At 32.5% G+C, this 57,671-nt stretch carries 54 protein-coding genes and 1 tRNA gene (2 of these 55 cut by a window edge); 37 read left to right on the forward strand and 18 right to left on the reverse strand.

The features are described from left to right. From ES675_RS03035 to ES675_RS03055, 5 genes are all read right to left on the reverse strand, one after another. Positions 1 to 791, reverse strand: the 5' end (the start) of a protein-coding gene (locus ES675_RS03035) for a S41 family peptidase (RefSeq protein ID WP_066254458.1). The gene continues 844 nt to the left of window position 1, outside the view; 791 of the gene's 1,635 nt are visible here — the first part of the coding sequence; its start codon is at positions 789 to 791; its stop codon lies beyond the left edge, outside the window. Then, entirely contained in the window at positions 775 to 1,176 is a 402-nt protein-coding gene (gene rnpA, locus ES675_RS03040; RefSeq protein WP_066254455.1) for a ribonuclease P protein component, read from the reverse strand. Before rnpA ends, ES675_RS03035 begins: the two co-directional genes overlap by 17 nt. Positions 1,177 to 1,256: 80 nt before the next feature. Beyond that, a complete protein-coding gene (locus ES675_RS03045; protein WP_066254453.1) occupies positions 1,257 to 3,056 on the reverse strand; it encodes a M1 family metallopeptidase in 1,800 nt (599 codons plus the stop codon). Between the two features lie 67 nt (positions 3,057 to 3,123). After that, complete coding sequence (locus tag ES675_RS03050; protein ID WP_066254450.1) at positions 3,124 to 4,731, reverse strand: S8 family peptidase; 1,608 nt, start codon at positions 4,729 to 4,731, stop codon at positions 3,124 to 3,126. Positions 4,732 to 4,746: 15 nt separating this feature from the next. Continuing rightward, positions 4,747 to 5,607, reverse strand: coding sequence for an MBL fold metallo-hydrolase (locus tag ES675_RS03055; protein ID WP_066254447.1), 861 nt, complete (start codon positions 5,605 to 5,607; stop codon positions 4,747 to 4,749). Between the two features lie 143 nt (positions 5,608 to 5,750). On the opposite strand from ES675_RS03055, the gene ES675_RS03060 reads away from it, so the two are divergent. The 3 genes from ES675_RS03060 (at position 5,751) to ES675_RS03070 (ending at position 10,000) form a co-directional block, all read left to right on the forward strand. Next, positions 5,751 to 6,095, forward strand: coding sequence for a DUF202 domain-containing protein (locus tag ES675_RS03060; protein WP_317041671.1), 345 nt, complete (start codon positions 5,751 to 5,753; stop codon positions 6,093 to 6,095). Positions 6,096 to 6,126: 31 nt separating this feature from the next. After that, the gene (locus ES675_RS03065; RefSeq protein WP_066254445.1) at positions 6,127 to 7,899 is read left to right on the forward strand and encodes an SLC13 family permease; all 1,773 of its coding nucleotides are present in this window, start codon (positions 6,127 to 6,129) and stop codon (positions 7,897 to 7,899) included. 232 nt (positions 7,900 to 8,131) lie between these two features. Further along, a complete protein-coding gene (locus tag ES675_RS03070; protein ID WP_066254442.1) occupies positions 8,132 to 10,000 on the forward strand; it encodes a cation:proton antiporter in 1,869 nt (622 codons plus the stop codon). A gap of 138 nt (positions 10,001 to 10,138) precedes the next feature. On the opposite strand, the gene lepA is transcribed toward ES675_RS03070, so the two are convergent. Further along, the gene (gene lepA / locus ES675_RS03075; protein ID WP_066254438.1) at positions 10,139 to 11,935 is read right to left on the reverse strand and encodes a translation elongation factor 4; all 1,797 of its coding nucleotides are present in this window, start codon (positions 11,933 to 11,935) and stop codon (positions 10,139 to 10,141) included. 153 nt (positions 11,936 to 12,088) lie between these two features. Between lepA and ES675_RS03080 the strand changes: the two genes are divergently transcribed. Then, positions 12,089 to 14,506, forward strand: coding sequence for a TonB-dependent receptor domain-containing protein (locus tag ES675_RS03080; protein ID WP_066254435.1), 2,418 nt, complete (start codon positions 12,089 to 12,091; stop codon positions 14,504 to 14,506). Positions 14,507 to 14,589: 83 nt separating this feature from the next. Beyond that, positions 14,590 to 15,198 carry a hypothetical protein gene (locus tag ES675_RS03085; RefSeq protein WP_066254499.1) on the forward strand — a complete coding sequence of 203 codons (609 nt, stop codon included), beginning with the start codon at positions 14,590 to 14,592 and terminating at the stop codon, positions 15,196 to 15,198. A gap of 22 nt (positions 15,199 to 15,220) precedes the next feature. Here ES675_RS03085 and ES675_RS03090 read toward each other — a convergent pair whose 3' ends face one another. After that, positions 15,221 to 16,327 carry a TolB family protein gene (locus ES675_RS03090; RefSeq protein ID WP_394349077.1) on the reverse strand — a complete coding sequence of 369 codons (1,107 nt, stop codon included), beginning with the start codon at positions 16,325 to 16,327 and terminating at the stop codon, positions 15,221 to 15,223. A gap of 59 nt (positions 16,328 to 16,386) precedes the next feature. On the opposite strand from ES675_RS03090, the gene ES675_RS03095 reads away from it, so the two are divergent. The 3 genes from ES675_RS03095 (at position 16,387) to dusB (ending at position 19,564) form a co-directional block, all read left to right on the forward strand. Next, positions 16,387 to 17,610 (forward strand): M28 family peptidase, encoded by a 1,224-nt coding sequence (locus ES675_RS03095; RefSeq protein WP_066254432.1) that lies wholly within the window; start codon positions 16,387 to 16,389, stop codon positions 17,608 to 17,610. Positions 17,611 to 17,687: 77 nt separating this feature from the next. Then, on the forward strand, positions 17,688 to 18,110 hold the full coding sequence (locus ES675_RS03100; protein ID WP_231931315.1) for a DUF4345 domain-containing protein: 423 nt from the start codon (positions 17,688 to 17,690) through the stop codon (positions 18,108 to 18,110). 458 nt (positions 18,111 to 18,568) lie between these two features. After that, entirely contained in the window at positions 18,569 to 19,564 is a 996-nt protein-coding gene (gene dusB, locus ES675_RS03105) for a tRNA dihydrouridine synthase DusB (protein WP_066254429.1), read from the forward strand. A gap of 407 nt (positions 19,565 to 19,971) precedes the next feature. Here dusB and ES675_RS03110 read toward each other — a convergent pair whose 3' ends face one another. After that, positions 19,972 to 21,177 carry an ABC transporter permease gene (locus tag ES675_RS03110; protein WP_066254425.1) on the reverse strand — a complete coding sequence of 402 codons (1,206 nt, stop codon included), beginning with the start codon at positions 21,175 to 21,177 and terminating at the stop codon, positions 19,972 to 19,974. Positions 21,178 to 21,244: 67 nt separating this feature from the next. Continuing rightward, positions 21,245 to 21,640: a 30S ribosome-binding factor RbfA gene (rbfA, locus tag ES675_RS03115; protein ID WP_066254419.1), complete on the reverse strand. Its 396-nt coding sequence runs from the start codon at positions 21,638 to 21,640 to the stop codon at positions 21,245 to 21,247. A gap of 95 nt (positions 21,641 to 21,735) precedes the next feature. On the opposite strand from rbfA, the gene mce reads away from it, so the two are divergent. The 8 genes from mce (at position 21,736) to ES675_RS03155 (ending at position 28,163) form a co-directional block, all read left to right on the forward strand. Next, positions 21,736 to 22,140 carry a methylmalonyl-CoA epimerase gene (gene mce / locus ES675_RS03120; protein ID WP_066254415.1) on the forward strand — a complete coding sequence of 135 codons (405 nt, stop codon included), beginning with the start codon at positions 21,736 to 21,738 and terminating at the stop codon, positions 22,138 to 22,140. 84 nt (positions 22,141 to 22,224) lie between these two features. Further along, positions 22,225 to 22,298, forward strand: a tRNA-Ile gene (locus ES675_RS03125). An 87-nt stretch (positions 22,299 to 22,385) separates the two neighbouring features. After that, the gene (locus tag ES675_RS03130) at positions 22,386 to 23,210 is read left to right on the forward strand and encodes a hypothetical protein (RefSeq protein ID WP_066254412.1); all 825 of its coding nucleotides are present in this window, start codon (positions 22,386 to 22,388) and stop codon (positions 23,208 to 23,210) included. A 122-nt stretch (positions 23,211 to 23,332) separates the two neighbouring features. Next, positions 23,333 to 23,626 carry a helix-turn-helix domain-containing protein gene (locus tag ES675_RS03135; RefSeq protein WP_066254408.1) on the forward strand — a complete coding sequence of 98 codons (294 nt, stop codon included), beginning with the start codon at positions 23,333 to 23,335 and terminating at the stop codon, positions 23,624 to 23,626. Continuing rightward, positions 23,607 to 24,881: a DUF3987 domain-containing protein gene (locus tag ES675_RS03140; RefSeq protein ID WP_066254404.1), complete on the forward strand. Its 1,275-nt coding sequence runs from the start codon at positions 23,607 to 23,609 to the stop codon at positions 24,879 to 24,881. The genes ES675_RS03135 and ES675_RS03140 overlap by 20 nt, the downstream gene beginning before the upstream one ends. Before the next feature lie 78 nt (positions 24,882 to 24,959). Continuing rightward, positions 24,960 to 26,171, forward strand: a complete 1,212-nt coding sequence (locus ES675_RS03145) for a site-specific integrase (RefSeq protein ID WP_066254401.1) — start codon at positions 24,960 to 24,962, stop codon at positions 26,169 to 26,171. A 122-nt stretch (positions 26,172 to 26,293) separates the two neighbouring features. Then, entirely contained in the window at positions 26,294 to 27,157 is an 864-nt protein-coding gene (locus ES675_RS03150; RefSeq protein ID WP_066254399.1) for an AAA family ATPase, read from the forward strand. Then, entirely contained in the window at positions 27,129 to 28,163 is a 1,035-nt protein-coding gene (locus tag ES675_RS03155; RefSeq protein WP_066254396.1) for a DUF3871 family protein, read from the forward strand. The genes ES675_RS03150 and ES675_RS03155 overlap by 29 nt, the downstream gene beginning before the upstream one ends. 17 nt (positions 28,164 to 28,180) lie before the next feature. Here ES675_RS03155 and ES675_RS03160 read toward each other — a convergent pair whose 3' ends face one another. The 6 genes from ES675_RS03160 to ES675_RS03185 all read right to left on the reverse strand — a co-directional run bounded on the left by ES675_RS03160 (position 28,181) and on the right by ES675_RS03185 (position 36,332). Then, positions 28,181 to 30,106 (reverse strand): hypothetical protein, encoded by a 1,926-nt coding sequence (locus ES675_RS03160; protein ID WP_148367253.1) that lies wholly within the window; start codon positions 30,104 to 30,106, stop codon positions 28,181 to 28,183. 12 nt (positions 30,107 to 30,118) lie between these two features. After that, a complete protein-coding gene (locus tag ES675_RS03165; RefSeq protein ID WP_170244064.1) occupies positions 30,119 to 30,616 on the reverse strand; it encodes a type II toxin-antitoxin system antitoxin SocA domain-containing protein in 498 nt (165 codons plus the stop codon). Between the two features lie 129 nt (positions 30,617 to 30,745). After that, positions 30,746 to 33,427, reverse strand: coding sequence for a DEAD/DEAH box helicase (locus tag ES675_RS03170; protein ID WP_066246960.1), 2,682 nt, complete (start codon positions 33,425 to 33,427; stop codon positions 30,746 to 30,748). A 3-nt stretch (positions 33,428 to 33,430) separates the two neighbouring features. Next, complete coding sequence (locus tag ES675_RS03175) at positions 33,431 to 34,423, reverse strand: virulence RhuM family protein (protein ID WP_066246962.1); 993 nt, start codon at positions 34,421 to 34,423, stop codon at positions 33,431 to 33,433. A gap of 3 nt (positions 34,424 to 34,426) precedes the next feature. After that, complete coding sequence (locus ES675_RS03180) at positions 34,427 to 36,034, reverse strand: site-specific DNA-methyltransferase (protein WP_066246968.1); 1,608 nt, start codon at positions 36,032 to 36,034, stop codon at positions 34,427 to 34,429. Between the two features lie 4 nt (positions 36,035 to 36,038). Next, a complete protein-coding gene (locus ES675_RS03185) occupies positions 36,039 to 36,332 on the reverse strand; it encodes a helix-turn-helix domain-containing protein (protein WP_066246971.1) in 294 nt (97 codons plus the stop codon). Positions 36,333 to 36,612: 280 nt separating this feature from the next. On the opposite strand from ES675_RS03185, the gene ES675_RS03190 reads away from it, so the two are divergent. Both ES675_RS03190 and ES675_RS03195 read left to right on the forward strand, forming a co-directional pair. After that, positions 36,613 to 37,008, forward strand: coding sequence for a hypothetical protein (locus ES675_RS03190; RefSeq protein WP_066246974.1), 396 nt, complete (start codon positions 36,613 to 36,615; stop codon positions 37,006 to 37,008). 343 nt (positions 37,009 to 37,351) lie between these two features. Beyond that, positions 37,352 to 37,789, forward strand: a complete 438-nt coding sequence (locus ES675_RS03195; RefSeq protein ID WP_066246977.1) for a JAB domain-containing protein — start codon at positions 37,352 to 37,354, stop codon at positions 37,787 to 37,789. A 156-nt stretch (positions 37,790 to 37,945) separates the two neighbouring features. Here ES675_RS03195 and ES675_RS03200 read toward each other — a convergent pair whose 3' ends face one another. Next, positions 37,946 to 38,176, reverse strand: a complete 231-nt coding sequence (locus tag ES675_RS03200) for a helix-turn-helix domain-containing protein (RefSeq protein ID WP_066246980.1) — start codon at positions 38,174 to 38,176, stop codon at positions 37,946 to 37,948. A gap of 109 nt (positions 38,177 to 38,285) precedes the next feature. Here ES675_RS03200 and ES675_RS03205 point away from each other — a divergent pair, with 109 nt between their 5' ends. The 15 genes from ES675_RS03205 to ES675_RS03275 all read left to right on the forward strand — a co-directional run bounded on the left by ES675_RS03205 (position 38,286) and on the right by ES675_RS03275 (position 48,531). Next, a complete protein-coding gene (locus ES675_RS03205) occupies positions 38,286 to 38,702 on the forward strand; it encodes a hypothetical protein (protein ID WP_066246983.1) in 417 nt (138 codons plus the stop codon). A 15-nt stretch (positions 38,703 to 38,717) separates the two neighbouring features. Further along, positions 38,718 to 39,950 carry a DUF3127 domain-containing protein gene (locus tag ES675_RS03210; RefSeq protein ID WP_066246987.1) on the forward strand — a complete coding sequence of 411 codons (1,233 nt, stop codon included), beginning with the start codon at positions 38,718 to 38,720 and terminating at the stop codon, positions 39,948 to 39,950. Between the two features lie 11 nt (positions 39,951 to 39,961). Then, complete coding sequence (locus ES675_RS03215; RefSeq protein ID WP_066246990.1) at positions 39,962 to 40,321, forward strand: DUF3127 domain-containing protein; 360 nt, start codon at positions 39,962 to 39,964, stop codon at positions 40,319 to 40,321. Positions 40,322 to 40,353: 32 nt separating this feature from the next. Continuing rightward, the gene (locus ES675_RS03220; protein ID WP_066246992.1) at positions 40,354 to 40,746 is read left to right on the forward strand and encodes a membrane lipoprotein lipid attachment site-containing protein; all 393 of its coding nucleotides are present in this window, start codon (positions 40,354 to 40,356) and stop codon (positions 40,744 to 40,746) included. 419 nt (positions 40,747 to 41,165) lie between these two features. After that, the gene (locus ES675_RS03225; protein ID WP_066247001.1) at positions 41,166 to 41,501 is read left to right on the forward strand and encodes a DUF6150 family protein; all 336 of its coding nucleotides are present in this window, start codon (positions 41,166 to 41,168) and stop codon (positions 41,499 to 41,501) included. Positions 41,502 to 41,562: 61 nt separating this feature from the next. Continuing rightward, a complete protein-coding gene (locus ES675_RS03230) occupies positions 41,563 to 42,327 on the forward strand; it encodes a patatin-like phospholipase family protein (RefSeq protein ID WP_066247004.1) in 765 nt (254 codons plus the stop codon). 96 nt (positions 42,328 to 42,423) lie between these two features. Further along, positions 42,424 to 43,002: an RNA polymerase sigma factor gene (locus ES675_RS03235; RefSeq protein WP_066247008.1), complete on the forward strand. Its 579-nt coding sequence runs from the start codon at positions 42,424 to 42,426 to the stop codon at positions 43,000 to 43,002. Positions 43,003 to 43,040: 38 nt separating this feature from the next. Further along, a complete protein-coding gene (locus ES675_RS03240; protein ID WP_066247012.1) occupies positions 43,041 to 43,352 on the forward strand; it encodes a hypothetical protein in 312 nt (103 codons plus the stop codon). A gap of 2 nt (positions 43,353 to 43,354) precedes the next feature. Continuing rightward, positions 43,355 to 43,858 (forward strand): Spy/CpxP family protein refolding chaperone, encoded by a 504-nt coding sequence (locus ES675_RS03245; RefSeq protein ID WP_066247017.1) that lies wholly within the window; start codon positions 43,355 to 43,357, stop codon positions 43,856 to 43,858. Positions 43,859 to 43,995: 137 nt separating this feature from the next. Beyond that, entirely contained in the window at positions 43,996 to 44,277 is a 282-nt protein-coding gene (locus ES675_RS03250; protein ID WP_082985819.1) for an EF-hand domain-containing protein, read from the forward strand. Positions 44,278 to 44,384: 107 nt separating this feature from the next. Then, the gene (locus tag ES675_RS03255; RefSeq protein ID WP_082985820.1) at positions 44,385 to 44,912 is read left to right on the forward strand and encodes an EF-hand domain-containing protein; all 528 of its coding nucleotides are present in this window, start codon (positions 44,385 to 44,387) and stop codon (positions 44,910 to 44,912) included. 65 nt (positions 44,913 to 44,977) lie between these two features. After that, a complete protein-coding gene (locus tag ES675_RS03260) occupies positions 44,978 to 45,817 on the forward strand; it encodes a YHYH protein (protein ID WP_066247022.1) in 840 nt (279 codons plus the stop codon). Positions 45,818 to 45,896: 79 nt separating this feature from the next. After that, complete coding sequence (locus tag ES675_RS03265) at positions 45,897 to 46,409, forward strand: toxin-antitoxin system YwqK family antitoxin (protein WP_231931243.1); 513 nt, start codon at positions 45,897 to 45,899, stop codon at positions 46,407 to 46,409. Beyond that, the gene (locus ES675_RS03270) at positions 46,378 to 47,049 is read left to right on the forward strand and encodes an SCO family protein (protein ID WP_066247028.1); all 672 of its coding nucleotides are present in this window, start codon (positions 46,378 to 46,380) and stop codon (positions 47,047 to 47,049) included. The genes ES675_RS03265 and ES675_RS03270 overlap by 32 nt, the downstream gene beginning before the upstream one ends. Before the next feature lie 45 nt (positions 47,050 to 47,094). Continuing rightward, positions 47,095 to 48,531, forward strand: coding sequence for a CotH kinase family protein (locus ES675_RS03275; protein WP_082985821.1), 1,437 nt, complete (start codon positions 47,095 to 47,097; stop codon positions 48,529 to 48,531). Between the two features lie 98 nt (positions 48,532 to 48,629). Here ES675_RS03275 and ES675_RS16370 read toward each other — a convergent pair whose 3' ends face one another. Continuing rightward, positions 48,630 to 48,776: a hypothetical protein gene (locus ES675_RS16370; RefSeq protein WP_170244065.1), complete on the reverse strand. Its 147-nt coding sequence runs from the start codon at positions 48,774 to 48,776 to the stop codon at positions 48,630 to 48,632. Positions 48,777 to 48,969: 193 nt separating this feature from the next. Here ES675_RS16370 and ES675_RS03280 point away from each other — a divergent pair, with 193 nt between their 5' ends. The 3 genes from ES675_RS03280 (at position 48,970) to ES675_RS03290 (ending at position 56,967) form a co-directional block, all read left to right on the forward strand. Further along, positions 48,970 to 54,084 carry a translocation/assembly module TamB domain-containing protein gene (locus tag ES675_RS03280; RefSeq protein ID WP_231931244.1) on the forward strand — a complete coding sequence of 1,705 codons (5,115 nt, stop codon included), beginning with the start codon at positions 48,970 to 48,972 and terminating at the stop codon, positions 54,082 to 54,084. Between the two features lie 26 nt (positions 54,085 to 54,110). Next, entirely contained in the window at positions 54,111 to 56,393 is a 2,283-nt protein-coding gene (gene tamL / locus ES675_RS03285; protein ID WP_066247032.1) for a translocation and assembly module lipoprotein TamL, read from the forward strand. 382 nt (positions 56,394 to 56,775) lie between these two features. Next, complete coding sequence (locus ES675_RS03290; RefSeq protein WP_066247034.1) at positions 56,776 to 56,967, forward strand: PID-CTERM protein-sorting domain-containing protein; 192 nt, start codon at positions 56,776 to 56,778, stop codon at positions 56,965 to 56,967. 5 nt (positions 56,968 to 56,972) lie between these two features. Here ES675_RS03290 and ES675_RS03295 read toward each other — a convergent pair whose 3' ends face one another. Beyond that, positions 56,973 to 57,563 carry a riboflavin synthase gene (locus ES675_RS03295; RefSeq protein ID WP_066247036.1) on the reverse strand — a complete coding sequence of 197 codons (591 nt, stop codon included), beginning with the start codon at positions 57,561 to 57,563 and terminating at the stop codon, positions 56,973 to 56,975. 60 nt (positions 57,564 to 57,623) lie between these two features. Here ES675_RS03295 and pdxA point away from each other — a divergent pair, with 60 nt between their 5' ends. After that, positions 57,624 to 57,671: the beginning of a 4-hydroxythreonine-4-phosphate dehydrogenase PdxA gene (pdxA, locus tag ES675_RS03300; RefSeq protein WP_066247041.1), read on the forward strand. Its footprint extends 999 nt past the window's final position; the window shows 48 of its 1,047 coding nt (coding positions 1-48); the start codon lies at positions 57,624 to 57,626; its stop codon lies beyond the right edge, outside the window.

The following is a 57,671-nucleotide window of genomic DNA, read 5'->3' on the forward strand; positions in this document are numbered from 1 at the left end:
CGATTGTATTTTTTGACTTTTGATTTAGTTGTCACAACCAATTGCCCTTTAGGGATAAATAAATTAACCACATTTACAGCTTCCAATAATAAACCACCAGGATTGCCACGTAAATCTAAAATAACACGTTCGGCACCTTGGGCTTTTAAATCGCGCAAGGCATAACCTGTTTGTTGGGAGGCTTTATTATTAAATTTATTCAGTACGATATAGCCTGTTTTGTCATCCACCATAGAAAAATGGGGTACCGCATCAATTTCAATTTCCGATCGGGTAATTTTTGTTGTAAACTCCTTGCCTTGACGTAAATACATCACGTTTACTTGAGAACCATTGGTCCCTTTTAATAAATCGCCAGCGTCATCTTTATAATTAGCAATGACGGTGTTTTCAATTTTTATAATTTCATCACCAGCTTTTAAACCGGCTTTATCAGCCGGATAATCTTTGTATGGTTCAATAATAACCAGTTTGTCTTTCATGGTGCGCACGTTGGCACCAATTCCGGTATAATCACCAGTACGTCTTATTTTTTCAGCTTCTACATCTTGTTCATTATAAAACTGGGTATATGGATCCAAATCTTTCAGCATACTTTTAATGGCAGTATCCATTAATTCAGCAGGATTGGTTTCATCCACATAATTCATATTAATTTCTTTATATAAGGTGGTGAAGATTTCAATTTGCTTTGCTATTTCAAAAAAATCGTTTTGAAAAGCCGAACCTGTTATGAAAACAGTGAGCGCGAAAAAGGGGATAAGGATGCGCTTTTTAAGTAATTTTTTCATGGTTAGTTTCTTTAGAAATGGCGTTTGTAAACTTTTTAAATAGTTTATTCATGGACTGCTCCACCTGAATATACGTTGGTTTACTGCTACCAATGTACAAAATCATAAACGCATAAGATGTTGTCATATTGTTAAAATATGTGGTTTTGTTTAATCTATAGGCTTCACGCATAAGGCGTTTAATGCGCATCCTATCTACCGCTTTTTTAAAATGTTTTTTGGATACGGAAACGCCTGTTTTAATTGGTGTATCTACATCTTCAGGTGTGGTTTCAATATAAACCATACGAAATGGATAAGCAGAAACGGATTGCCCTTCTGTAAAGAGTTTATCTATCAGTTTTTTGCTTTTTAATTTTTCGTGTTTGTTATACGTTCTATCCATGCAGTTTCAAAGGTACAAAGTAAGCATAAAAAAAAGCTGCTTTTACTAAAAAAGCAGCTTTTTGAATACTTTAAAAAAATTTATTTTTCTAGTTTATTATTCTCTCTATTAATATCTGCCACCCATTGTTTTGGGTCTATTTCAACAGATTTTATAGCTTTTGAAACCTCAAACGTATAGTTTGGATTTGCCCAAGCCCAATCCGCAATAATAGTGGCTTCAGTTGGTTTTTCACCACGCATCATTTGTAGTGGAATGTAAAAATCTTCTGTGGTACCATCTGTATAGGTTACGGTTAAATCTATAGGCATTGGAATAATTTCAATACGCTCTAAAGAAATGGTTTTATCCTCTATACTTTTTACAGCATAATCAATGGTGTTGGTGGTTTGAGCAAAATCAATTAAATACCAATCTAATTCTAAATCCGTCACTTTTTCAGCTGAACGAATAATATCTAATGGTGTTGGGTGCTTAAATTTAAAATCATTAAAATATTTTTTAATGGTTTTGCTTAAATTTTCTTCACCAATAATATAACCCAATTGCGATAAAAACACGGAACCTTTACTATATGCTGCAATACCATAAGCCTGATTATAAGCGTAACGATCCGCATGCGTTGTTAGTGGTTGCTCTTTATCAGATTTTGCTAAAAACAAATAGCTTCTATAAGATGCTGACGTCGGATGATCATTGCCTTCATCCATCACTTCATTCATGGCGTAATCACTGTAAAAGCTAGTAAAACCTTCATCCATCCACTCGTGTTTTAACTCGTTGGTAGCTAATAAAAACTGAAACCAAGTATGTGCTAATTCGTGTGCCGTAACACCTACTAAACTCCCAAACGAGCGATTTCCAGTAATTAGCGTACCCATAGCATATTCCATACCGCCATCACCACCTTGAATAACCGAGTATTGCTTGTATGGATATTCGCCAATATGTTCACTAAAATATTGCATTAATGCAACCGTTTTTGGTTGTAGTTTTTTCCAGTCTGCTTGCTTTTCAGCATCCAATGTGTTTTTGTAATAAAAATGCAATAATGGTCCATCAGGAACTTGCATCGTATCATGAATATAATCAGGATCTGCAGCCCACATAAAATCGTGAACTTTCGGTGCAATGATGTGAATGGTTTTTTTATTTCCTTTTATTTTCACGTCTTCTTGTTGATAACCTGTACTACCAACAACGTAATTTTTATCAATGGTTAATTTGACATCAAAATCGCCCCAAACACTGTGAAACTCACGACCAATATATGGATCAGCATGCCAGCCTTCAAAATCGTATTCGGCTAATTTTGGATACCATTGCACCATTGATAACGCCACACCTTCTGCGCTGTTTCGTCCGGAACGACGAATTTGAACAGGTACTTGACCATCAAAATCCATATCAAATGTTACAGATTCTCCTGGTTGAATAGATTTTGCTAACTGAACTTCTAAAACCGTACCAACAGTTTCATGCTTTAATGTTGTTCCATTTTGCTTTAATGAATTGACTTTAATATACCCAATTTCGTTAGGTTGAAGTTTACTAATTCTATCGCCAACACGTCTGTCTGGATCTGAAATAGTTCTAGAACGTACATCCATTTCACTACCTGGTTGAAAGGCATTAAAATATAAATGATAATACACACGGTTTAAAACATCCGGTGAATTATTGGTGTATACTAATTTCTGTTTACCTTGATATTGAAAGGATTCCACATCCATATCAATTTCCATTTTATAGTCAACATGTTGTTGCCAATAGTACGGGTTGTTGGATTTTTCTACTGGATTTTGTGCTTCTACTTGACTTGTTGTACCACAAGCTAATAGAAGACTTAAACAGCATACGGAAAGCATGATTTTTTTCATAATACGTAAAATTTAAGTAAAAAAAATCCCATCGGTTTAGGATGAGATTTTTTTTGTTATAAAATAATTATTTCATCTGGCTAGCCATGATTAGTGCGTTGTAAGCATTCACCATTTTACCTGATTTTGTTAAATCACCAAACGGTCTAACATCAGTAGCTTCACCACCAACAATAACCTTTGTTTTAACAGCAATTCCAGAATCTAAAATTACTTGTTTAACTTGTTCTGCAGATAACTTTGGATAGTAAGAACGAATTAAAGCAGCAACTCCAGCAACCGCAGGAGCAGCCATTGATGTTCCACCTTTTGTATCGTATTCATTTTCTGGTGTTGCAGAATATACTTGAGCGCCTGGCGCAAAAACATCTACATTTATTTTTCCGTAGTTAGAAAAACCAGCAACCATTCCAGAACCATATTTAGGCTCTAAAGCACCAACTGTAATAAAGGTTTTTGATACTTCTGGACCTATTCCTATTGCATCATTTGGAAATACATCTATGGTATCAATATCAATACCTTCGTTTCCAGCAGCATTAATAAAAAGCACATCATTATCGCTTGCATATTTAATAGCATCACGAACCCAATCACTGTGAGTTGAGTAGTATTTTCCAAAACTTCCGTTAATAACTTTAGCACCATTATCAACAGCATAGCGAATTGCTAATGCAATATCTTTATCATATTCGTCACCATTTGGAACAGCACGTAAACTCATAAGTTGAACGTTGTTTGCAACACCGTTAGCGCCCAAACCGTTGTTACGTTCTGCAAGAATAATTGCCGCAACGTGTGTACCGTGACTTTCATCTTTTTCAGAAGGCATAACGTTACCGTTTCCGTAACCTACATCTGATAAATTATCTGGATCATCACCAGTTGTTCTACCTTTTAAGTCTTTATTTAAGTTTACGTTTACTTGATCTGTGAAATAATCAACACCTCCTTTAATTGCTTTTAAAGCAGCTGCTGAATTATCTAAACCATTAGCATACATGTTTTGTAACATGGCAGCAGCTTGTTTTACATCAGCTTTATCCGAATCAATAGCAGCAACTTCTTCTTTTGTATAGTCTTCTTTTTCTAAATGTTTAGAAATAGTTTCGTCAGACGTTTTTACCATTTGGTAAATTTGGTCATAACGTTCCTTGTTCGCTAAAGCTTCTTGGTATTTTTCGTCATATTCTGCTACTGCAGCATCATATTGTGGATTTGATGTATCTCCTTTTGCAATAATTCTAACAAATTCTAATTGCTCATCATAAGCATCACCTAAAAAATTCCAACCATGAATATCATCAATATAACCATTGTTATCATCATCAATTCCGTTTCCAGGAATTTCATTTTTGTTAGTCCAAAGCACACCAGCTAAATCTTCATGCTCTATATCAATTCCAGAATCGATTACAGCTACAATTACCGTTTCGCCTTTTTTGTTTTTAATGATTTCAGCATAGGCTTTATCAACACTCATACCTGGAATGGTATCTGTTACGAGGTCTAAATGTCCCCAATTTTGTTTTTCGGCTTCTGTCAGATCACTGACTTTTAACGGTACTGTATCAATGTTTTCAATAGGTGTCGATAAAACTTCGGCACCACCACCGCAACTGGTCATTACTACAGCAGTACAGGCTGTAAATACAAACGATTTAATAAATTTCATGTTTAAAATATAAGTTTAGTTAAAAATTTCATTACAGGTGAAAACGTCTTGTAATCGCACGCCTTTTTCTGTGTTTTTTACTGTAATAATTTCATTATGTGCGTCGTGCTCCAAAAATAGGTAATAATTATTATCTGCTGCCATTTTCAGAAATTTTTCTTTTTCGTCTAATGTCAGTAATGGTCTTGTATCATAACCCATAACAAAGGGTAGTGGTAAGTGTCCAGCGGTAGGTAACAAATCTGCCATAAAACAAATAGTTTTTCCTTTGTATTGTATCATAGGAATCATTTGTTTATCGGTATGGCCATCTGCATAAAAAATATCGAAACCTAATTCCGACTTCCGCTGAATATCACCATGTGGAACTTGTGTAAACTTTAATTGTCCACTGTTTTTAATAGGTTCAATATTTTCTTTTAAAAATGATGCTTTTTCACGATTATTTGGTTTTGTTGCCCAATTCCAATGATCATTATTACTCCAAAAATGGGCATTTTTAAAAGCCGGTTCGTAGTCGGTTTTATCTTTATTCCATTGAATGCTTCCACCACAATGGTCAAAATGTAAATGCGTCATGAAGACATCGGTTATATCATTCCGATGAAAACCGTGTTGTTTCAACGATTTATCAATGGAGTCATTTCCCCATAAAAAGTAATAGCCAAAAAATTTATCACTTTGTTTGTCACCCATTCCTGTATCAATAAGTGTGAGTTTATTGCCGTCTTCAATTAATAAACAACGTGCAGCAATATCAATCATGTTATTGGCATCTGCAGGATTGGTTTTTTGCCAAAGCGATTTTGGTACCACGCCAAACATAGCGCCTCCATCTAGTTTAAAATTACCGGAATTTATAGGATATAATTTCATAAGCATGCAAATTACGAATTCATGCCATATTACTGAAAATTATACACTGATATTAGAACTATTTTAACATTTGAAAATATAAAGAAGATTTAGGTTTTATTTGTTGCTGTGAAAAATTACTCTAATTTTATAAAAAGGAAATTATGAAAACACCATCACCACTAAAGATTAAAAATATGAAATTACTCCGTTTTGGTCGTGATTTTAAACCAGATAGTGAGGTGATTTTAAGAGATTATTTAGCTATTGAGCGTACGCGCTTGGCTAATGAACGAACCTTGTTATCTTATATCAGGTCGTCTTTATATTTATTATTAGGTGGTATTGCCTTTTTACAATTAAAAGATTTTCCAGACTTTCACTATTTAGCTTTACTTTCATTAGTATTTAGTGCCCTATTTTTTATTATTGGTGTGTATCGTTTTGTGTTATTAAAAAAGAGCCTGAAACGCTTGTATTACATGTCAGAATCCAAAAATGATGATTAATTTTATGTAAAAATAATTTATACGTTTCCCTATGAGTATACATCTCATGATTACGTTTGCCATAATTATTGTTGGTGTCTTTCTTTTTGTAAAGGATTATTTTTCTATTGATACCACGTCTATTTTAATAATGGCGTTATTTATTGTGTCTGGTGTTTTGAATCCTGAAGAAGGTTTTTCAGGTTTTAATCATCCTGCCACTATAACTTTGGGTTGTATTTTTGTTGTGAGTGGGGGTGTTTTTCATTCGGGTATTTTGGATGGGTTGAGTTATAAAATTATAAAACTAGCCAAAATTCACTACGTTGTAGCATTGGTTGTTTTTTGCGTTATAACCGCTTTATTCTCTGCGTTTATAAATGATACCGCTGTCGTAGCATTAATGTTACCAATAGCATTAACCGTTTGCCGAGAAACAGGAATTAGTCCAGGAAGATTACTCATGCCTATTTCCTTTGCAGCACTTTTTGGTGGTACTTGTACGCTTATTGGAACTTCAACAAATATTTTAGTAAGTAGTTATGCTAAACAATATGGTTTGGAGCCATTTGGTATGTTCGAGTTTAGCCAAGCTGCTTTATGTTTATTGATTGTTGGTTTTCTGTATATCTTCCTTATCAGTCCTTTATTACTTCCGAAAAACAAAAAACCCGATGCTTTAACGCTTGAAGCTAAACAATATATTACTGAATTAATGGTAGCTGAAGATTGTAGCGATATTGATAAATTAATTTCTGAATCCATTCTCACAAATGATTATAAAATATCCGTCCTTTCCATTTTAAGGGATGGTTATTTAATCTACGATTTAAACCCAGAAACCACCATCAAACAAGGTGATATTTTAAAGGTAATGCTTCCACCCCAAACTATTAATAGGTTGTTAGATATTAAAGGGTATCAAGTAGAGGGAAGCCAGCGGATTAAAACGGCTGAAGATTCGTCTGAAGCATATAATATTTATGAAGTTATTATTCCTATTGGATCACCATTAGCTGAAGGTACTTTAAAATCCATGCGATTTAATAGAACCTATAATATGGCGGTTTTAGCTATCAGGCAACGAGGCGATGTGTTATTAGATAAATTGACGTCTATTCATTTAAAGGAAGGTGATATGCTATTGGTTTTAGGAAGCAAAACGGAACTTCAAAATTTAGAAAATCAAAAATTAGTGGTTACGCTTTCTGAATATGAAAAGAAAAAAACCAATTATAAAAAAGCCATTCCAGCTATTTTAATTGGAATAGGTGTGGTTTTAGCAGCATCATTAAATATTACCACTATTTTAATAAGTGCCATGATAGGTGCTTTACTTATGATTTTAACGGGTATTTTAAAACCTAAAGAAGCCTATCAAGCCGTAGAATGGAAGGTGATTTTTATGATGGCTGGTGTCTTATCTATGGGAACGGCATTAGAAAAAACGGGAGGCGCCACATTAATTGCTGATTTTATTGAAAAAACCTTGGGTCAGTACGATGCCCATATAACGTTGAGTCTTTTATATTTGGTAACATTTATTTCTACAAATTTAATTTCTAGTAAAGCTACAGCGGCGTTAATGACACCTGTTGTAATTAGTTTAGCAGCCATTATGGAAGTTAGTGAACGGCCTTTTTTAGTCGCCGTTATGTTTGCTTGCTCCTTAACATTTATGACACCCATGAGTTATCCAACAAACACCATGGTTTATGCACCTGGAAATTATAAATTCAATGATTTTTTAAAAGTAGGAACACCATTAAATTTTATAATTTGGGTAGCTGCATCGTTTGTAATTCCGTATTTCTTTCCATTTTAAAATCGATTTTTTAGCGCTTTTAATAAATTCTATTCCTAAAAAATTTATTTACGTTGAATAAAAAACCTTATTTTACCACCAAAATTAAAATAGAAAAGCTGTGTTGGTGTGGCTATTCTAAATGAACAATTAGATTGTTATAAGTTTATTATTATGATTTTCAGTTGTTTTTTTGTTAGGTTTTATGCTATATACGACCTTTAAACCTTGAATTAGAAAAACAAAACACTATATGTTAGAATTAGGCGGAATTATCATTTTAGGCATATTAGCACAATGGGTAGCTTGGAAATTAAAAATCCCAGCTATTTTACCTCTAATTTTAATCGGTTTATTAGTTGGACCAATTGCTGCCGAGTTTTTATCGGAAGATGGAACCAAATGGATTGAACCACGATGGAATGGTGAAGAAGGTCTATTTCCGGGCGAAAGTTTATTCTACTTTGTATCCCTTGCAATTAGTATCATTCTTTTTGAAGGTGGTTTAACCTTGCGGATGGGTGAAATTAAAAACGTAGCACCAGCTATTACAAAATTAATTACCATTGGTTCTATAGTTACATTTTTTGGAGCAGCTGTTGCGGCTCATTATATATTCTATTTAAGTTGGGAAATTTCATTTTTGTTTTCTGCCTTAATCATTGTTACGGGACCAACCGTAATTACACCGATTTTACGAAATATTCCCCTTAAAAAAGATGTTTCAGCCGTTCTAAAATGGGAAGGTATTTTAATTGATCCTATTGGTGCATTGGTTGCCGTTTTGGTTTTCGAATTTATTAGTGTTGATGGCGGTGGTGAGTATACCAAAACAGCCTTTATTGAGTTTGGTAAAATTGTATTATTTGGATTTACTTTCGGTTTTACATTTGCACATGCTCTTAATATTATTATGAATAAAAAGTGGATACCACATTATTTAATGAATGTATTCGCTCTAGCTGCCGTTTTAGGCGTTTTTATTTTAGCTGATATTTTTGCGCATGAATCTGGATTATTAGCCGTTGTTGTTATGGGAATGGTTTTAGGAAACTCCAATTCACCCTATTTAAAGGAGCTTTTATACTTTAAAGAATCTTTAAGTATCCTTTTAATTTCCATATTATTTATTCTATTGGCTGCCAATATTAATTATCAGGAATTACTGTTAATATTCAACTGGAATACGGTACTCCTTTTTGCTATTGTAGTCTTTGTTTTAAGACCAATTGGCGTTTTTATCAGTTCGCATGGTTCTAATTTAAAACTCAACGAAAAACTCTTTATTAGTTGGGTTGGACCACGAGGTATTGTTGCGGCAGGTATTGCATCATTATTCGGATTAAAATTAGCAAGTGATGGTGTTCCAGGCGCTGAATACATTACACCTTTAGTGTTTATGATTGTTTTAGGAACCGTTTTGTTAAACGCAACCACTGCAAGAATGTTTGCTAAAATGGTTGGTGTATTTTTAAATAAATCAGAAGGTGTTTTAATTGTTGGTGCTTCTAAAGTTTCTAGATTGTTAGGTCATTATTTAGAGTCCCGTGGCAGACATGTTGTGCTAATTGATAGTAACCAAAACAATATTGCAAAGGCTAAAGAATTAGGGCTTGAAGCAATAAACACCAATATTTATTCCGATAAATTAATGGATAATATTGAACTAAATGCCATGGGATATTTAATGGCTTTAACGGGAAGTTCAGATATTAATAAATATGCAATTAATAAGTTTAGTAAGCTATATGGAGAAAATGGCTCTTTTAGATTATTAACATCAACAGAAACTCTAGAAACAGACGTTGTCCCTGGTGAAGGGTTGTTTTCTCACACAACGGATTATAGCACATTAGTTTCGGTTACTAATAAATATCCGTCTATTCAGGAACTTCCTTTGGAGGGAAGAGAACATTATGAGGAATTGTTGAAAATAACCAATGCTGACGAAGAGATTATTCCGTTGTTTCTAAAAGACCTAGATAATCAATTGATAATAATAGGTTCTGAAAACTTAAACTTAGAGGATATTCAACCTAAATGGGAACTTGTTTACCTTGGAAAACCTATTGATGTCGAGAAATTGAACGGAAAGGCAAAGGTTAATCAAGAGGAGGTTTAATTCTTAAACTTACTAACTTGTTTGTAAGCAGGCGAAAGCAGAAATCCATAAATGCGCATAATTTTCCCCAAAAAAAAGACTCACATTAATGTGAGTCTTTTAAATTTCTATATTTTATTTTTTCCAATTAGAATAAGGTTAGTCGTTCAACTTCAAAACAGCCATAAATGCTTCTTGTGGAATTTCAACATTACCAACTTGTCTCATACGTTTTTTACCTTTTTTCTGCTTTTCTAACAACTTACGTTTACGCGAAATATCTCCACCATAACATTTTGCCGTTACATCTTTACGAAGTGCTTTTACGGTTTCACGCGCAATAATTTTGGCGCCAATAGCAGCTTGAATAGGAATATCAAATTGTTGACGTGGAATTAATTCCTTCAACTTTTCACACATTTTTTTTCCAATAAGGTGTGCATTATCAGCATGGATTAATGCGGAAAGCGCATCAACAGGTTGTGCGTTTAATAACACATCTAAACGTACCAATTTAGATACTTTCATACCAATTGGCGAATAATCAAAAGAGGCATATCCTTTAGAAACTGTTTTTAAACGATCGTAGAAATCGAAAACAATTTCGGCTAATGGCATTTCAAAAGTCAACTCAACACGATCTGTAGTTAAATAAGTCTGATTAACAATCATTCCACGCTTCTCAATACACAAACTCATAACGTTACCTACAAAATCTGCTTTGGTAATAATGGTTGCTTTTATAAAAGGCTCTTCAACACGATTTACAGTTGTTGGTTCCGGTAAATCACTAGGATTGTTAACTATAAAAGGCACATTAGGTTCTTTATTGGTAAACGCGTTGTACGAAACGTTAGGAACTGTTGTAATAACCGTCATATCAAACTCACGCTCTAAACGTTCTTGAATAATTTCCATGTGTAACATACCTAAAAATCCACAACGGAAACCAAAACCTAAAGCTGCTGAACTTTCTGGTTGAAATACCAAAGACGCATCATTAAGCTGCAATTTTTCCATAGAGTTTCTTAACTCTTCATAATCTTCGGTATCAACAGGGTAAATACCTGCAAAAACCATTGGTTTTACATCTTCAAAACCTTCAACAATATTGGTTGTAGGATTGGCAAAATCCGTAATAGTATCACCAACTTTTACTTCTTTGGCGGTTTTTATTCCGGTAATCAAATACCCAACATCTCCAGCTTTTACACTCTGTTTTGGAACTTGACTTAATTTTAAAGTACCCACTTCATCAGCAAAATATTCTTTACCTGTAGCAACAAATTTAATTTTCTGGCCTTTTTTAATTTCGCCATTAAACACGCGGAAATACGTTTCAATTCCTCTAAAAGTATTGTAAACAGAATCAAATATTAAAGCTTGAAGCGGTTCATCCACATTACCTTTTGGTGCCGGAATACGTTTTATAATGGCTTCTAAAATATTTTCAATACCAAAACCTGTTTTTCCACTAGCATGAATCACGTCACTAGGATCGCAACCAAGAAGATCAACGATATCATCGGTAACTTCTTCCGGATTGGCGCTTGGTAAATCTACTTTATTCAATACGGGAATAATCTCTAAATCATTCTCTAAAGCCAAATATAAATTAGAAATGGTTTGTGCTTGAATACTTTGTGCAGCATCTACAATTAAAAGGGCACCTTCACAAGCGGCAATAGATCGTGAGACCTCATAAGAGAAATCTACGTGACCTGGCGTATCAATAAGATTCAAGACGTATTTTTCGCCTTCAAATTCATAATCCATTTGTATGGCGTGCGACTTGATGGTAATACCACGTTCACGCTCCAAATCCATACTATCTAAAAGTTGTGCTTGTTGTTCGCGAGCTGTTACAGAACCAGTAGCGTCCAATAAACGATCTGCTAACGTACTTTTTCCGTGATCAATATGTGCAATAATGCAAAAATTTCTAATGTTCTTCATAACCTGTTGTCTAGCATGGTAACTAATTGGCAAATATAATTGTTTTATTATGCTTTAAATATATATAGCAAACAATCTTAATATATTATTTACGGGAAAACCGTAATTTTTAGTAAAAAACAATCTTTATATTGCGAGTCCAATTTTTTTTTGATGAATACGAAACCATTTTTAGTCCTTATTTGTTTTAGTCTATTTGTTTCATTGTCTGCTTTTTCACAAAATTTTTCGGTTTCTGGTAAGTTAATCGATCTTCAAAAACAGCCTATTGCTTATGCCAATATTTTGTTGCTTTCTAGTCAAGATTCTACCGCAGTAAAAGGTACTACGTCTGTAGATGACGGTTCGTTTAAAATTGAAAATGTGCCAACAGAAAACTATATGCTTAAAATAAGTTTTGTTGGTTTTAAAGATGTTCTACTGCCTATTCAAATTACAGATATCGACTTAATTATACAAGATATTACGTTAGAAGAATCTGCTGAAGCACTTAATGAAGTGTCTATTATAGCTAATAAACCAACACTTAAAAAAGAAGTAGATCGTTTGGTTTTTAGTGTAGCAAATACCGCTTTAAGTGAAGGTAATATGAAAGACGTTTTAAAAAGTACGCCAAGTGTTTTAATTCTTGATAATAGCCTAACCGTCCGGAATTCGAAACCTACGGTTTATATTAACGACCGAAAAATTCACCTTTCTGATGCCGAATTATTACAGCTATTAGAAGGCACACCTGCAAATTCTATTAAATCCATTGAAGTTATTACCAATCCGCCAGCAAAATATGATGCTGAATCTGGTGTGGTTTTAAATATTATTATGACTAAAAGTCTAGCAACGGGTTATAATGGAACTGCTTTTGCAAACTATACCCAAGGTACGTATGCGAGATACAATGCTGGAATTTCTAATTTTTATAAAACCGATAAAATAAACATCTTTGCAAGCTATAGTTATACAGATTCTAAAATAGCACGTGTAAGTGATGAGCGCGTTAATTATAGAGACAATACGGGTATTTATGAGCGTTGGTATTCAGATGTGAACCGAACAACTTGGTCTCAAACACACACCATAAATACGAATTTCGATTATTTTATAAACGATAAAAACACCATAAGCTTTTCAGCTAATTTACTGTATTTACCAGAATTTGAGTACATTACTAAAGGACATACAGACGTGTTGGATTCAGGGTATAATCAACTTTATAATTTTGATACTGAAAACGATTCCGATGATGATAAGTATAACTTCGGATTCGATTTAGATTATGATTTAGAATTTGATAATGGTAGTAGTTTATCCTTAAACACACATTTCACAACCTATGATTACCATCGCGATCAACGTGTTCAGAGTCTTTATAAAGATGTAAATAACAATTTTGATTATAGGAATCTATTCAATACCTCATCAGATCAAAATACCTTATTAAATACCGTTCAAGCCGATTATAGTTTACCTATAAATGATACATCATCATTTGCAGTGGGAGCCAAAGCGTCTTTTGTCAATACAGATAGCCAATTAAACCAGTATAACCTTCTAGGCTCAAGTTTTGTTTCGGATGTCACCAATTCTAATGCGTTTGATTATTCGGAAAGTGTACTGGCAGCCTATGCTAGTTTTGATAAAAATTGGGAAAAGTGGAGTATAAGTTTCGGTTTACGGGTGGAACAGACAGATACCGAAGGAAAATCTGTAGTTACGAATAACACCATGTCTCAAGACTATTTTAATTGGTTTCCAACCGCCAATATTAAATACCAAGTTTCCGAAAAAATAAGTGTGTATTCCAATTACAAGCGCAGTATAGAACGTCCTGATTTTCAATCTTTAAATCCGTTTAAATTCTTTTTAAATGATAATACCATTGTAACTGGAAATCCTAATTTGCAGCCTGCTGTTGCAGATCATTTTGTAGTAGGTGCTTCTTTAAATAATAGTTTTTTTGTAGAAGCCTATTATAAAGATATTGATGCAAATTCCATGGAGTTACCACTTCAAGACAATGCAAACAACTTATTGATTTATACACCAACCAATTTAGCAGGAACCAGAGAATATGGTTTTGATTTTGTAGGTATTTTTGATATTACAGAACGTTGGAATGTGTATGCTGTTACCTCATTTTATAATATGCAGGAAGAAATAAATATTAATAATGAAGCGCTAGAAATGGATAGATGGTCTAACTACTCCGTGTTAAGTAATTCCTTCACATTTTTAAAAGACAATAGTTTGTCAGCTAATTTTTCATTGGTTTATGTTAGTAAAAACCAACAAGGATTCCAGACTATAGAATCCTTGCTATTTTCAGATTTAGTCATTAAAAAAACCATTTTAAATAAGAGAGGTTCTTTGGCTTTAACGTTTTCTGATTTATTTAATACGCAAAATTATACGGTAACTTCTCGCTATTTAAATCAAGATAATTCCCGACACTTAAATCAGGATAATAGGTACGTAAAATTTGGTTTCACCTATAAATTTGGTAATACAGGATTAAGTACTAACCAACGTACTAAAGAACGTGAAGAACGTGATAGGTTGGAGAAGGGTGAGTAATTAAACCTTAAACAAGAATAAGAATTTTCTTTTGGCATAAATAGTGCTTTATATGGAAAACACTACAATCTTAAATGGCTTATTTGAAAGAATTTTTAATACTCGTTATCTTATTTTTAACCTTAAGTTGTGAAGAAACTGTAACTGAATCTCGAAATTATCCGAGAGATAATAATTCCGATATTTTTCTAATTAAGAAAATAGATTTGGATACTACAAATTTTAACTTCAAACAAATCACGAGTTGGGTTAGTGGTAATGATTATTCCAATAGATTATCACTGATAGAAATAATAGATGGAGGCGTTAAAAAACGCATATTTCCACATTCGTATGCAGGTTGCTTTTTTAGCGAAAGGAATATTATAAGAATAAAGTCAGATTCAATTCTGAAAGACTCTGGTTATCCAATAGACTATTTAAAGCCTATTTTAAGCGAACATTATTTGAACATTCCAAAGAATTATCCGTATTCAAAATCATCACAATTTGCCATGGTCGAAATTACGATAGATACAAGTAAAACGGCAACAGAATTAAAAAACCTATTGATAAAAGTAACACAAACTTTTGATGAAATAAATGCTGTAAATAAGGACTCTTTAGAATTAAGAATTTACTTTGATTATTTCAGGCAGATGCCATCACCACCTGCACCACCAAGAAATCTTGAACCTGTAATAGATTATTAATTATTTCAGAATCGCAATCCTGTTATTCTTGCCATTCCGCAATAAACAAATTGGTGTCTCTTCCACCACCATTATTTCTATTAGAAGAAAAAATTAGTTTTTTACCATCATTAGAAAATACGGGAAAGGCATCAAAGGTTTCACTATGTGTTACACGTTCCAAATTCTTCCCATCAATATCAATCAAGTATAAATTAAACGGAAAACCACGTGGGGATTCAAAGTTAGACGAGAACAAAATTTTCTTACCACTTGGGTGAAAAAACGGACTCCAATTGGCATTTCCTAAATCGGTTAATTGGCGTAAATCGCTACCATCAGCATTACAGATATACAATTCCATTTCGGTTGGTTGCACCAAACCTTCAGCTAATAAATCTTTATATTCTTTGATTTCTTCATCCGTTTTTGGTCTAGACGAACGGAAAATAAGTTTGGTACCATCTGGTGAGAAAAATGCACCACCATCATAACCTAATTCAAACGTTATTTGTTTTACATCAGAACCATCAATATTCATGGTGTATAATTCCAAATCCCCACTTCTATCGGATGTAAATACAATTTTATCACCTTTTGGCGATACAGTAGGTTCGGCATCATAGCCTTTTTCATTCGTTAATTGTGCTGTAATATTACCTTCTAAATCGGCTACAAAAATATCGTACGTATCATAAATCGGCCAAATGTATTTGCCATTTTTTCGTAACGGTGTATCTGGACAATCATCAGCGCCTAAATGCGTTGAAGCATAAATAATATGCTTGTTATCTGGTAAAAAATACGCACAGGTTGTACGGCCTTTTCCAGTACTTACCATTGGTGGTATATTGTCCTTAAAAGTTTCGTCGGCATTCATTAAAAACATCTGATCGCATTTTACATCCCAATCGGTATTATTAGATTGAAATACTAATTGCTTATCATCAAAACTCCAATAGGCTTCGGCATTATCGCCACCAAAGGTTATTTGCTTTAAACTTTTAAAATGAATTTCTTCAGGATATATTAAGGTATCAGCCCATTTAGTTGCGCCAGATTCGGCGTCAGGATTTTCACCTTTATCCGATTTGCAAGAAACGGTTAATACGATGGTTAATACGCATAAATAGAAAAATGGTTTCATCATGTGTTCTTATAAAAAAGTGGCAATTATTACGTAATTTTGCCAAAAATAAGATTATTAATATGAAGAAAATAGCGTTACTCGTTCTTTTTATATCGTTACTAGGTTGTAAAAAGGACTACACCCACGAAAATAGAATTAAAGAAGACGTCACTTTTTTAGCCGATGATAAATTAGAAGGTCGCGAAACGGGCACCAAAGGTGAACAAGAAGCGGCTGCATATATTGTGAAGCGTTTTGAAGAAATGGGAATTCAGGGCAAAGGAACAAACAACTTTTACCAGACCTTTACCTTCAAGCCAAAGAATGATCCACACGGTGAGGTAGCTTATACGGAAAATAGCAAAGATAGCACGATTACCGGAACAAACGTTTTAGGATATATTGATAATAAAGCCGAAAACACCATCATTATTGGTGCGCACTATGATCATTTAGGTTATGGCGCTCAAGGTTCACTTCATAAAGGTGAAAAAGCCATTCATAATGGTGCTGATGATAACGCCAGTGGTGTGGCAGTTATGTTGGATTTGGCAGGAAAATTAAAAGGTATTAATACAGCAAATAACTATTTGTTTATGGCATTTTCAGGTGAAGAAATGGGCTTATTAGGTTCTAATTATTTTGCTAAAAACCCGACTATTGATAGTAAAGCGGTGAGCTATATGATTAATATGGATATGGTTGGTCGTTTAAAGCAAGATAGCACTTTGGCTGTTTATGGAACTGGAACGTCGCCTATCTTTAAGCAGGTTTTAAAGTCACATAATGATAAGTTTAAATTAATTGAAAACGAATCTGGTGTGGGTCCAAGCGATCATACCTCGTTTTATTTAATTGATATTCCCGTTTTACATTTTTTCACAGGTCAGCATGAAGATTATCACAAACCTGGTGATGATTCCGAAAAGTTGAATTATGAAGGCATGGAAACCATTTCCAACTATATTTTTGATGTGATTACCGATTTAGACGACAATGGTAAATTAGCCTTCCAAAAAACCAAAAATGAAAGTGAGGAAACACCACGATTTAAAGTCGGTTTAGGTGTTGTACCAGATTATTTATATGATGGTGAAGGCATGCGTATTGATGGTGTAAGTGAAGATAAACCAGCACAAAAAGCCGGTTTATTAAAAGGTGATGTCGTGATTAAATTAGGTGATAGTACCGTTACAAATATGATGAGTTATATGCGTGCTTTATCTGTTTTTGATACGGGTGATAGTACGAAAGTAACCGTAAAAAGAGATGGGAAACCATTAGAAGTGGATTTAAACTTTTAGAGGTCAGAACGTAATGGCATAATTATTTTTCGGTTAGACTTTGGATTGTCAGGTTGCGCGCAGTCGAAACCTAATGTATGAGACGAATTGAAAAATATAAACTTTTAAGAAACTATATGCGATTTAACAAACAGGAATTTATAGCAAAAATACACTTGATTATTTCTGTGTCCATTGTTGTTCCTGTATCCATTATTTATGGATTTAACCCAGAATTGCAGTTTGATATTCATTTAAATACCATTGATGAGCATAATTTTTTTAAAGCCATCATGGGGCTCTATTTAGGGTTTTCAGCTTTGTGGATTTTAGGTGTTTTTAAATCGGAGTATTTAAAAATGGCGCTCGTTTCCAACTGTATTTTTATGCTAGGTTTAGGGTTTGGTCGCGTAATCAGTTATTTTTTAGATGGTATGCCAACATTTGGCTATCAATTTGGAACCATTGCCGAATTATTCCTTGGATTTTATGGCTTATGGGTTTTGAGAAATCATAATTAATTGCAGTTAAATATGATTTTTTATTGTGTACCAAAATCTATTTTTTTATTTATGTTTGAATCTTTTTAAATTTTCTTGGATTCATTTAAAACTTCCTAAATTGGCCTATCGAAGATTTATCGTAAAATTTGAAAATGAAGAAGCCGTAAAATTTTAGGCTGTTTGAGCGCGCAAAATTTTTAAAGTAAGCTAGATCTGTGATGCGAGTTCCTAAAATTTAGGCATCGAATGAAAAATTTAGATAAAGTTTCGTAAGCCTAGACTTTTTTGTTTCTTTTTTGGGCAATGAAAATCGAAGATTCACGAACACCTTATAGTAAAATAAGTAGGAGTGGTGAGTAAAAAAGAAAAGAAATCATTTTAAAGAATAAATGTATTTAGCAAAGAACTAAACCTAAATTATAAAAAGGTTATTGATAACTAGAAAAAGGCGTAATTTTGCCTAAAATAAGAAACACTTGGTAAAAATAGGTAACATAGAACTTCCCGACTTCCCACTGCTTTTAGCACCCATGGAAGACGTTAGCGATCCACCATTTCGCGCCTTATGCAAAGAACAAGGAGCTGATGTGGTATACACAGAATTCATTTCCAGTGAAGGTTTAATTCGCGATGCAGCAAAAAGCATCATGAAATTGGATATTTACGAAAAGGAACGTCCGGTTGGGATTCAAATATTTGGAGCCAATTTGGAAAGTATGTTGCAAACCATTGATATTGTTGAAAAATCCAATCCAGATATCATTGATATTAATTTTGGGTGTCCCGTGAAAAAAGTGGTTAGTAAAGGAGCAGGAGCTGGTATTTTAAAAGATATCTGCCTCATGGAACAACTCACTGCCGAAATGGTAAAACGTACCAATTTACCAGTTACCGTAAAAACCCGTTTAGGTTGGGATCATGATTCCATTCGTATTTTAGAAGTTGCTGAACGCTTGCAAGATGTCGGTTGTGCTGCCATATCTATTCATGGCAGAACACGTGCACAAATGTATAAAGGTAATGCCGATTGGGCACCAATTGCTGCCGTGAAAAATAATCCACGTATGCATATTCCTGTTTTTGGAAATGGCGATGTAGATACACCGGAACGTGCCATGGAAATGCGTGATGTTTATGGTTTAGATGGTTGTATGATAGGTCGCGCTTCCATAGGAAACCCTTGGTTTTTTAAGCAAGTGAAACACTTTTTTAACACAGGTGAGCATTTGGCACCAATTTCATTGGAAGAGCGCGTGGATGCTGCCAGACGTCATTTACAAATGGCTATTGACTGGAAAGGCGAAAAATTAGGTGTTTTTGAAACCAGACGTCATTATACCAACTATTTCAAAGGCATTCCGAATTTTAAAGAATACCGTATGAAAATGGTTACCAGTGATGATGCTGTGGATGTTTTCGCTGCTTTTGATGACGTTTTAGATACGTTTTCAGACTACGAATTCGCTCAATAACATAGTATTCTAAAGATTCTGTTTAATAGTCTTCTCATTCAGGATTCAAATGGTTAAAAATATATGAATTGTTTTAAGCTTCCTAAACATGGCCTATCGAAGATTTATCGTAAAATTTAAAAATGAAATCGAAGATTCACGAATACCAAAAAATAAAATATTAATGGATGAGTAAATGCCGGGAAATTTTAGGCTGTTTGAGCTAGCCTAATTTTTAAATTAATCAAGATTTTTCAAGCGAGTTCCTAATATTTAGGCATCGAATGAAAAATTTAGATAAAGGTTCGTAAGCCTAGATTTTTTTGGTTCGTTTTTTCATCAATGGAAAAAATGAATATGTTAATTATTTAGTCCATGATTGATTTGTAAAAACTATGCGAATCATGCCTTAATTCTTTTTAATAAAATCAATAACTAATTAAATTTTTAGTAATTCGAACGGAAGCGACTTTAGAAGCTAGAATACCCAAAACCGAAATAGTAATAAACACAATCAGAAAATTTTCCAATTTCAATCCCATAGGATAGGGTAGTGATGGTGTAATTTTAACCAAACCAAAACTGATTTGTGCTTGGACAATTAAATAGCCAACCAACAAACCAATTAAACCACCTACAACCGTCATTAAGGAACCTTGCAGAAAGAAAATTCGTCGAATATCCTTTACGGTTGCTCCCATGTGATAAAGCGTGTGTAGCGTTTTCTTTTTGTCCAGAATCATCATGATAATGGTTCCTACCACATTAAATAAAGCAATAATTAGAATAAGTGTGAAGATGAGGTAAACAGCCAAATATTCAGTGTTTAGCATTTTATAAAGTGCATCATTTAACTGTTCGGTATTTTTTAAAATTACTTTATCGCCTAAAACAGTTGAAATAGCTTCGCGAGCATCGGCTTCGCTGACGCCTTCACGTATTTTAAATTCTAAAGCAGTGACTTGATTGTCATCATAATTCAATAAATAACGCGCCATATCAATAGGTGCATAAATGTATTTATCATTTGTAGCTTCGTTAATATCAAAAACACCAACATTAATAGCTTTTACGCTAGTAAAGGCTTGTTTAACATCGGTTACTTGACCTTTTCCTGGTTTTGGAATGTATAATTCAACTGATTTCCCATAATCCATAACACCAATATTAAGTCTATTGGCAATTCCCCAACCGGTCACTATTTGGTTTGATTTTTCAGAAAACCAACTTCCAAGTGGTACCACAGAATCGATTGCATTTACCGATTCAAAATTTTCATCAACGCCTTTTATATAAGCATTTGGGTAGTTCCGGTCTTCAAATGTGATAAAAACACGGTCTTCAACAATTTGAGAAAAGGATACAATATCCGGATGGTTTTGAAGTGTACTTAATTCTTCCGAAGAAATTTTAAACGATTTTCCAACAGCCGCTTCCGCTTTTAAATCGGGATCTATTAAGGATGTAAATTGGAGTGTAAAATCTTTAAGTCCGGCAAAGCCAGAAAGGACAATAAATAAAGATAAAGCGCCTAAAATGACACTGACAGCGGCAATTCCTGTAATAAAATTAATGGCATTGTTGCTGCTTTTAGAAAGCAAATACCGTTTCGCTATGTAGAGTGAAAAATTCATAAATTACGAGACCTACAGGCGTTTTTCAATACAAGCTGGCTGTTTTTTGAAACTGATTTAAAACCGATTATGATTTTTTACGATTATCTAAAAGATCGGGATCCTTAATAGGATTTTCTGTTCTTTTTAATGATTTTTCAATCCCATCAATATACTCTAATGAATCGTCCACAAAAAATTCTAATTGTGGCATGCGTCGTAATTGATGTCTAGTTCGTTGGGCTAATTCATGCTTTATAAGTGGTGCGTTAGAACGGATTCCAACTAATAATTCTTTAGCTTTAGCATTCGGGAAAATACTTAAATATACTTTAGCAACTGATAAATCTACAGTTACTTTAACCTTCGAAACCGAGATTAATACACCTCGCATACCACCTTCACTAGCAGCTTTTTGAAGGATTTCAACTAGGTCGCGCTGTAAAACCGATCCTATCTTTTTTTGTCTTTGACTTTCTTCCATGGTGCAAAAATACGCATATTTAAAGATTATTGTATTTTTGAAGATAATAAAATAGTTTTAATTAAAAGAGATTTCCGCTTTCGTGGAGAATTAATATGAATAAAATTGAACATATAGGTATTGCCGTTAAAAGTTTAGAAACATCGAATGACTTATTCGCTAAACTTTTTAATGCGCCTCATTATAAAATAGAAGAAGTGGCTAGCGAAGGTGTCAATACCTCATTTTTTCAAGTAGGTACTAATAAAATTGAACTTTTGGAGGCTACAAATCCGGATAGCCCAATAGCTAAATTTATTGAAAAACGCGGCGAAGGCATTCATCATATTGCGTTTGATGTGGATGATATTGAAGCGGAAATTAAGAGACTGGAAGCAGAGGGTTTTACGGTTATAAATAAAACACCTAAAAAAGGAGCCGATAATAAATTGGTTGCTTTTTTACATCCAAAATCTACTAACGGCGTTTTGATTGAGTTATGCCAAGAGATAAAGGAATAAAAATACTTTGAGAGTATTAAAATATGTAGTAATATTGCACTCTCTTTGAAAAAAGAGAAACCAGAAGTTAGCCTTGCGCTAATGGGTCCTATAACTCAGCTGGTTAGAGTATCTGACTCATAATCAGAAAGTCCCTGGTTCGAGCCCAGGTGGGACCACTTTTAAAATCAAGCACTTACAAATTTATTGTAGGTGCTTTTTTATTTTGCCTGCAACATATCGACAACAATTAGTAAATTTGAGATATGAATACATTTCAACCTACAGCAATTGTAAACTTTCAGAACTTTATACACTCATCTAATATTGAACGTTTAATAAAAAATTTTATTAAACAGCATGTTAACGAAGAAGAGCAACCATTAAACATTGACAGCTCCAAAGGAATAATAACCTACTATAATGACATTGATGATAAGGTTCTAGAAATAAAATTTGAAACCCAATTAAAAGAGTTACTTTGGAAGGTTACCAATGATATTAAAGTTGAAATTGACTTATCTAATGCCATGCTTTCTCAAAAGGAAAAGAAAAAATACTGGGACACAATTTTAATGTCATTTGATTTTATGTTAGAAAGTAATCAAGGTGTCTTTTCTACTTTTCCCATTTGTATTAAACCTTCAGAAGAAATAAAGGACTATCTAAAAATAAAATACCAGTTTCCTTTTGAAAACCAATATGATAGTCCATCATACTTCACTTTAAAACGAAATTATTCAAGAGCGGATTTAAAAAAAATCTACAATTTCATGGATGACTTCTCATTCATAGATGCAGATAAATACAGTTTTGATGATTTCTTTTCTATATTTAATTACAAAGATGTAAAGTTAGTACTGCAATTTGATACTTCTACTGAAGTTATGGTATGTTTATTAAGCGAAATATCTTATTTGTACACAGACTTTACTAGAAAAAAGATTCATGAATCTGCAAGATTTATAACTAAATCGGGTAAGGTACTTTCAGTTAGTAATTATGAAAACACTATAAAACGAATTGAAAGTAAGAGTAATTCAGACCTTAATAATATTAGGAAATTCTTTTCTGAAAACTTTCCAAAATAGACTCACACTTTCCCTCACACACTTCTCACACATAGCGATTTTTAGTTTTTATTAACTCTAATATTGTGCCATAATCCGATACCTAAATTTTATGCTAGCAAGGTGTCATAAAAACATGAGATATGGAAAATACAGAGAATGTAGACTATCTTCAGAGAGTACAAATAATTGCTCTCAAAGAGATATTGAGTTTTAAAGAAGCACTAATTTATTTAGATGTAAGCAAATCCTTTTTATACAAATTAACACATAAGAAATCTATAGAGTTTACTAAACCAAACGGAGGTAAAATCTATTTCAGAAAGTCAGATTTAGATAGCTGGATGTTACAGAGTCAATCTCGAAGTGCAAGAGTTTTAGAAGAAGATATTTTTAATCATTTAAAAAGAAACGGCAATGGAAAGAAGACACATTGATAAGCATGTCTATAATCGACTACCTGAAGACTTAATTAAGTTAACAGAGCCTTTTGAAAGCAGAGAAAAGGATATAGTATTGTTGTCAAGTTTAGGGGTTTTGAGTAGCTGTTTGCCTAATGTTAATGGAGTTTATGATGGGGATTTTGTTTATCCTCATCTGTACTTGATGGTCATTGCACCAGCAGCATCAGGAAAAGGCGTAATGAACTATTCAAGACTACTTATAGAGCCAATTCACGACAAGATTTTTCAAGAAAGCAAAGCGGACTACTTAATATGTGAAGAAAGTAATAAAAACAGAAAAAATGATGAGGCATTATGTTCAGAAGTAAAAGTGAAAATTTTACCAGCTAATATCAGTAGCGCAGAAATGCATTCGTTTTTAGAGTCAAGTGAACATGGACTATTAATAATGGAATCGGAGGCAGATACTTTGAGTAATATGCTTAAAAATGATTGGAGTAATTATTCTGATGTTTTAAGAAAGGCATTTCATCATGAACCAGTATCTGTGAGTAGAAAAACAGATAAAGTTTTTGTTGAAGTTAAAGAGCCAAAGTTGTCTATGGTAATAAGTGGAACACCAGACCAATTGAAACCCTTGATAAAATCAAGAGAAAATGGTTTGTTCTCTAGGTTTATGATTTACAATTTTGATGAAATCACAGACTTTAAAGATGTTTTTGCTGCGAAAACCAGAAATAATAAAATAGTATTTGATGAGTTGGGTAAAGATATATTCAATTTGTATGGCGAATTAGCTAAACTTGATAAGCCGATAGAGTTCTGTTTCACAGACCAACAAAAAGAGAAATTCTTAAGCATTATAAGACCTATAAGAGCTGATATTGTTAATAACCATTCACAATCTTTTATTTCAAACCTACATAGGCATGGATTAGTATTTTTTAGAATTGCTATGATTTTGACTGTTTTAAGAAATAAAGAAAATCTTGGTTCAGAGGATATAATTTATTGTTCTAATAACGACTTTTTGGTTGCTTCACAACTTATGAAAACATTATTAAGGCATAGTCAATTTACCTTTAACTCTATTGAAACAGGAGACTTATCAATACAAGATGAGAATATTTTAGATGACTTGAAATCTACCTTCACAAGGCAAGAAGCTATTGATATAGGCGTAAAGTATGACATCCCTTTAAGAACTATGGACGACAAATTAGTTCAATGGAAAAAAAGAAAATACATTTTTAAGCACAGCAGAGGTAAATACAAAAAACGAATGTAAGTATGTAATTACTGCAATAACTGTAAAGGCTACTCCAATTTCTGGAGTAGTCTTATTCAAAAAATAAAATAAAAGATTATGATAAGAGCAACAATAAAATTGATGCTAGATGGGAAACCTATGGCTAATGGCGACTATGCTGTTTACTTAAGAATTTTGAAAGATAGAAAGCAAAAGAAAATTAGTATTGGCTTATCCTGTATGAAAGAAAACTTTGTAAACGAATCATTTTCAAAGCAGCATCCAAGCTACCAAACAGAAAATGAAATACTATTAAAACTAAAAGGAAGAGCATTAGAAATTATAAGATCATTTAAACTTAACCATAACAATTTTACTTTAGAAGAGTTTGAAGAAGCCTTTAGGGGGGTTAAAACAAAACAAAAAGTAAATGTGATTGACTTTTTCAATGAAATAATTAGTGAAATGACAAGGTCAGGAAGGATTAGTAATGCTAAAGCTTATAACGATACTAAAGACTCTTTAAAGAAGTTTAAAGGAAAGAACTTTAGCTTTGAAGATGTTACATCTACATTTTTAGAAAAGTATGAAGTATTCTTAAGAGAAACCGGAAGTAAAAATGGAGGCATTGCATTTAGAATGCGTGAATTTAGGTCTATTTTTAATAAGGCTAGAAAACGAAAATTAATCCCAAAAGAACCTTATCCATTTGAAGATTATAAAATTTCAAAGTTGAAAACAGAATCTAATAAAATAGCTTTGACATTAGAGGAGTATAAAGCAATAAAAAAAGTAGACTTAACGAGTCAACCACATTTGTTAGAAGCTTACAATTATTTTCTGTTTTCCATTTTGACTAGAGGAATGAATTTCCAAGATATGATGCTACTGAAATGGAGCAATATCAGAAACGGAAGAATTTATTACACGAGGTCTAAAACTAAAGGGAAGATTAACCTAGAGATTATTCCATCTGTGCAAGTATTTTTAGACTATTACAAAGCGCAGAATAGACCCACCCAGTTTGTATTTCCAATATTACTGAAAGAGGATTTAAGCCCGCAACAAATAGCTTATAGAAAACAAAAAGTATTGAGAAGATATAACTTAAAACTAAAAGAAATAGCAAAATTGGCAGGAGTTAATAAACCAATTACTTCATATGTTGCAAGACATAGTTTTGCTACTATTTTAAAAATGAAAGGGACTCCAATTGAAAAGATTTCAGAAATGATGGGACATAGTGATGTATCAATAACTATAGCCTATTTAAAAGAATTTTCAGATGAGGATTTAGACATAGAAAATCGAAAGTTTAATGACCTCTAAAGTTTTGTAGAACAAAATTAACAAAAGCACTTTATCAGTTTGATGAGGTGCTTTTTCATTATGTACTGAATCTATTCACGACAAACTTAAAATTTTAATATTAACCTTAAAAAACAAAAACTATGCAATTAAGACAATCAGAAAGAAAACAAGCCAAGATTAAAATGGCTCTACAAGGAAGTAGTGGCTGTGGGAAGAGTTTAAGCTCGCTTTTGCTAGCCAAAGGATTGAGTAATGGTAATTTAGCTAAAGTGGCTGTAATTGATACAGAAAATGGTTCAGCAGACCTTTACGCGCATTTGGGTGACTATAATGTGTTACAGTTGCAACCACCATTTACACCAGAGAAATACATTGAAGCCATTGAGGTTTGTGAAAAAGCTGGAATGGAAGTAATTATTTTAGATTCTATATCTCAAGTATGGGATGAACTCTTGGATTTTCATTCTAAACTACCTGGCAATTCATTCGCTAATTGGAGTAAAGTTACACCTAGGCAAAAAGCATTTATAAATAAGATTTTACAAGCAGATGTCCATGTTATAGCAACTATGAGAACGAAACAGGACTATGTACTGCAACTAAAAGATGGAAAATATGTTCCTGAAAAAGTAGGGCTTAAAGCCGTACAAAGAGATGATGTTTCTTATGAATTTACCATAGTATTTGATATAGACATCAAGCACTTTGCCGTGGCAAGTAAAGATAGAACCAATTTGTTTTCTGGAAAGCCAGAATTTATGATTAACACTTCCACAGGAAAACGCATTTTAGATTGGTGCACTTCGCCTATAAAAGAGGAAGATGTAAAACTGAAAATTGAGGACTGTCTATCTGTAAGCCAGTTACTGGAACTGTATAAAGAACATCCAAGTTTTCAGTTGCCATTAAAAGCTTCATATCAAGCTAAAAAAGACCAATTAGAAAAATTAACTAACCCACAAAACTTTTCACAAAATGGAAATAGTATCAGCAACAGAGTTTAGTAAGCAACGTAATGGAGTATTTAATAATCCTGCAGGTATTCCTGAAATTGTGCATCCTTTGCAAATACCTACAGAAAATAAAGTATATCCACACAACCCATTTATAGAGGCTAACACAAAAGAGGTTAGCCTTTCTACTTTAAAGCAGGATTGCATTATTCCAGTATTTTCGAAAGATAACGAAATGACTCTAGCACATCAAGAGTTTATAGAAATAGCTCAAAACTGTGTTAGTAAGGTGTTTTCTCATCATACTATTGAAGTGCCTGAAATTAGAGTTTCTCACCAAATAAAAGGTAGAACTGCTGATGCTATTTACAAACCAGTAAAGGAGCTTTTAGAGCATGAGAAAACACAGTATTTTGAAAGAATGGCATTCATCATTAGAATACCATCTATTACAGAGAATATAAATGGTCATGATGTTTCGTTAACAGTTGGAGGTGTTAGAGCTTACAACCAAGAAAACCTTTATAATAGGAAAACTTATGAAAAGTTTAAATTTTTTATAGGTTTTCAAAATATGGTGTGTTGTAACCTATGTATTTCTACAGATGGTTATCAAGACGAAATGCGAGTAGGTAACTATTCTGAATTACAGTCTAAAATTATGGACTTAATAGAGAATTATAATGCACAATCTCATTTACAGGAAATGAAGCAGTTATCTCAACACAGTATAACTGAAAAACAATTCGCTCAACTTATAGGTCGAGCAAGATTATATAACTTTTTACCTAAACAAGAGAAATCTCAAATTCCAGAATTAATGCTAAATGAAGGACAAGTTTCTACAGTAGCTAAAGACTATTATCAAGATGAAAGCTTTTGTAGAAATGAGAATGGAGATATTAACCTTTGGAAAGTATATAATCTTTTTACCAGAGCTAATAAGAGCTCTTATATAGACTCTTTTCTATCTAGAAATGTCAATGCCTTTGATTTTACTCAAGGTCTGGCAAATGCCATCAATGATGATTCTAAACATCGTTGGTTTTTGAGTTGAGTGAATGCCCAGCTTCTTTAATTAGGAGTTGGGTTATTTTCTTTTGGTTTAGATTTAATTAAAGAATCTACTTTTACTTGCTCTACTTTTAAAGAGTTTATTTTTTTACTAAAATCTTGCTTGATGGAAATTTCCACCATATCTATTGATCGATTTAAACTGTATAACGTAAAAGAAAATAAAGCAATGGATAAAACAATAAGCAACCAAGATTGTATTTTTTTGAAGCCTCTTGTGAATAAGAAGATTGTGGAAACCATTATTAACAAGCAGCTACCTATAATACCAGTAAATAATAATGCTTGATAAAACTCATTAACAAAAGAGAAGGAAGGTATGCTTGCAAGAATAAAAGCCATTATGGCGGTAAACACACCTATTGTTTCAAGTGTTTTAACTTGATTGGTTTTAATTTCACTTTGAAGTTCTTTTATAGTTGTGAATTCCTTGTTTAAAGCAGCTACTGATAAGATTAATTGTTTTAATCCTTTAAGTTTTTCACTTATTTCCTCATAATTATTCTCGCTTTCTTCATGAGGCAATGGTAAAATAATGGATGAAGCGTAAAAAATATCAAGTTCATCAATATTAGAGTTTATTAGACATTCTTCGTATGGGAGTTGAAATAATAAATTATGGTTATTTTTGGACCACTTTAACTTTTCCTTATATAGTTTAACTGCACCCAATAGAGTATCTAATTCATCTTTATCTTTTATGGATTGCTCTAGCTTCTGTCTGTTTTGAAATTTAGATTCTAGTAAATTTAATTTATAAGTTATGTACTTTGATTCAGTGAAGAAATTGTCAATGTTACATTTTTTCTGAATCTTTTCAATTTTTTCTTTTAATTTTTTAACTTTTACTTCCTCTAGTTCTTTTTGTTTTAGTAAAAAAGAGAATTGATTATTCAATGCATATAAATAAGTCTTATTGTAAATAAATCTTTGTTCTGAAGTAGAATTCTCTTTATATCTATGTTCAAACTCTTTAACAACCTCTTTAAGATTAAGATAATCCTTGTTTACATCCTTATAATATTTTAAAAGAAGAATCAATTTCAATGAAGATAAAGTGTTATAACTTTCATGTTTAAAGTTATTTGTGAAGGAACTCAACTTACTTTTCCAATCATCCACCTCATAGTAACACTCTATGTATTCTTTCCAATTCTGTAATTTACTTAAGCTTGGATTGTACTTAATATCATCAGTTGATATGAATAGTTCATCATCAATTATATAAGCTTTTGAAACTTTGAAGTCTCTATTTTTGAAGCTCTTCTGTCTGATTTCCCATTTAAACTTTAAAAAGTTTAATTTCTCTTTAATTAGTATAAAATATTTAGAAAGTTGATGCTCTTTAATAGAGTTTTCTAATTGATTGATAATCCGATACATTGATACATCATCATTAAAAAAATGATCAACTCTGTAAAGATATATAATCGAATTGTAGAATTCGATTTCTTTTTTTCTCTTGGAATTGGAAACCTCATTAAAAAACTTTACCGTGTCAAAATGAGCTTCATATATAATATCGATATTAGGGTTTTCATTTTGTGATTGAACTAATTTGATAAAATTTAAGTATAAATTACTATAAACTTTAAGTATATCAATATACCCCTTCTTAAGAGTTGTTAGTAAAAACTCTTGAGAATTAAAATTGTTCCCTGGTATAGTATTTAAAAGTAAATTTGATTTAATTTTTAATTCTTCAATCTCGGTAATGATATTTTTTGTTTCTAAAGTGTACTCACCTGCAATTAAAGATTTATAGAAAACATCAATAGTTATATTAGTTAATTCATCAACTTTTGATTGTATGATAGCTTTATTTACATCAAGGATGTCTTCATTTTCTTCAAAATAATCTTCTAACCAATCTTCTTTAAAGGTAGTATTTAGATGCGTTAATATATCAGAAAAGATTAAGGGCAAAATTTATAATTTTTATAGTTGATAAATTTTGTCTTCGGATTTTATATCAGAAATAGAAATGCGTTCACTTCTATTTCCATTAGATTCGGCTTTTTTATAGTTTAATTGCCAAGAATACCAAGAATGACTTAAGTCAACTAAATCAAAAGAAGAATATCTAATCAAATCTATATTGATGCTTTTTAACTTGTTAACTGCTTCATCGATTCTAAACCTAATTGTCTTATCAATTGTATTAACATTAAAGGTATCTTTAATTATTGTAGATGTGTTATTTATAGTTATATTAGGTAAGCTTCCATTTTTAATGAAATCATATATCTCACTTTCTACATGTCCATAAGGCATGGCCACAAAATCATTAAATAAATCATCTAGTAATGAGGACTCTGAATCTTTTGTAGTTCCAACAGCGGAAACAAAGAACAAGAGTTTTAAGGCTTTTAAAACACTAATGTCATTTTGTTCATTGTCTGTAACTTCTTTGTGCCATTGGACTAATTTGAACAACAGGTACTCAAATGCAGATATCTTATCAGAGTTCATAATAATTTCAGATTGAGTTAGTTTATTGCAAAAGTAAGATAATATATTTAATTGGAATTCCAAAATACAAAATCTTAAGTTTTTTATAAAGATTTAAAGCCCTCTAATTACCTCAATCACACTCCTAGCAGTATAAGTATTCTCAACATCTTTAGTTTCAAATACCATAAAGTATTTAAAGTCATCCCCGGCCTTTTCAGCCCAAGTCTTACCTAAAATATTTTTATTTCTGCTGTCATCATTATCAAAAACATCTCCTTTAGTTTCCAACAGGATAATGTTTCCTTTTTTAGTGTAAAGAATAAAATCTGGATAATGATTAGAACTAAAACCGTTTAAAGCAAATCCTTTTCCTCTTTCAAGGTTCCTATGCCAAAACTCTATATTTTCAAGAGAAGAAACATCCATAATCATGTTTTGCTCAAAGTTATTCATGCTAGCTTCCCTGTCATAAAGCGATTTTCCAATAGTGGTGCTCGGATTTAAAAATGATAGAGATTCTGGAAATGTGAAATTTTCTTTAACAATTATCTTGTTACTATCTATAAGCACCTTAAAACGTTCTTTAGCATAGGTATTGGTTAGCTCGTTTATCTTATCTCTAATCTTCTTTACATATATAAAATCATTGTCTACAATGTCTCTAATTTGCTCACTAGAAAGATTATCAAAAATCCTGCTCACATATTTTTGTAGCTCTTGTTGAGAAATTGGGGTCATATCTCCAAGCTTGTTAACTATAATGCTGCTTATTTGATTTATTTGTGATGCTTTAGGTTTAGCCAGAATGGTATCAGTAAGCATTCTTTTTGCTATTTTAGAAAAACTTTTTACAGTAGCTGTTTTCTTGTTTTCATCAAAATCGACTGCTGTTATTTGTTTAGAAAGTTCATCAAAACTAACTTGTGTGCTATAATTTGATAGCTTAAAACCATCTAATAAACTGACCTTGTTTAGGTATTGATCTTCTGAATTTAATTCTTCAAATAAGCTGATTTCTCCCAACTCATCATCTTCCACTTTTTTAAAGAATTGGGGTAATTTAATATTGGGAACTAAATCTTTAAATTGTGTGTCTAGCTTATAGACTTTAGGCGCCGTTTTCATGATGTCTGTAAATATGGAAGTGGTATCATCAATTTCAAGATCATTTACTTTTTGCTCAAAAGTTTGTCCTTCAACTTTAGCTCTTTCAGTTATTTGAGATACTAAAGTGTTTTGCTGACTGATGGTTTCTAAAGTTACTTCGTCATTTGGATTAAAGGCAACTTCATTAACATCAAAATCTTCATCGGAATGTATGTAACTGTCTGGTTTAGGTTCTTCAGAAAACAAGTTTTGGGTTAATATTTCATTCGGAGTTAATTCTTCTTCTGGAGCTTCTTCGGCATAATAATCATCTTTACTAAAACCTGACTCTTGTAAGCCTTTAACAATACTATCTAAAGTTTCATTGAATTTCGATGACGCTGTTAACACAAAAGACATATTTAATAAAGCTTCCTTGTGTTTTACCACATAAGGCTGTCTTAAAACGCGACCTAAAATTTGTTCCACTTCTACAGCTGAAGATTTGTCAGCCAAGGAGGCTAGTATGTAAGCATTAGGACAATCCCAACCCTCTTTTAAAGCATTTATTGTAATGATGTATTTAACAGGGCAATTTTTAGACATGAGGTCTATGCCTTTTAATTCGTCAATGCCACTTGTCTTAATCTTGATTTGTTCTTCTGGAATTTGAAGCTTTACTAGCTGGTCTTTTATCTTTTGAAAAGTGGTGTTATCTTTTCCTTTGATGTTGGACTGCGCTTGAAATAAAATTATGGGTCTTATGTATTTTCCTGTTAGCTTTTCTTCTTCAATAGCCAATAGTTCTAACTGCCTTTGAAGGTGTAAGGCACTGGTAATAACTTCTTCTTTTTTGTGGTGATTGTAAACCACTACAGGAAGTTTTACCATGTTTTCCTTTTTTAATGCTAATGCATTTACAAAAGAAATAATATTGCTATTCTCTTTAGGAGTAGCAGTTAAGTCCAATACTAAAGATGGATTTAGGTTGTTGAGCATTTCTACACTTAAATCACTTTCGGCATTGTGGCTTTCATCTACTATAACAATAGGGTTTAAGCTTCTTATTATATTAATTAAAGCAGTTTCATCTGTATCTGGCAATACCAATTCTTTATCTACAATAATGTTTCTGAAACTCTCTAATGCGCCATTTTCTTGAAAAACCTTTCTGTCATCCTTTTTTCTGGAATTAATGCGTAAACTACTAAAGTTGAATACAAAAATATTAAGTTGTTCTGTTACTGAAGTTGGATTGAAATTAGCGCCTTGAAGTAACTGATCTTTTTCATACACTTCAACTCTATTACCAAATAAGCTATTGAGTTTTTCTCTATAGGGGTGATTAGGGTTTGAAAGGTTGTCTACAGTTTGTTGTAGTAAATTAGACCAAGGCACTAACCAAACCACAGCTTTTGTATTGCCTTGATTAAAGTGCCTATTTATGGTATGAATGGCATTACAAGCTATAAATGTTTTACCACCAGCAGTGGGCACTTTAATGGCTATATGTACAGCATTAGGAACATTATCCTTGTAGGGTTTCATGCCTGTAAAAGAACCATCTAACTGCGGGGTGTAGGGCATTCCTAATTTATCTTCCCAATATTGGTTAAATGCTTTTGCAGGTGTAGGCTCTTTTTGAACATAAGATAAAAAGTGCTCTAAATCTTTAATTACTCTATGTTGGTATGGTTTTAATTCCATTTTTTACTTCTTATTTAATTTCTTAATTTCCTTATCAAAATCAGAAATTATTTTTTGAGTTTTATTAAAAACCTCATATTCAGTTATTGCTTTTTTGTCTGCTTGAATTTTTGAAATTTTTCCTTTTCCTTGTAAAACTTTATAGTCATTAAAGTTTAAAAACTTGTTTACACTTTCGGCTAAACCATTCATTGTAAATGTATTTTCCCTTTCTATCAGACCTTCAATATAATCAAAGTAAGAAGTTACTGTTCTTTCCAACTGTTTTATTTCCTTTTCTTGCAGGTAGTTTTTAGCTATAACTACATCTTGTTTTAAAACCCGGCCATCAGGGCTGTTTTTCCATGTAGTAAGACCCATTTTATCTGCTTTTTTATTGGCTTTGGTAAAAATGATTTCTGGTGCTGTTTTTCCTGTAATGGCAAAATGAAACTTGTTCTGAATCATGGCATAGAAGCTTTTTGTAATGTCAGAGCTCTTGTCATAATCTATACAGCATTCAGCAAAAATATCGGTAACTTGTTGGTAAACTCTCCTTTCACTAGCTCTAATTGAACGTACTCTTTGTAAAAGTTCTTTAAAGTAATCCTTGCCAAACATGGACTGTCCTTGTTTTAATCTATCATCATCCATAACAAAACCTTTAATAATATATTCTTTTAAGGTTTTGGTAGCCCATATTCTAAACTGGGTTGCTTTACTAGAGTTTACGCGATAACCGACAGAAATTATGGCATCCAAATTATAATGCTTTACCTTGTAGTTCTTGCCATCTGATGCAGTTGTCGAGAAAACCTCGGTAACTGAATTCTCGCTTAATTCATTGCTTTCAAATATGTTTTTTAAATGTAGAGATATATTATCTATAGAACAATCAAATAACTGTGACATAGCTTTTTGCGAAAGCCATAACATTTCATTTTGAAGTAAAACATCAACTCTTACTTCCCCACTTGGAGCTGTATATAAAATAAATTTCTTTAAAGTTTCGTCCATAATCTAAAAGCGGGTTATATCTCTTGGTATCTTTTTAAACACAATATTGTATTTATCCATAATAGTTTGGTCTAGCAAACAGTTGTCTGCATATATAATGTACTGGCTAGCTTTAGTTTTTATAGACCTTAAAAAGCTTTCATCTAAAGTTGTCATACTATCATTTTGGTAGTAAAAATAACAAGCCGTACCATTTTTAGCACCTAATAAGTAAGCTTCTTTTGGTTTTTTAAAGGGTTGTTTGGCTTCACTGTACCAAACATATTCTAGTATTTTATCTAATTCAATCTCCTCATTTAAAAAACCGTCATCTAAAAACAAAGGCTGCCCTAACTCATAATATGTAAAATCGCCACCTGTACCTTCAACTACTTTTTTATCTTCTCCATAGCCATTAATGACTCTTTTTACGCGTTCAGCTGTTATGGTATTGGCGTAGTCTTCCATTTCTACTAAAATGAATTTTCTATTGGCATTATCCTCTTTATTTAAGTTTAAGACTGCATGAGCTGTAGTTCCAGAGCCAGAAAATGAATCTAGTACAATTGAGTTGTCATCAGTAGTTTGGTATATTAATGATTCTATGAGAGAGATAGGTTTTGAATAATCAAAAACTTTATTTCCAAAAATTTCATTTAAGGCTTTAGTGCCCTCGGTATTAAGTCCAGAAACAAGTTTTAGTTTTCTGTTTTTTGTTGTGGGCTTTTCAATCCATGTTGATACAGGATTAATTGTAGATTTTAAATCACTTAAAAACCTTTTTGTCATAGGTCTTTTACTTGAATCATCAGGAAAATAGACTCTTCCTGATTTAATTCTTTCTTCCATTGATTCAGGAATATAAGCCCAAACTCTAGACTCGCTAGCAGGAAATACCATCCCGTTTTTTGGATTTATTAAATCATAAAATTGATTAGGTCTTTGGCTTTTAGTCATTCCCACTGTCAAATCACCTAAAACCCAAGGTCCATTAGGGTCATTGTCTGGATTAGTATAGCCTTTATAATCTTTGTCTTCTCCTCTAATTACTTGCTGTTTAAATCGGGAATAGCATAGTATATATTCATGGTCTACAGAAATATTGTTTTGTGATAATTGAGAAGAAGAGCGTCTTTTCCATACGAAGGTTGACATATAGTTAGAATGTCCAAAAATTTCATCACAAATAGTCTTAAGATGTCCATATTCAGAATCATCAATACTAATAAAGATTACGCCTTTAAATGACAGTAACTTTTGTAGTAACTTTAATCTTGGATACATCATGCAAAGCCATTTATCATGTCTGCTTAAATCTTCACTTTCTTTACCTACTACTTGTCCTAACCATTTTTTTAGTTTAGGGTCACTCACGTTATCATTATATACCCAACCTTCATTACCTGTATTATAAGGTGGGTCAATATAAATACAATCAACTTTACCTTCATATTCTGGTAATAAACTTTTTAAGGCTTCCAGGTTATCGCCATGTATTATTTTGTTATCAGAAGAAGTATCATTGGTTTCTTTGCCATTAGCAAAGGTGTATTGAGGCTCTAAAGTTTTAAAAGGTACATCTTGATGATGGTTAATTACTTTTTCTTTTCCTATCCAGTTTAATGTTGGCATATAGTTAGTTCTTTACTTCTGTTTTAATTCTTTTTAAGGCTAATTTAATGGCGTCTACGGCTACATCTTCTCCCTTTACATCTTCATATATTTTTTCGCTTAACCATAACTTTAAAAGCTGGCGGTGTTCTATATCTAAAGCTATGGCAAGTTTTTCAATTTGCTCTCTTGTTGGTTTTCTATCTCCTTTTTCAATTTTGCTTATTAAAGCCGTATCTACATCTATCATAGAAGCTACTTCACGCAATAATAGGTTTTTAGTTTCCCTTTTAGATTTTAATAATTCTGATAATATCATTTAGTAGTCAAATTATAGCTTGTCAAATAATGTCTAAATCTAACTAGAAAATTTGGTATAAAAAATTTTTGAAATAATATTTTTTTGATGCTCTGTGAGGGAACAAATTACCCTCTCTCAACACCCGCACTAATTTACAGGAGGAATCCTCCCCCTACCACTATTTTAGAAATGAAATTTTACAGGCAGGATAATAAATTCAAGGTGATAGTTGAGGTTTATTTTCTGTGAGTATTTCATTTTCTGCGTGGTTTACTACAACTCAAAAATTTTAGAAACAATGGTTAGAATTATTAATTACAAAGAAAGACAAAAGGAGGATGGTACATCATTTTTTGTTTTGGAACTGCAAGGTGGCATTGAAATGGTGCAATCTAAAGAAACGGGCAGCTTTTATGCTACTGCCAAGAAAACTTATATTCCTTCAACATTTGATGAAGATGTATGTGCAGCTTTAATAGGAACAGAAATGGCGGGTAAAATTGTTAAAGAATCGTGTGAACCTTTTACCTATACCATTAAAGAAACAGGTGAAGAGGTTACATTAAATCACAGATGGGTTTATGCAGCAGAGGATGTTGTAAAACCAAAGCGAGAAACGTTTATGCCTAATCATAACGTAATTGCAAAGTCTGAAGTGTTTTCTAAAAACGGTATTTTGGAACCAACAATGTAAAAAATATTAGCCTAGTCTATAAATTATAGATTGGGCTATATGTTTTATTGCTCCCATTGTTTCAGACCTAGAGAAATAAAAGAGAGCCTTATTATATTGGATATATAATTAATTTTAAAGGTAAGAGCTTATAGGTGTAAAATGGTTTAGAAAAGCCTAAAGAAAGAAAAGAACCAAAAGAAAGAAACCTTATATAGTTTTCCTCTTTACCATATTATAAAAATTTGAGAAGAATTTCGCTGAAGTGTTTCAGAAAGAAACTTCTTTGTCAAAGGTGTATATAAAAAATTAGAATATAGCAGTAATTATTAATTATCTTCCTAGGGAACTAAATTTTATTAATATGAAAATATCAGAAATAAGTGTTTCATATTCAGGTGGAAACAAAATGAAACAAAAGGTAAGAAACAGTAAAGACAGCTATGATATTTTATTAGGATGTTGGGATAAAAATATTATAGAATTACAAGAAGAATTTAAAGTTTTACTGCTAAATCGTAGTAATTCGGTCTTGGGCATATATGCACTTTCTAAAGGTGGTGTTTCAGGAACAGTAGTAGATCCTAAACTGGTGTTTAGTGTAGCTTTAAAATGTAATGCAAGTAACATTATCATAGCGCATAATCATCCTAGTGGAAACTTATCCCCAAGTGAAGCTGATAAACGGATAACTATAAAATTGAAGAAAGCTGGAGAGTTTTTGGATATTGAACTGTTAGACCATGTAATTATTACAAAAAGTGGTTTTTATAGTTTTGCAGATAATGGATTGATAAAATAATCTTATAGTCCCGTTTTTTCCAAAGTTACATTTAGTGATTTGGAAAAAAAGGGGACTTTTTGTCTTTTGTGTATTTGTTAATGGAAGTGGAGGCGGTATTCAAGAACAAATTACTGAACCATATAAGCTTTACAGATAGTTATTAATAGCTAAATATTAATTCTTGGCCTCTAGGTTTACAATATCGCATAGACCAATACCCAGATTATCAGCAATTCGTTTTAAAGTGTATAAAGTAGGGTTAGTGCCATCAGCTTCTAAAAGACTTAAATTAGATTTTTCAATCTTGCATTTAGCAGCAAGGTCTTGTTGAGCAATACCTTTTTCCTCTCTTAACATTTTAACTCGCTTTCCAATTGCTAACTGAAGTTGCTCTTTATCATCCATTTTAAACTACTTATTATCTAGTTATTAAAAATGATAATTAAGTGTATTGTTTTGGTTATCATAAATGATAAAACAAGTATGTTTGTTGAATAAATTAAAATATTGTGATATGAAATTTTTAAAATATTTGCTCTTTATTATTGTTGCTTTTCTATTAATTCTGTTAGTTGATATTGTTTTTTTTTACTTTATGAAAGAATATGCTAGTATGGGAATTCTCATGCAAATAATTATTGCAATTGCGTCAGGTACTTTAGGTTTAGCAATGATTAGTTTGGCTACTACCTGGGTAACCGAGTATATTTCTGAAATATCCCCTAGTCTTAAATTTGCTTCTAGGACATTTATTATATTAAGTATTTTGAATGTGCTTTTTTGGTTAATTTTTATTTGGCAAGAGGATAATTTAGGAGTTTTCGCATCTATAGTACTTTCAATTCTGATTCTATTTATAACTTTTAGTTTTTGTTCAGCAAACACAGGTCCTAAAATATCTGCAATGATGAAGGAAAAGGAGTTGATTTAGAAATTAGTAAAAACTATGAATTACAAGAATCAATTTATTGAGTTTATTTCCACTATGAATCTTAAAGCAATAGAAAAGACTCTAGTAAATAATGCTTTTAAAGGATTCTCGAATGCTTCATTTTTAGAGAAGCTAGAAAAAGTGTTTTCAGAGTTAAAAACAAGTGGGAATACGCGGTTAGAAGTTTTTAAAGGTATTGGTGTATGTAGTTGCAATAAAAACAAAAAAGTATTTTGTTTTGTTGGGAACAAAACCAAAGATTACTTTACGTTATCCTACCGAGAAGATGAAAGCAATTTTTACCATTTTTCAACATCTTGCAATGAAGTTTTTTATGATAATAAACTATCGTTAAACAAATTTTATTATTTTTTAATAAAGCCAGAGAATACTTCGGAATATAAAAAGCATAGGCAAATTTCCAACCCAATTCAAGATTATAAAGCATTTAGCTCTAAAACTATTTGCAACATGGCCAATATAGAGTTGTGGTTAAAAACGCATAAAAACTTATATCAAAATACAGTTTCTAAAATCCGAGAAAATGGAAAGCAGACAAAACTTAATTCAGTTGAATTGTTGCTGGAAAAAGAATTTGAAATTTTATACGGAAAACTAAATGTAATATCCATACTGTACAAAAAAGAACCATATTTCAAAGAACAGCTAGAAAACTATAATGAGGTTAAGGACAGTGTTTCAAAACTCAAAAAATGGTTTACATACCAAGCTGAAAATAAAAATGAATATCAATTGTTTTCATCGGTATTTTATGATCGTAGAGCACTAACAAATTATCGTTTAAAGTTAGATGAGCTAACATTAAATCCAATAGATTTTAAATATACGGTTGAATTCTTAAATATTATTGAAAACAACAAGGCTGTGCAATTTGAAGGAATAATCAAATGTATTGATGATTTAGAAGTCTATGAAAAAACAAATACTCGCAGAGCCTACTCAAGGCGAACAATAGTACTTTCCGTAGATGATTTTTATTGTAGTGAATATCAAATAAGCTTTTCAAATGAAAGAGTAAAACACTTGGATAATTTATGTCTAGGTCAGTTTGTAAAAGTATCAGCACGACTTACAGGGGGAGAATTTGAAACTAATAAAGGAATTAAAGAGTATCGACATCATTTATTAGGTTGGAGTATAGAAAAGCTAAATGCTAAACAAGAAATAAAGAAGAACATAAAAGAGATGGATTTATACTATAAATATATTTTACCACCACCATTTTAAAACAAAAAAACATGGAAATAACAGGAAAGATAAAAGTCTTAAACGACACTCAAAGTATAGGTGACAAAGGTTTTAGAAAAAGAGAAGTTGTTATCACGACAGAGGAGCAGTACCCACAACATATTTTAGTTGAATTTATCCAAGATAAATGTGATTTATTAGATAATTATAGGCTAGGTCAAGATGTGAAAATCGACCTAAATTTAAGAGGTAGAGAATGGGTAAATCCTGAAGGAGTATACAAATATTTTAATGCCATTCAAGGTTGGAGAATAGAGCTTTTAAGTAGCCAAGAGACTACATTTAATAAATTACCAGAACAAGAACCAGTAAGTTTTATAGAAGACCCTGATAATGACTTGCCATTTTAATAAAAAATCAATTAACCAATAAATAAAAAATTATGAAGCATATCTTTTTAACATTAATAGCGATTTTTGCACTTACAGCCTGTTCAAGTGATGATGACAACCAAGAACAAGAGCAACAACAAATTAGTCAATCTCATACAATAGAGTTTACAACAGGTACTCTTGAAGGCTGGGTATCAGTAATCTTAACAACTACAGTAACTTTAGATGATGGAACAGAGTCAACAATTAATTCCGATTTTAACTATACCCAAAATATAGTAAGTGTTGAGATTCCCGAGAATACAGCAAGCTTTGAATTAGATTTTTATATAGAAGATTCTTCTCAAGCCGAAATGCGCTTTTATGGCTCTGTAGATAATGTTAATGTGCATCAAGAAAGCATAAACCAACAGAGTTTTCAATATGAGTATATTTTTAATTAGTTACAACATTTACATTAGTTGCAGCAATTACAGTCTTACATAGTTTAAATTAGCATTTGGAATCTACCTACAACATTTCGACAACATTTTATTAAAAGAATCTAATAATATGAAAATGAATGAAAAGCAAAAAGCCTTAAACAATTGATTTTTAGCAGAATGAATATGAATGAAAGTGATTGAAAAGTTATTTATAGTGTCTCATAATCAGAAAGTCCCTGGTTCGAGCCCAGGTGGGACCACCAATAAAATTAAGCCTTTCAAGGAATTGGGAGGCTTTTTTTATTTCAGGGTTCATGTTTTCTATGAATTAGATAACTTCATTTTTATGAAGCCTTTGTTTTTTCTACTTTTAATTAAGCAGTATAAAATGTCAACCAAATTTTCGTAAATTAAACCCTACTAAATTTAAGCGCTTTATGAAAAACCTTATTTCTATACTACTCATTAGTTGTTTTGGATTCACGTGTTCTGCGCAAAAAATATTTTCGGTTCAATATGCTAATCAAGCAGATGTAAAAGTGTTTGTCGTTGAATATGAAAATCAAGCAGATCTAAAAATTTATAAAGTAGAATATGCCAATCAAGCAGGGAAAAATGATGGCAAATGGTTTTTTACGGAATATGAAAATCAGGCAAAAAAGAAAATATACTATGTAGATTATCAAAACCAAGCTGATCTCAAAATCTACTTTGTTGAATATGAAAATCAAGCCGGTTGGCGCAATAAAGCTAAACAGCATTTGCTATATTAAACGTTCGTTTTTATTTGGGATTATGTATTTTCGTTTAATTATTAATTCTGATATGTAAGTAATGAAAAGAAAAAACACCGTAGGACTTGTATTGTCAGGAGGTGGTTACAGAGGTATTGCACATATTGGCGTATTGAAAGCCATGGAGGAATTAGGTATTAAACCCGATTACATTTCAGGAACAAGTGCTGGTGCCATTGTAGGATCGTTATATTCTGCTGGACATTCTTGTGATAAAATTTTTGATTTTTTCTTGAATACAGAATTGTTTTCATATCATAATTACACTTTAAAAAAGCCAGGATTAATTGATGGCTCTAAAATTGAGAGCCTTTTAAAAACATATTTTAAAGAAGATAGTTTTGAAGGTTTAAAAATACCCATGTATATTGCTACAACCGATTTAATTCACGCTAAAACACGCTACTTTAATTCAGGCCCAATTATAAAACCCATTATAGCATCATCTTCTGTTCCAGGTATTTTTTCACCAATCGTTTTTAATGATTTTCTTTTATGCGATGGTGGTGTAACGAATAACTTTCCCGTGGAACCCTTACTAATTACATGTGATAAAATTATTGGTGTATTTTTAAATTCGCTTTTAGAAACTTCAAAAGAAAAGTTAACCTCTACCAAGTCTGTTTTAGAAAGAGCGTACAAAATTACACGTGTAAATGCTTCGGAAGATAAATTTAAATCCTGTGATGTTTTTATAGCACCTAAAGAATTAGGGAGGCATGAAATTTTCTCAAAAACACATGCCAATGAAATTTTTGAAATGGGCTACCAAGAAGCAAAATTGAAGTTAAATCATTTTGTATAAAAGTTAATTTTCTAATGACATCATGATTTTTTCTGTTTTTATTCACTTAATTGGACAGCAATTTTATTTAATTTGCTTCACTTATAAGCAACATATTTGGAGGAACAAGACTTTATTGATGCGCTAAAAGCGGGAAAGCAATTTGCTTATGGTAAGCTTATTGATGACTTTCAGCACAAAGTGTTTGCTACTTGTATATCGTTTGTTCCCAACAAAGAAGATGCTGAAGATATAGCTCAAGATGTGTTTGTTGAAGTGTTTAATTCGGTACATAAATTTAAAGGACAGTCTAAATTATCCACTTGGATTTATAGAATTACCACCAATAAATGCTTGGAGTTTATAAGAGCGAGAAATACTAAAAAACGCTTCGGGTTTTTACAATCCATTATGGGAAATGATATTCCTTTTGATAAGACGCGTTATTTCACTGAAATGAATCATCCTGGTATTATTTTAGAGAATAAAGAAACAAGCGAAACACTTTTTTATGCCATAAATCAGCTTCCAGAAGCCCAAAAAACAGTATTTACTTTGCATAAAGTAGATGGCAAAAGTTATCAGGAAATTAGTGAAATTGTTAAAAAAAGTGTCTCTTCGGTTGAATCCTTAATGTTTCGTGCGAAGAAGAATTTACAGAGTTTATTGAAAAATTATTATAAAAATGAAAATTGACGCAAGTTTTTTAATCTTTTCACATCTAAAGGTATAGTATGAACACAGATAAAAACATTCAAAATAAAATAGATGGCACAATCCATTCGGCAGAACGGATTGAAACGGTTCAGGCATCGCCCTTTTTTAAAGATAAAACCATGCAACGCTTATTCGCAGAAAAAGAAGTGCAGCAATCCGCATGGTTATGGTTTACACCTAAATTACAGCTAGCAACTTTAGTGTGCTTGGTGGTTTTAAATGTTTTTGCGTTTTCAAGTATTAACAAATCCACATACAATGAAAATGTGAGTGCGTTTGCTGAAACTTACGGACTATCCACAAGTACTGAAACATCCCTATTAAATTAGCTATGAAGAAAAATACAATTTTATACATTTTACTCATTTTTTTGGTGATTGCAAATGGCTTTTTCCTTTATAATTCTATGCGTCCAGCAGATGATAACAGAGAAAATGGACGTCAAGATCCTTTAGGTTTTATTGCCAAGCAATTACATTTTGATGATGCTCAGTTGGAAAAAATGAAAACCATTAATAAAGCACATCATCAAAAAATGAAGCGTATTAGTGACGACTTAAGAGGTTTAAAAGATGATTTGTTTAAGGAGTTATCCAATACGGATTTACAAGATGAAACGGTAGATTCACTCACAACCTTAATTGGTGAAAAGCAAAAAGAACGCGAAACGGAAGTATTTTATCACTTTAAAAGCATTCGAGATATATGTACGGAAAAGCAAAGTGAAAAATTTGAAGCAATTATAAAAGCTGCCTTACGTAAAGGTGATAATAATGGACCCGAAGGGCAAAGACCACCGCCTCGAGAGGGCCACAGACCACCTCCAAGAAATTAAAAAATAGCTCCGCTTAATTATATAAAAGACCTTCATAAACCTGAAGGTCTTTTTTTTGGCTTTTTTTTAACAAGTAGCGGCACAAGTTTAAAAATGTTATCACATCTAAAAACATATAACAATAAAATTCACACAACATGAAACGTAACAAATTAAGTTCAGTACTAGTAGTTTTTGGATTCGCATTAGTAACTAACGTTGCTATAGCACAGCCACAAAAAGGAAAAGATCAGAAGAAACCGCCAACATTCAGCGAACTATTAGAAAAAATGGATGCTAATAAAGATGGGAAACTGGCTAAAGAAGAGATTTCAGGCAATTTAAAGAATCATTTTTCTGAAGTTGATACTGATAAGGATGGATTTATAACCGAGGAAGAATTAAAGAATGCGCCTAGGCCTAAAAAAAGAGATAAGTAGTAATACAAAAGAAAAAATAATATTTGGTTGGTTAGTTTTTAAAGCTTCGTGAGCGATTGCGAAGCTTTATATAAAAAAATGAAACCTATCTGTAAACACTAATAATCATGAAGATTTTAAACTTAAAAACAACACTAACCATTTTTTCAATGCTACTATGCATGAGTGCTTTTGCACAAGGACATTCCGGTGGTCAAGGTGGCCGTGGTGGTGGAGAAAAAGGTGAAAAACGTGGCGATAAAAAACCGGATGCCACAGAAATACTAGCCATGTTGGATACTAATAATGATGATAAAATTGCTATTGATGAAGCATCAAAAGATAAACGCGGTAAAATTTCTAAAGATTTTTCACTTATAGATACGAATGAAGATGGCTTTATTGATTTAGAAGAATTAGAAGCGTCTCTAAATGGTGATGAGCCTAAAAAAGTATCACCAGAAAAAATGATAAAAAAGATTGATGATAATGGCGATGGAACTTTAAATGAGCTAGAAGTTGCAGCAAAAGAGGCATTTCATTTATCGCAAAATTTTAAAGCTATTGATACCAATAATGATGGCGAATTGGACTTAACAGAATTAAAAGCTTTCAATACTAATTCCAATAAGCCAAAACGTAAAAAAAGAAATTAATTTTTAATGAGAGCACAAGTTTTTTTTAAACCGTGCATCTAAATATGTAAACAAAATTAAAACAGATGAAAAACCCTATTAAATTATTAGCACTTATTACTGGAATTGCAGTAGTGGGATTAGCATGTTCAGGAAGCGATGATATATCAATCAGTTCAGGAAGTGCAGGAGGTGGCAATACAGACGTAACACTTCATGCCGCTTATGCCGCTTTTGATACGGACAATATAGATATTATGTTAAATGGTTCAAGCGTTGTTATTGAAACCAATGGAATGGCCAATCATACATCGCCATATTGGTCTAATACAACAGAGCGTGTAGCAGTAGACCCTATGGGAAATACGTTGATAACCCCAGCAGCTTCAGAAGATCACCCGTTGTTTGTAGAGCCTACACTAACAACTTTTGAGCATATGGCACCTGGAAATATTGATGATTTTAATGGCTTATTTTCCTTAACCGTACCAGCAAGTCCAACATTGGCATCAAACTCTAGCGCTACAGGTTTAGGACCTATTGGAATTGCCATTAGTGGAGCGGTAATTTATAATGATCAAGAAGGACCTAATGATCCTTTGGATCGTGCTGTAGGCTCATTGGATTATACAGCGGCTCATACGGGACCGCAAAGTTATCACTATCATTTGGAGCCAAAAGCATGGTCAGATAACGACGATAAATTAATAGGTGTTATAGCTGATGGCTTCTTTATTTATGGAAGAAAATGTCAGGCTACAGGAAATTACCCTACAGATTTGGATGCATCTGGAGGCCATATAAGTACAACACAATATTCAACGGAAGCTGAATACCATTACCATATTCAAAATGAACTATTCCTTAATCGCTTTTACATTCTATTCCCTGGAGACTATCAAGGAACGCCAAATGCAATTCAGTAGGGTTTTAATCGGCTTTGTATTGTTGAGTTGTTTGGCTTGTAACACCAATAAATCAACAAAACCTCTCAATAATACAGCGTTGACAAATCTTACTATTGTAAATAAAATGGCTCTAAAACCCATGCCCAATTCGGGACAGATTTATTATGATAACCAACCATTTTCAGGTGTTTCAGAACGTTATTTCAGCAATGCGCAATTAGCAGAACAGATAATCTATGTAAACGGCGTTAAGCACGGAACTTATAAAAAATGGTTTCAAACAGGTGTTTTAAGTTTCGAATCTAATTATAAAAATGGTGTGCGTGATGGGGTTACTAAAACGTGGTGGAGCAATGGCGAAATTCGTTCAAAAGCCCAATATAAAAATGGTATAGCCCATGGTAACCAAGAACAATGGTATCAATCTGGAGCCAAGTTTAAAGAAATAAATCTGGTATACGGAAAAGAGTCGGGTTTGCAAAGAGCTTGGCGGGAAAACGGTAAAATATATAATAATTATGAAGCTAAAAATGGTCGCATTTTTGGCTTGAAACGCGCAAATTTATGTTATGAATTGGATGAAGAAGTTATACAGTATCAGGAAATTTAGTGGCCTTGTTTTAATTGCTATTTTCATACTTTCTTGTGAACAAAAAAAGGAAACTACGAGTCGTGTTAGCACCTTACCGTTTTATAGTGAAGCTAGTTTTACACCACATTGGTTGGCTTCAGATAGTGACGAATTAGTAAGCTTTCATAAGGTGCCCAGTTTTAGTTTAACCAATCAAAATGGCGAAACCATTACAGACAAAACCTTTGCTAATAAAATATATGTAACGGATTTTTTCTTTACTAGTTGCCCTGGGATTTGTCCGAAAATGACCGCTAATATGGCGGTTTTACAAGAGGCTTTTAAAGAAGATTCTGAAATTCTATTATTATCACATTCTGTAACTCCAGAAACCGATTCAGTTCCCGTTTTAAAAACCTATGCGCAAGAAAAAGGTGTAGATGATAATAAATGGCATTTGGTTACAGGTCCACGAAGTGAAATTTATAGTTTAGGTCGAAACACCTATTTCGTTGAAGAAGATTTAGGTGAAATTAAAACCGATGATGATTTTCTTCACACCGAAAATTTCGTGTTAGTTGATAAGAATAGCCATATTCGAGGAATTTATAATGGCTTAAATAAAACATCCGTTAACCAGTTAATTGCAGACATTAAAACCTTGAAATCAGAAAGTTAATAAAAATTAATTTAGTGCATTTTAATAAACACAAAACATGTGTAAATGAATAAAATAAAACAAAGAATAAATTTTCTCATAGTCGTATTGGTGTGTAGTGCAACGTTGTTCACCTTTAATTCTTGTAGTGATGATGATTTAAATAATGCCACAATAACAGAAGAATCGGGAACTGACGATAGTGATTTTGAGGCAACCGATTGGACTAGTGATACCCATAGTAAAGATGCCGATCCCAATTTTGTTGAGGTGTTTGAAGATAATACTGTAAAACGACTAGATATCGTAATTACCGAAGCACGTTGGCAAAACATGTTAGATAACATGACTGAACTTTATGGCCCATTTGGCGGTTCAGTTGGAGGGCCAGGAGGGCCAGGTGGAGGTACAACAGATGTGGATGAAAACCCAATATTTGTTCCGGCCGAAGTGTTTTATGAAGGTCTTGAATGGTACCGTGTAGGGGTTCGATTTAAAGGGAATTCTAGTTTACAAACAAGCTGGCAAAGTGGTATTTTAAAACTGTCTTTAAAATTAGATTTTGATGAGTTTGAAGATGATTACCCACAAATAAAAAATCAGCGTTTTTATGGCTTTAAAAAGTTAAGTCTTAAAAATAATTTTGACGATAAATCCATGTTACGCGAAAAAGTAGCAACCGATGTTTTTAGAAACGCCGGTTTAGCAGCCTCACACACCGCGTTTTATACGGTGTATGTTGATCATGGAAATGGACCACAGTATTTCGGACTTTATACTTTAGTTGAAGAGGTAGATGATACCGTTTTGGATACCCAGTTTTCTGATGACAATGGTAATTTATACAAACCAGATGGTGATGCTGCTAGCTTTGCTCAAGGAACATTTAATGAGGATGAGTATGTTAAAAAAACCAATGAGGATGAAGCTGATTTTTCTGACGTTCAAAACCTATTAACCATTTTACATGATAATTCTAGAACAACAAACCCAGAAGATTGGAGAGCAAATCTGGAATCTAATTTAGATACGGATGTTTTCTTAAAATATTTAGCGGTTAATACGGTTGTGCAGAATTGGGATACCTATGGTAGAATGACCCATAATTATTTCCTATATAACAATCCAGATACAAGTAAACTAACTTGGATTCCTTGGGATAATAACGAAGCGTTACAAATTGGTAAAATGCAAGGATCTTTACCATTAGATTTTTCAAATCTGAATGCAGCCGAATGGCCATTAATAGGTTATTTATATCAAGACTCCGTTTATAAAACGCAGTACAATTTGTATGTGCAAGAAGTTGTTACTAATGCATTTAGTGTTAGTAACGTTCAAGCCTTATACGCTAGTTATGCGTCGTTAATTCAACCATACGCTACAACCGAAGTTTCTGGATATAGTTTTTTAACATCTAGTGCTGATTTTCAAGCAGCCATAAATGAATTAAACAGGCATGTTGTAGATAGAAATAATGCCGTAAATGACTATTTAAATTAAGCATTTAAATAGGTTTATTTTAGTCCTGTTTTGTGTTAAAAGCTTCGTGAGAAATTACGGAGCTTTTTTATGTTCTTAAAGTGAAAAACATACTTAATCTAAACATCTTTAGATTTCGTAATTATAGCTTTCAAGCGTTCTTTACGTAAGACTTTTTCGGCCTTTTTCTTATCAATTTTTCTATTGAGAAGTTTGGTGTGCTTGGCCTTATTTTTCGTGTTTTTCTGACCCTTCGGTTTTGGCATAATAGTGATTTTATAGATCGTGTGAAATTAAATAAATAGCCTACTAAATTTCACCAATGATAGATAAAATAGTGCTAAAAAGTATAATTTTAGTTAAATTTCCTTAGAACCTTATGTTTTACAGCTATTAATAATCGTTTTAAAGTACATTCACAAGTATTAAAATAATAAATTTGTAATTCAGAAAAATTGCTTGAAAGAGACGGAAAATAAAGATATACAACAGCCTATTCCTAAAAAAAAGAAACGGTTTAGATTCTTAAAAATAATCGGACGGATTATTTTAGGGATTCTCTTGCTGTTATTTTTGCTCATTCTGTTCATTCGAAGTCCTTGGGGACAAGACATTATTGTTACCAAAGCCGTTTCTTTTCTGTCCGATAAGACTAAAACCAAAGTAGCCGTGGAAAAACTGTTTATCACCTTTGATGGCGATATACAATTAGACGGACTGTATCTGGAAGACACCAAAGGCGACACATTAATTTATTCAAAATCCTTGGAGGCAAATGTTCCCATATTTGCTTTAATTCGTGGTGATGGTTTAGGTGTAGACGGTCTAAATTGGGAAGGTGTTCGTGCTAACATCACCCGAAAAGACACCATTCAAGGTTTTAATTTTCAGTTTATAATTGATGCTTTTGCAAGTGAAGAACCAACACAAGTTGAAACAGACACGACGTCGGCACCATTAAATATCATTCTAGGATATTTGAATTTCAAAGATTTTGATGTGGTTTATAACGATGCCGTTACAGGAATTGACAGTCGTTTTAAAATTGGGAAGCTGGTTGCAGATATGGATAAAACCGATTTGGAAACCATGACGTTTAATGCTTCGGAACTAGAATTAGCTGATAGCACTATTAAATTTCACCAATTACCCGTTCCTGCCACACCAGATACTGAAGCATCAACATTACCAATGCTAACAGTTGATGAACTTACACTTACCAACGTGTTTACAGATTACCAAAGCAAAGCCGATAATCTAGCGCTAACCGCAACAATTAATGAGTTTTATGCTGAAGTGCCGCATATAGATTTAGCAAATCAGCTTTTTGAAGTTGATGAATTTCGACTAAAAAACTCAACCATCACGCTTAAAACAGAAACTGAAAATAACGTTGTTACGGAAAAAGTAGAAGACGTTTCTAAAGATATTGAAGACGATATAATGGCATTTCAATGGCCAGAATTACAACTCAAAATTGGAGAAATAGATTTAGAAAATAATAATTTCAGCTACTTCGTGAATAACGAAAAAGGCAAAAAAGGTGTTTTTAATTCCAATGCTATTGTATTAACGGAAATCAATTTTCAAGCAAACACAGTTCTGCTAAAAGATAAAAAGGCAGAATTAGATTTAGAAGAAGCATCTTTCAAAGAAATTTCGGGAATCGATTTAAAAAACTTGAAATTCGAACTCAATGCTTCGGATAAGAAACTGAATTTATCAGGTTTAAAGATAGCTTTAAATAAAAATGACATACAAGGAAATTTACAGTTGGACTATCCATCTTTAGCCAATTTAATAAAAGTTCCAGAGCTGTCTAAAGTTGCTTTAAATTTACCAGCATTTAAAATAGCACTTCAAGATTTGTTTTTAATTCAACCCGACTTAAAATCCAATGAATATTTAAAAACCTTGAGTAAAAACCAGATTACTGGAACTATAAAAGCCAATGGTTATTTGTCCGATATTAGCTTATCAAAAATGATAGTTAATTGGAGTAATACTAAAATTTCAGCCAATGGAAGTATTCAAAATGTAACCAATCCTGATGCGTTAGCGTTTGATATTCCAGCTTTTTCAGCGGTTACAAAACGGTCTGATATAATAAAATTCGTAAAAGAAGATAGTTTAGGAATCAGTCTTCCAAAAGATGTGAAATTTGTAGGGAACGCAACCGGAAACCTTAATGATATTACTGCGAAAGCAAAATTAACAACCACACAAGGTATTGCTACCATTGAAGGTATGTATAAAAATGCCGAAACTTTGGAGTTCAATGCAGATTTGACCGTTGAAGAATATAAGCTGAATGAATTACTTAAAAATGACCAATTGGGTGCTTTAAATTTAAAAATTGTAGCTCAAGGAAAAGGTGATAATATTAATAATCTAGATGCTAGTTTAGAAGCTACCGTTTCCAGTTTTAAATACAATAATTATGATGTAAACGATTTAAAATTGGTTGGCGACATTAAAAATGGTACTGGAAATATTACCTCTAATTATAAAGACAAAAACCTAAATACTAATGTGTATGCTACCGTTGTTTTAGATTCCATAGCACCAGAAGTCACAGCTGAAATAGATATTATTGGAGCCGATTTACAAGCCTTGGGCCTTATGGATCGAAACGTTAAAACAGGTATGAAAATTTATGCCGATTTTAAAGGTAATAGCAGCAGTTTTGATTTAGCAACTATTGTAGATAAAGGTGTTTTTGTATATGATGAAAAAAGCTATTTATTAGGCGATTTAAATATGTTGGCCCACGTGAGAAACGATACAACTTCGGTTTCTGTAAAGAATAAAATGGTCGATTTATTATTGGAATCCAATGCCGATCCAGAAACGTGGACTAAATCTTTAAGACATCATGTATTAAGTTATTTTTATCGTGATGAAGTTGTTTCGGATAGTATTGACAATCCCGTGAATTTAAAACTTCGTGGAAAAATTAGCCAATCGCCTATTTTAAACGAGGTGTTTATAGTAAACGTTCAAGATTTGGATACGATTCATATTGCTGTGGATTTTAAAGAAGCCGAACGGAAACTTAAAGCTAATATAACCGCACCACATATTAATTATGCTGGTTATGAGTTGGATAGTTTGGCGTTTTCAATGGATACGGATTTGGAGAAATTCAATTTCAATTTGGGCTTTAATGAAATAGTTGCAGGTCCGTTGAATATTCAAAAAACAGTCATTTCTGGAAATCAAACAAATAATGAATTATCTCTAGAATTCACTGCCTTTCATGACGAGGAAATCATGGCACAAATTTTCAGTAAAATAACAGGTGACAGTGAGGAACTGCGATTTCATGTTCAGCCAAACAATTTAATTTTAAATAAAATACCTTGGGATATTCCGGAAGCAAATGAAGTGCTTATTTACGATAAGAAATTAGTATTTAATGAATTCCGAATTAGTAAAAATAACCAGTCCATAGAAATTACAGATAAGTTACCTAATAAATCTAAAGATCATATTGCTATCGATTTTAAGAATTTTAAATTAAGTGAATTTTTAAGCTATTTTAATCCAGATGATAAGATTGCTTCGGGCGACTTAAATGGTGATTTCGTTTTAGAAGAACCTTTTGGAAATACTGGAATTGTTGCGGATTTAGATATTTCAAAACTACAATTCATGGATGTTAATTTAGGGACTTTTACAGTAGATGCACAATCCTTAAATAACGATAGTTATGATTTTAATGCCAAAATGAAAGGTGGTGAAATTGATTTAGACTTAAAAGGCGATTATATAGCGAGTCAATCTGGCGCGAAGCTAAATCTTAATTTAGATATTAATCAGTTTAATATGGCTGCTTTAAATGGTTTCTCACAAGGTGAAATAACCGAAACTGATGGTTATTTTTCTGGTAATTTTAAATTAAGTGGCACAACTAGAGATCCAAAATACAGTGGACAATTAGAATTTAATGATGCAGATTTTAAAGTTGCCATGTTTAATTCGGCATTTACTTTACAAAATGAAACCTTGAATATTGACAATTCAGGATTAACCATGACTAATTTCACCATTCAGGACGAAAACAAGAACACCTTTGAAATGTCTGGAAAAATTGGCACCGAAAATTTCATTAATCCAACCTTCGATTTACAAGTCAATGCCAACGATTTTCAAGTTCTTAATGCCACAAAAGATGACAACGATTTTCTGTATGGCAAAGCAAGTTTTGATGGAAATGCGAAAATAACTGGCAATTTACAAGTCCCAAAAATAGATATGGACATGACAATAAGTTCAGATACGGATGTCACCTATATTCTGCCGTCAGCTACTGTAAATGTTGAAGAACGTGATGGTGTTGTTGTGTTTGTGAATCGTGAAAATCCAGATGCTATTTTAACTAGAACCACAGAAAAAACAGCAACTATAAAAGGATTTGATATTTCGGCGCTTTTAAAAATTGGAAAAGAAGCAACCGTAACTATTATTCTGGATGAACAAACAGGCGATAATTTTAAAGTCTCTGGTGAAGGCGATTTTAATATGAGTATGAACCCGAATGGAAATGTAAGACTTTCAGGTGTTTATGAAGTCTTATCTGGTCATTATGAACTAAATTTATATAAAATAGTAAACCGAAAATTCAATCTGGTTCCAGGTAGTCGTGTTACATGGTCTGGCGATCCTTTTGATGCCAAACTAGATGTTAAAGCAGTATATCAAGTAGAAGCATCTGCTTCATCGTTAATGGCTCCTGTTTATTCTGGAAGTGATCCTGCTATTAAAGGAAAATTCCGACAGGTGTTACCATATTATGTGTTTTTAAATATTTCAGGACAGCTTCTGGAGCCTGAAATAGCCTTCAATTTAGATATGCCAGAGGAGGAACAAGGTGCAATTGGTGGTCAAGTATATGGTAGAATTCAGCAATTAAATAATCAGGAAGATGAATTAAACCGTCAAGTTTTTTCACTTTTGGTGTTGAATCGTTTTTATCCAGATCCTGGTAGTGATGGTAGTTCAGGAGGTGTGGCTTCCATAGCACGAGACAATTTAAATGATGCTGTAGCAGATCAACTTAATATGTTTTCCGATAAATTATTAGGGAATTCTGGTTTCGAACTCGATTTTGGATTAAATAGTTTTACGGATTACCAAGGCGCATCACCACAACAGCGAACACAATTGGATATTGCAGCACAGCAAAAACTATTTGATGATCGTTTAATTGTACGTGTTGGTAGCGAGGTAGATATTGAAGGAAGTAGTTCTACTGGCGAAGAAACACCTATAATTGGTAACGTAAGTATCGAGTATTTACTAACCGAAAGTGGTCGTTATCGTTTAAAAGGTTTTAGTAGAAATGAATTTGAAAATGTAATTGATGGTCAAACCGTTGTTAGTGGAATAGCCCTAATTTTCACGCAGGAATTCAATAAGTATAATGAACTTTGGGATGCCTTGTTTAAATCGGAAACTGAAAAAGAAAAAGCTGAAAAAGCAAAAAAAGAAGCTGAAAAAGAAGCTGCTAAAGAAAAAAGAAAGAAAAAAGAAGCTGCTACGAATAAAAGTATTGAAGAAAAAAAGAACTAAAAGCACAATAAATAAATCAGTATATATTGAAACCGTACCAAACATTCAAACACATTTGTATTCTTATATGTATAGGGAGTTTGTACTCTTGTAGCATAACCAAGCAGATTCCAGAAGACGAGCGTTTATATACAGGCGCGAACCTTACCATTGAATCCGATAGTATTATTAAAAACGAATCAGGTTTAAAATCTGAACTAGAAACGGTTTTACGTCCAGAACCAAATTCTAAATTTTTGGGCATGTATCTTGGGTTGTATTACTATTATAAGAACCAGAAAGAAAAACCTGGATTTATTAATCGTTGGCTCTACAAACAGTTTGGTGAAGAACCCGTTTATCAATCGGATGTGGAAGCCTATGAAATTGAAGACTTATTATTAAACCGATTAGAAAACAGAGGTTTTTTCTACAGTCGTGCAGCTTCATCTTTTGAAGAAACGGAAAATAAAGCCACATTAAATTATACTGTTACAGTTCCAAAGCCTTACCTAATGGCTAGCTATAAAATGGATTCTATGCCAGTTAGTATTCATGAAACCATGGAGAAATTGGTGTCGGAATCACAATTTGAAAACGGTATGCGTTTCGATTTGAATAACATGAAATTAGAGCGTCAGCGTTTAGATAAGGCACTCAAAAACAAAGGCTATTTTAACTTTAATGATAATTTTTTAATTTTTGAAGCAGATACGAATCAATATGCGAATAAAAACTTCGACTTATTCTTAAAATTAAAAAACGAAGTGCCTAAAAAAAGTTTGATTCCTTATAAAATTTCAAAAGTAAATGTATATCCTAATTATGAAGTTTCAGATTCGGTTTCTATAACAACAACACGATTTAATGAGAAAAACTTCATTCAAAAAGAAACGTTTTTTAAACCTAAATATTTAGATCCTTTTATAGTTCTAGAAGAAGGGGAATATTATAATCCTGACGATTCTCGTAATACCGCCAGACGGCTTTCAACCATTGGTGCCTATAAATATGTAAATATTCAATATAAAGAATTGGATACTTTGGCCGATGATAATCTGGGGCTTCTAGAGGCTAATATTTATTTATCGCCATTAAATAAGCGCGCACTTCGTGCAGAACTTCAGGTGGTTACTAAATCTAATAGTTTTGCTGGCCCTGCATTAACAGTAACTTTAAGTAACCGTAATTTATTTGGAGGTGGTGAAACGTATAATATAACACCTAAAATAGGTTACGAAAAACAATTAGGAGGTGGTCAAGATTCTGGTAATAGTAGTTTAGAATTTGGATTGCACAACGAGCTTATTTTTCCTAGAGTACTTTTTCCTATTAAAATTGATGATGATTTTTTTAAATACTCAATTCCTAAAACAAAAACGTCCTTAAGCATTGATTATTTAGATAGAAGCGATTTATATACCTTGCTATCAGGAACAGCCTTATTTGGTTACTCATGGGATGCCAATAGGTATGTAACTCATGAAATTAATCCTATATCATTAAGTTATACGGAACTTTTAAATACCACGCCAGAATTTGAAGATATACTGGAAAATGATCCTTTTTTAAGGCGCAGTTTTGAACAACAGTTCATAGCTGGATTAACCTATAGTTTTACGTTTAATGAAATGCTTAATGCCCAGTTAAAGCATCAATTTTATTTCAATTTTACGTTTGATATTGCCGGAAATACTATTAGTTTATTTGGTAAAGACCAAGGCACAGAAAACCCAAAAACATTTTTAGGGTTTGAATATGCACAATATGCTAAAGCGGATGTTGATTTTCATTATCATTTTAATTTAGGAAAAGAACGGGTTATTGCTGCCAGACTTTTTGGTGGTTATGGTTTAGCTTATGGAAATTCAGATGTCATTCCTTTTGTAAAACAGTATTACTCTGGCGGTCCATATAGTGTTCGTGCCTTTAATATTAGATCTTTAGGTCCAGGAACATATAACCCAAATTCAGATATAACTGATGGTGACATTGTTTTCGATAAAACTGGAAATATAAGATTCGAAGCCAATGTAGAATACCGTTTTCCTATTGTATCATTTTTAAAAGGAGCCGTTTTCGCCGATGCTGGAAATATCTGGAATTCTAAAGAAAACCCTATTTATAATGGGAAAGATAAATTTGGAAGTGATTTTATTAGTGAGCTTGGAATGGGGGCAGGAATAGGACTTCGTGTGGATATTCAAAGTTTTGTAATTCGTTTTGATTTGGCTGCACCTTTTCACGATCCCTCATTACCAAAAGGAGAGCGTTTTAATTTTGATGTCGGTTCTCCTATTTTAAATTTTGCTATAGGATATCCATTTTAAAGGAATTAATATTTTATTAAGAGCAATTACCTACCATCAAACGATTATTGGTTTGTGTTAACTTATGAGGAATTTGGGCAAATCAAACAATTTAAGTCTCATTTTTCATTAAAGCGCTCATTCTTTTCAAATAAAATAGTATATTCATTCGTTTATAAAAGACGTTCATGCTTTAATAACTAACGTGATAACAATTATTTATAGGTTGTTGTCGATAAATTATTGAATTTATTTTTTAAAAAACATATATTTGATTTTTGTAGGATATTATAGGGATTGATCATCACTAAAACACACTTTATCGAAGTTTTTAGCACTTAATGGATGTTTTTTTAATTATTAAATTTTGTTAAGCCAGTTTTTTTTATACATTTACCGCTGAATGAAGTCACAAAACACAAAAATAGTTGTCTCAATCTTATTTTTATTAATAAGTTTTGTTTGTTTTTCACAAACGGTGCCACCACCACCGCAACCACCAGTGCCACCAGGTTTACCTATTGATGGCGGTATTGTTATGGGATTAATTTCAGGTTTATTCTATGGTGTTTATAGACTATTTAAAGCTAAATAGTTTCTCTATTTGTTTAATTCGAAAAGTTTCGTAACATATTTTCCAATAACATCAAACTCTAAATTTACCACCGTTCCTAATTTAAAAGCATTAAAGTTCGTAAATTCATACGTGTAAGGAATAATAGCTACACTAAAACTATTTTTTGCCGAATTTACAACGGTTAAACTCACACCATTAATTGTAATTGACCCTTTTTCAATCGTTATATTATTTAGTGTTTCATCATATTCAAACGTAAAAATCCAACTTCCAGCCGCTTCTTCAACTGCTGTACAAATCGCCGTTTGATCTATATGCCCTTGAACCATATGACCATCTAAACGCGCTCCTAATTTCATAGCGCGCTCTAAATTAACCGAATCCCCAACCTGTAAATCCGAGATGTTCGTTTTTTTTATAGTTTCATTAATAGCCGTTACCGTATAGTTTTTGCCATCAATTTTTACAACCGTTAAACAGATGCCGTTGTGCGCGACGCTTTGATCTATTTTTAATTCAGAAGTTATATTAGAGCTAACCGTAATATGTAGATTTTGGTCTTCTTTTTCTATTTGTTGGATGTTGCCAATATCTTCTATGATGCCAGTGAACATAAGTATGGATTATTTAGTTAAATTTGCAAAACAAAATTACAAACAAAAGTTAGTTAATTAATGAGGAAAGCAGAAAATGTTATCGTAGGGATCTCTATTGGAGATTTA

The organism is Algorimicrobium algoritergicola (assembly GCF_008086165.1).
Classification (GTDB): Bacteria; Bacteroidota; Bacteroidia; order Flavobacteriales; family Flavobacteriaceae; genus Algorimicrobium; species Algorimicrobium algoritergicola.

Coding starts and splice junctions, on each gene's coding strand:
- rnpA (WP_066254455.1), bottom strand. CDS start 1,176: ATGGATAGAACGTATAACAAACACGAAAAATTAAAAAGCAAAAAACTG.
- ES675_RS03045 (WP_066254453.1), bottom strand. CDS start 3,056: ATGAAAAAAATCATGCTTTCCGTATGCTGTTTAAGTCTTCTATTAGCT.
- ES675_RS03050 (WP_066254450.1), bottom strand. CDS start 4,731: ATGAAATTTATTAAATCGTTTGTATTTACAGCCTGTACTGCTGTAGTA.
- ES675_RS03055 (WP_066254447.1), bottom strand. CDS start 5,607: ATGAAATTATATCCTATAAATTCCGGTAATTTTAAACTAGATGGAGGC.
- ES675_RS03060 (WP_317041671.1), top strand. CDS start 5,751: ATGAAAACACCATCACCACTAAAGATTAAAAATATGAAATTACTCCGT.
- ES675_RS03065 (WP_066254445.1), top strand. CDS start 6,127: ATGAGTATACATCTCATGATTACGTTTGCCATAATTATTGTTGGTGTC.
- ES675_RS03070 (WP_066254442.1), top strand. CDS start 8,132: ATGTTAGAATTAGGCGGAATTATCATTTTAGGCATATTAGCACAATGG.
- lepA (WP_066254438.1), bottom strand. CDS start 11,935: ATGAAGAACATTAGAAATTTTTGCATTATTGCACATATTGATCACGGA.
- ES675_RS03080 (WP_066254435.1), top strand. CDS start 12,089: ATGAATACGAAACCATTTTTAGTCCTTATTTGTTTTAGTCTATTTGTT.
- ES675_RS03090 (WP_394349077.1), bottom strand. CDS start 16,327: ATGATGAAACCATTTTTCTATTTATGCGTATTAACCATCGTATTAACC.
- ES675_RS03095 (WP_066254432.1), top strand. CDS start 16,387: ATGAAGAAAATAGCGTTACTCGTTCTTTTTATATCGTTACTAGGTTGT.
- ES675_RS03100 (WP_231931315.1), top strand. CDS start 17,688: ATGAGACGAATTGAAAAATATAAACTTTTAAGAAACTATATGCGATTT.
- ES675_RS03110 (WP_066254425.1), bottom strand. CDS start 21,177: ATGAATTTTTCACTCTACATAGCGAAACGGTATTTGCTTTCTAAAAGC.
- rbfA (WP_066254419.1), bottom strand. CDS start 21,640: ATGGAAGAAAGTCAAAGACAAAAAAAGATAGGATCGGTTTTACAGCGC.
- mce (WP_066254415.1), top strand. CDS start 21,736: ATGAATAAAATTGAACATATAGGTATTGCCGTTAAAAGTTTAGAAACA.
- ES675_RS03130 (WP_066254412.1), top strand. CDS start 22,386: ATGAATACATTTCAACCTACAGCAATTGTAAACTTTCAGAACTTTATA.
- ES675_RS03135 (WP_066254408.1), top strand. CDS start 23,333: ATGGAAAATACAGAGAATGTAGACTATCTTCAGAGAGTACAAATAATT.
- ES675_RS03140 (WP_066254404.1), top strand. CDS start 23,607: ATGGAAAGAAGACACATTGATAAGCATGTCTATAATCGACTACCTGAA.
- ES675_RS03145 (WP_066254401.1), top strand. CDS start 24,960: ATGATAAGAGCAACAATAAAATTGATGCTAGATGGGAAACCTATGGCT.
- ES675_RS03150 (WP_066254399.1), top strand. CDS start 26,294: ATGCAATTAAGACAATCAGAAAGAAAACAAGCCAAGATTAAAATGGCT.
- ES675_RS03155 (WP_066254396.1), top strand. CDS start 27,129: ATGGAAATAGTATCAGCAACAGAGTTTAGTAAGCAACGTAATGGAGTA.
- ES675_RS03170 (WP_066246960.1), bottom strand. CDS start 33,427: ATGGAATTAAAACCATACCAACATAGAGTAATTAAAGATTTAGAGCAC.
- ES675_RS03175 (WP_066246962.1), bottom strand. CDS start 34,423: ATGGACGAAACTTTAAAGAAATTTATTTTATATACAGCTCCAAGTGGG.
- ES675_RS03180 (WP_066246968.1), bottom strand. CDS start 36,034: ATGCCAACATTAAACTGGATAGGAAAAGAAAAAGTAATTAACCATCAT.
- ES675_RS03185 (WP_066246971.1), bottom strand. CDS start 36,332: ATGATATTATCAGAATTATTAAAATCTAAAAGGGAAACTAAAAACCTA.
- ES675_RS03190 (WP_066246974.1), top strand. CDS start 36,613: ATGGTTAGAATTATTAATTACAAAGAAAGACAAAAGGAGGATGGTACA.
- ES675_RS03195 (WP_066246977.1), top strand. CDS start 37,352: ATGAAAATATCAGAAATAAGTGTTTCATATTCAGGTGGAAACAAAATG.
- ES675_RS03200 (WP_066246980.1), bottom strand. CDS start 38,176: ATGGATGATAAAGAGCAACTTCAGTTAGCAATTGGAAAGCGAGTTAAA.
- ES675_RS03205 (WP_066246983.1), top strand. CDS start 38,286: ATGAAATTTTTAAAATATTTGCTCTTTATTATTGTTGCTTTTCTATTA.
- ES675_RS03210 (WP_066246987.1), top strand. CDS start 38,718: ATGAATTACAAGAATCAATTTATTGAGTTTATTTCCACTATGAATCTT.
- ES675_RS03215 (WP_066246990.1), top strand. CDS start 39,962: ATGGAAATAACAGGAAAGATAAAAGTCTTAAACGACACTCAAAGTATA.
- ES675_RS03220 (WP_066246992.1), top strand. CDS start 40,354: ATGAAGCATATCTTTTTAACATTAATAGCGATTTTTGCACTTACAGCC.
- ES675_RS03225 (WP_066247001.1), top strand. CDS start 41,166: ATGAAAAACCTTATTTCTATACTACTCATTAGTTGTTTTGGATTCACG.
- ES675_RS03230 (WP_066247004.1), top strand. CDS start 41,563: ATGAAAAGAAAAAACACCGTAGGACTTGTATTGTCAGGAGGTGGTTAC.
- ES675_RS03240 (WP_066247012.1), top strand. CDS start 43,041: ATGAACACAGATAAAAACATTCAAAATAAAATAGATGGCACAATCCAT.
- ES675_RS03245 (WP_066247017.1), top strand. CDS start 43,355: ATGAAGAAAAATACAATTTTATACATTTTACTCATTTTTTTGGTGATT.
- ES675_RS03250 (WP_082985819.1), top strand. CDS start 43,996: ATGAAACGTAACAAATTAAGTTCAGTACTAGTAGTTTTTGGATTCGCA.
- ES675_RS03255 (WP_082985820.1), top strand. CDS start 44,385: ATGAAGATTTTAAACTTAAAAACAACACTAACCATTTTTTCAATGCTA.
- ES675_RS03260 (WP_066247022.1), top strand. CDS start 44,978: ATGAAAAACCCTATTAAATTATTAGCACTTATTACTGGAATTGCAGTA.
- ES675_RS03270 (WP_066247028.1), top strand. CDS start 46,378: ATGAAGAAGTTATACAGTATCAGGAAATTTAGTGGCCTTGTTTTAATT.
- ES675_RS03275 (WP_082985821.1), top strand. CDS start 47,095: ATGAATAAAATAAAACAAAGAATAAATTTTCTCATAGTCGTATTGGTG.
- ES675_RS16370 (WP_170244065.1), bottom strand. CDS start 48,776: ATGCCAAAACCGAAGGGTCAGAAAAACACGAAAAATAAGGCCAAGCAC.
- ES675_RS03290 (WP_066247034.1), top strand. CDS start 56,776: ATGAAGTCACAAAACACAAAAATAGTTGTCTCAATCTTATTTTTATTA.
- ES675_RS03295 (WP_066247036.1), bottom strand. CDS start 57,563: ATGTTCACTGGCATCATAGAAGATATTGGCAACATCCAACAAATAGAA.